The organism is Stenotrophomonas sp., assembly GCF_032066555.1.
Classification (GTDB): domain Bacteria; phylum Pseudomonadota; class Gammaproteobacteria; order Xanthomonadales; family Xanthomonadaceae; genus Stenotrophomonas.
In genome coordinates this window covers 1-44,365 of the sequence record NZ_DAMBKV010000018.1, presented here as the reverse complement: position 1 = coordinate 44,365, position 44,365 = coordinate 1, and the positions used below count along the sequence as shown (strand labels likewise).

At 64.9% G+C, this 44,365-nt stretch carries 35 protein-coding genes, 1 tRNA gene and 1 pseudogene; 24 read left to right on the top strand and 13 right to left on the bottom strand.

The genetic code is table 11. The annotated features are described in order from the left end of the window. From RT131_RS16435 to RT131_RS16390, 10 genes are all read left to right on the top strand, one after another. Nucleotides 1-3,381, top strand: a 3,381-nt coding sequence (locus tag RT131_RS16435; protein WP_313173840.1) for a YadA-like family protein, incomplete at its 5' end; no start/stop codon positions are given. Between the two features lie 48 nt (nt 3,382-3,429). Continuing rightward, nucleotides 3,430-4,203 carry an OmpA family protein gene (locus tag RT131_RS16430; protein ID WP_313173839.1) on the top strand — a complete coding sequence of 258 codons (774 nt, stop codon included), beginning with the start codon at nt 3,430-3,432 and terminating at the stop codon, nt 4,201-4,203. A 108-nt stretch (nt 4,204-4,311) separates the two neighbouring features. Next, nucleotides 4,312-4,917: a DUF998 domain-containing protein gene (locus RT131_RS16425; protein ID WP_313173872.1), complete on the top strand. Its 606-nt coding sequence runs from the start codon at nt 4,312-4,314 to the stop codon at nt 4,915-4,917. Nucleotides 4,918-5,120: 203 nt separating this feature from the next. Then, nucleotides 5,121-7,763, top strand: a complete 2,643-nt coding sequence (gene leuS, locus RT131_RS16420) for a leucine--tRNA ligase (protein ID WP_313173838.1) — start codon at nt 5,121-5,123, stop codon at nt 7,761-7,763. Between the two features lie 91 nt (nt 7,764-7,854). After that, nucleotides 7,855-8,460, top strand: coding sequence for an LPS assembly lipoprotein LptE (gene lptE / locus RT131_RS16415; protein WP_313173837.1), 606 nt, complete (start codon nt 7,855-7,857; stop codon nt 8,458-8,460). Nucleotides 8,461-8,503: 43 nt separating this feature from the next. Continuing rightward, on the top strand, nt 8,504-9,547 hold the full coding sequence (gene holA, locus RT131_RS16410) for a DNA polymerase III subunit delta (protein WP_313173836.1): 1,044 nt from the start codon (nt 8,504-8,506) through the stop codon (nt 9,545-9,547). Next, nucleotides 9,548-10,255: a nicotinate-nucleotide adenylyltransferase gene (gene nadD, locus RT131_RS16405; protein ID WP_313173835.1), complete on the top strand. Its 708-nt coding sequence runs from the start codon at nt 9,548-9,550 to the stop codon at nt 10,253-10,255. Nucleotides 10,256-10,315: 60 nt separating this feature from the next. Next, the gene (rsfS, locus tag RT131_RS16400; RefSeq protein WP_282269796.1) at nt 10,316-10,735 is read left to right on the top strand and encodes a ribosome silencing factor; all 420 of its coding nucleotides are present in this window, start codon (nt 10,316-10,318) and stop codon (nt 10,733-10,735) included. A gap of 81 nt (nt 10,736-10,816) precedes the next feature. Next, nucleotides 10,817-11,287, top strand: coding sequence for a 23S rRNA (pseudouridine(1915)-N(3))-methyltransferase RlmH (gene rlmH, locus RT131_RS16395; protein WP_282269795.1), 471 nt, complete (start codon nt 10,817-10,819; stop codon nt 11,285-11,287). Between the two features lie 24 nt (nt 11,288-11,311). Beyond that, nucleotides 11,312-11,388 (top strand) — tRNA-Asn (locus RT131_RS16390). A gap of 89 nt (nt 11,389-11,477) precedes the next feature. Here the strand turns inward: RT131_RS16390 and RT131_RS16385 are convergent. The 4 genes from RT131_RS16385 to RT131_RS16370 form a co-directional block, all read right to left on the bottom strand. Continuing rightward, nucleotides 11,478-12,461 (bottom strand): hypothetical protein, encoded by a 984-nt coding sequence (locus tag RT131_RS16385; RefSeq protein WP_313173834.1) that lies wholly within the window; start codon nt 12,459-12,461, stop codon nt 11,478-11,480. 181 nt (nt 12,462-12,642) lie between these two features. Continuing rightward, nucleotides 12,643-15,342, bottom strand: coding sequence for a TonB-dependent receptor (locus RT131_RS16380; protein ID WP_313173871.1), 2,700 nt, complete (start codon nt 15,340-15,342; stop codon nt 12,643-12,645). Nucleotides 15,343-15,636: 294 nt separating this feature from the next. Beyond that, nucleotides 15,637-16,302, bottom strand: a complete 666-nt coding sequence (locus RT131_RS16375; protein WP_313173833.1) for an energy transducer TonB — start codon at nt 16,300-16,302, stop codon at nt 15,637-15,639. A 355-nt stretch (nt 16,303-16,657) separates the two neighbouring features. Then, nucleotides 16,658-17,395: an SIMPL domain-containing protein gene (locus tag RT131_RS16370; RefSeq protein WP_313173832.1), complete on the bottom strand. Its 738-nt coding sequence runs from the start codon at nt 17,393-17,395 to the stop codon at nt 16,658-16,660. Nucleotides 17,396-17,526: 131 nt separating this feature from the next. On the opposite strand from RT131_RS16370, the gene RT131_RS16365 reads away from it, so the two are divergent. From RT131_RS16365 to tldD, 4 genes are read left to right on the top strand one after another with little or no spacing between them, the layout of a single operon-like run. Continuing rightward, a complete protein-coding gene (locus tag RT131_RS16365) occupies nt 17,527-18,123 on the top strand; it encodes a Maf family nucleotide pyrophosphatase (RefSeq protein ID WP_313173831.1) in 597 nt (198 codons plus the stop codon). Nucleotides 18,124-18,128: 5 nt separating this feature from the next. Next, the gene (rng, locus tag RT131_RS16360; protein ID WP_057627141.1) at nt 18,129-19,619 is read left to right on the top strand and encodes a ribonuclease G; all 1,491 of its coding nucleotides are present in this window, start codon (nt 18,129-18,131) and stop codon (nt 19,617-19,619) included. Between the two features lie 39 nt (nt 19,620-19,658). Next, nucleotides 19,659-23,480 carry a YhdP family protein gene (locus RT131_RS16355; RefSeq protein ID WP_313173830.1) on the top strand — a complete coding sequence of 1,274 codons (3,822 nt, stop codon included), beginning with the start codon at nt 19,659-19,661 and terminating at the stop codon, nt 23,478-23,480. Between the two features lie 48 nt (nt 23,481-23,528). Then, nucleotides 23,529-24,974: a metalloprotease TldD gene (tldD, locus tag RT131_RS16350; RefSeq protein ID WP_313173829.1), complete on the top strand. Its 1,446-nt coding sequence runs from the start codon at nt 23,529-23,531 to the stop codon at nt 24,972-24,974. A 216-nt stretch (nt 24,975-25,190) separates the two neighbouring features. Here tldD and yjgA read toward each other — a convergent pair whose 3' ends face one another. Continuing rightward, nucleotides 25,191-25,790, bottom strand: a complete 600-nt coding sequence (yjgA, locus tag RT131_RS16345) for a ribosome biogenesis factor YjgA (RefSeq protein ID WP_313173828.1) — start codon at nt 25,788-25,790, stop codon at nt 25,191-25,193. A gap of 132 nt (nt 25,791-25,922) precedes the next feature. Between yjgA and pmbA the strand changes: the two genes are divergently transcribed. Continuing rightward, a complete protein-coding gene (gene pmbA / locus RT131_RS16340; protein ID WP_313173827.1) occupies nt 25,923-27,290 on the top strand; it encodes a metalloprotease PmbA in 1,368 nt (455 codons plus the stop codon). 104 nt (nt 27,291-27,394) lie between these two features. Beyond that, the gene (locus RT131_RS16335; RefSeq protein ID WP_313173826.1) at nt 27,395-27,766 is read left to right on the top strand and encodes a DUF4870 domain-containing protein; all 372 of its coding nucleotides are present in this window, start codon (nt 27,395-27,397) and stop codon (nt 27,764-27,766) included. 224 nt (nt 27,767-27,990) lie between these two features. On the opposite strand, the gene RT131_RS16330 is transcribed toward RT131_RS16335, so the two are convergent. From RT131_RS16330 to RT131_RS16310, 5 genes are all read right to left on the bottom strand, one after another. Then, nucleotides 27,991-28,869 (bottom strand): farnesyl diphosphate synthase, encoded by an 879-nt coding sequence (locus RT131_RS16330; RefSeq protein ID WP_313173825.1) that lies wholly within the window; start codon nt 28,867-28,869, stop codon nt 27,991-27,993. Continuing rightward, nucleotides 28,859-29,119, bottom strand: a complete 261-nt coding sequence (locus RT131_RS16325) for an exodeoxyribonuclease VII small subunit (RefSeq protein WP_313173824.1) — start codon at nt 29,117-29,119, stop codon at nt 28,859-28,861. The genes RT131_RS16330 and RT131_RS16325 overlap by 11 nt, the downstream gene beginning before the upstream one ends. Before the next feature lie 31 nt (nt 29,120-29,150). Then, the gene (gene tilS, locus RT131_RS16320) at nt 29,151-30,449 is read right to left on the bottom strand and encodes a tRNA lysidine(34) synthetase TilS (protein WP_313173823.1); all 1,299 of its coding nucleotides are present in this window, start codon (nt 30,447-30,449) and stop codon (nt 29,151-29,153) included. A 437-nt stretch (nt 30,450-30,886) separates the two neighbouring features. Then, complete coding sequence (locus RT131_RS16315) at nt 30,887-31,414, bottom strand: WG repeat-containing protein (protein WP_313173822.1); 528 nt, start codon at nt 31,412-31,414, stop codon at nt 30,887-30,889. Then, nucleotides 31,411-33,111, bottom strand: coding sequence for an alkaline phosphatase (locus RT131_RS16310; protein WP_313173821.1), 1,701 nt, complete (start codon nt 33,109-33,111; stop codon nt 31,411-31,413). Before RT131_RS16310 ends, RT131_RS16315 begins: the two co-directional genes overlap by 4 nt. Nucleotides 33,112-33,262: 151 nt before the next feature. On the opposite strand from RT131_RS16310, the gene RT131_RS16305 reads away from it, so the two are divergent. The 7 genes from RT131_RS16305 to RT131_RS16275 all read left to right on the top strand — a co-directional run bounded on the left by RT131_RS16305 (nt 33,263) and on the right by RT131_RS16275 (nt 40,530). Beyond that, a complete protein-coding gene (locus RT131_RS16305) occupies nt 33,263-34,594 on the top strand; it encodes a dicarboxylate/amino acid:cation symporter (RefSeq protein ID WP_313173820.1) in 1,332 nt (443 codons plus the stop codon). 310 nt (nt 34,595-34,904) lie between these two features. Beyond that, the gene (locus tag RT131_RS16300; RefSeq protein ID WP_313173819.1) at nt 34,905-35,438 is read left to right on the top strand and encodes a hypothetical protein; all 534 of its coding nucleotides are present in this window, start codon (nt 34,905-34,907) and stop codon (nt 35,436-35,438) included. Nucleotides 35,439-35,470: 32 nt separating this feature from the next. Beyond that, entirely contained in the window at nt 35,471-36,076 is a 606-nt protein-coding gene (locus RT131_RS16295; protein ID WP_313173870.1) for a hypothetical protein, read from the top strand. Between the two features lie 47 nt (nt 36,077-36,123). Continuing rightward, on the top strand, nt 36,124-37,527 hold the full coding sequence (locus tag RT131_RS16290; protein WP_313173818.1) for an adhesin: 1,404 nt from the start codon (nt 36,124-36,126) through the stop codon (nt 37,525-37,527). Nucleotides 37,528-37,670: 143 nt separating this feature from the next. Then, complete coding sequence (locus RT131_RS16285; protein WP_313173869.1) at nt 37,671-38,372, top strand: C39 family peptidase; 702 nt, start codon at nt 37,671-37,673, stop codon at nt 38,370-38,372. 69 nt (nt 38,373-38,441) lie between these two features. Continuing rightward, the gene (locus RT131_RS16280; protein ID WP_313173868.1) at nt 38,442-39,152 is read left to right on the top strand and encodes a hypothetical protein; all 711 of its coding nucleotides are present in this window, start codon (nt 38,442-38,444) and stop codon (nt 39,150-39,152) included. 49 nt (nt 39,153-39,201) lie between these two features. Then, nucleotides 39,202-40,530, top strand: a complete 1,329-nt coding sequence (locus RT131_RS16275) for a transporter (protein WP_313173817.1) — start codon at nt 39,202-39,204, stop codon at nt 40,528-40,530. A 54-nt stretch (nt 40,531-40,584) separates the two neighbouring features. On the opposite strand, the gene RT131_RS16270 is transcribed toward RT131_RS16275, so the two are convergent. From RT131_RS16270 to RT131_RS16260, 3 genes and pseudogenes are all read right to left on the bottom strand, one after another. Continuing rightward, the gene (locus RT131_RS16270; RefSeq protein ID WP_313173816.1) at nt 40,585-41,916 is read right to left on the bottom strand and encodes a sigma-54 dependent transcriptional regulator; all 1,332 of its coding nucleotides are present in this window, start codon (nt 41,914-41,916) and stop codon (nt 40,585-40,587) included. 205 nt (nt 41,917-42,121) lie between these two features. Next, the gene (locus RT131_RS16265; RefSeq protein WP_313173867.1) at nt 42,122-42,799 is read right to left on the bottom strand and encodes a C40 family peptidase; all 678 of its coding nucleotides are present in this window, start codon (nt 42,797-42,799) and stop codon (nt 42,122-42,124) included. A 172-nt stretch (nt 42,800-42,971) separates the two neighbouring features. Further along, nucleotides 42,972-43,542 (bottom strand): annotated as a pseudogene (locus RT131_RS16260) (C40 family peptidase). A 73-nt stretch (nt 43,543-43,615) separates the two neighbouring features. Here RT131_RS16260 and RT131_RS16255 point away from each other — a divergent pair. Next, on the top strand, nt 43,616-44,095 hold the full coding sequence (locus RT131_RS16255; RefSeq protein WP_313173815.1) for a peptidylprolyl isomerase: 480 nt from the start codon (nt 43,616-43,618) through the stop codon (nt 44,093-44,095). The last annotated feature ends 270 nt before the right edge of the window (nt 44,096-44,365 follow it).

The window sequence follows — 44,365 nt, the reverse complement described above, 5'->3', positions numbered from 1 at the left end:
CTTGTCCAGCATCTGGGTGGCGGTGTCGGTGACGTGGTTGGCGGGCTGCTGCCGGATCATGCGCCGGGCGGGAATCCCCTGCACGGGACGCTGGTTTCGACGGCGGGCGCGGTCAAGGAGCTGACCGGCGAGGTGCTGGGCGGGCAGCCGGTGGCGGCGATCCAGACACTGGGTGCACATGCGGGCGCAACGGTGACGCCGCTTGTCCAGCATCTGGGTGGCGGTGTCGGTGACGTGGTTGGCGGGCTGCTGCCGGGCCATGCGCCGGGCGGGAATCCACTGCAGGGGACGCTGGTTTCGACGGCGGGCGCGGTCAAGGAGCTGACCGGTGAAGTGCTGGGCGGCCAGCCGGTGGCGGCGGTGGAGACGCTCGCATCACATGCAGGTACGACCGTGGGCGCGCTGACCCAGCATCTGGGAGGTAGCGTCGCAGGCGTGGGCGGCGTGTTGGTGCCGGGTGCGGAGCAGGGTGGAAATCCCGTGCGTGAAACTGTGACCGGCACGCTGGGTGCGGTCGACGAGTTGGCTGGCGGTGCTGTCAAGGGAACCGGCTTGGGCGCAGTGGCGAATGGCTTGGTCAATGGCATCGCGCCGGCAGTGAACGGTGTCGGTGGCCTGCTGGGGGCGGTGGTTGGCGGAGTGACCGGTTCCAGTACGCTCGCTGCAGGCATCGTCGGCACGGTTGGCAGCTTGACCGGCGGGCTCAAGGACACCACCGGCGCACTCGCAGAGGGCAACGTAGGCGGCTCCGTGCAGCATCTGCTGGGAACGGTCGACAACACGGCCTCCACCTTGCTGGGTGCCACCGGCAACACGCTGGGCGGCATCACCGGTTCCGGTTCCGGAGTGACAGGCGTGACCGGTGCGCTCAGCGGCGTGATAGGCGGCGTGACCGGGGGATTGTCGAATGTGGTGGGCGGGCTCACCGGCAGCCCGGCCATACCCAGTGCGGTACCTGCAGCGCCTGGCCCGTCGGGATTGATCGTCGGCAACGGAGGGTTGGTAGGCTCGGTCAACCAGCTGGTGGAATCGCCACTGACCTCCTTGCTCGGTGGCAACGGCTACATGCAGAGCGGCAGCCTGAAGGTCAACAACACCAATGTGATGCAGACCTATTCGGAGGTGCAACTGGCGGGCCTGCCGGTGGTCAACCTGACGCCGGTCGGTGATCTGCTGGATGGCCTGGGCGGCCTGACCACCGGCGGCAACTCGCACCTGACGCTGATCGGCGGTGTCACCTCCGACAGCTACATCACCAACATCAACAACGGCGATCCCGGTGGCCTGCTTGGTTTGGTGCTACCTGATGGCGCGCCCGCCTGGGCGTCGAACTGCGTGAACGTGCTGGGTGTCGTCACGGCCAAGTGCTGGGCAGTGCCGGCAGCGCAGGATTATCAGGTGCTGATTGGCGATGGTGCGTTCGCCAACGGCTCCAAGGAAGTAGTCATCGGCAGCAATGCCGAGCACCGGCTGGCAACGCAGACGGCGGACCAGGTGTTCATCGATGCCTCTGGTGGCAAGACTGGCGTACCCACCGCCGACTACGATGCGCGGCTGGGGCATTCGGTCGTGGTCGGTGACAGTGCCAAAGGCACTGCCCATGCGCAGACCCTGCTCGGTGCGGAGGCAACGTCGGACAAGGCCAACAGTGTGGCGCTGGGCTTCAAGTCCAATGCCGCGCGTGGTGGCCAGGACAACTACGCTGCTTTTGGCTTGACCGCCGCGCAGACCTCCATTGGTGAAGTCGCCGTGGGCTCGAGCGGGCGCGAACGGCAGATCACCCATGTTGCCGCCGGCAGCCAGGACACCGATGCGGTGAACGTCAAGCAGCTGCGTGGCGCACTGGACCAGATCGATGATCTGGGGTTGGCGGCGGTGGTCTATGACGAGGACATCAACGGTGTCGTCAATTACAGCAAGGTGACGCTTGGCAGTGGTCAGGCGGTCAGCGGCACGGTGTTGGCCAATCTGGCCGCCGGTGCGGTCGCCGCGGGCAGCATGGAGGCGGTCAACGGTGGGCAGTTGTTCGGCCTGGGCGCTTCGATGGCGACCTATCTGGGCGGCGGCGCGACCTTCAATGGTGGCGTGCTCGGTGCGCCGAGCTACCAGATCAACAGCATCAGCGTGCTGGGCGTGGCTGCGCTGCAGCCCTACGCAAACATCGGCAGTGCTTTCAGCTCCATCAGTGATTCGCTGCTCAACCTGAGCAACCTGTTGCCGCGGAGTGTCCCGGGTGGAAGTGACCCCTTGGCGGTGAAGTACATTGCGGACGGCGCTGGCAATCCGACCAACGCAGTGCGTTTGACCGGCGATGGCAGCGGCGCGGCGGTTGCCTTGGGCAACGTGGCTGCCGGCAGCGTCACCAGTGGCAGCCTGGACGCGATCAATGGCGGTCAGCTGGCCGCCACCAACGACGCAGTGGCTTCCACCATCGGTGGCACCATGCAGTACAACAGCAGCACCGGCCAGTGGAGTGCGGCCAGCTTCAACATCACCTCGATCAACAGCGGCGGCGCCGCTACCCAGCAGACGTTCGGCAATGTCACCGATGCCTTTGCGGCAATGGACAGCTCCATCGTCAACGTCAACAAGCGTATCGACAACATCCAGAACGGCGGTGCGGGCAACGCCTACTTCGCGGTCAACTCGACCAAGGCGGCTGCCTCGGCCACCGGTCAGGACAGCGTGGCCGCCGGCCCGCAGGCCACTGCCAGCGGCAACCAGGCGGTGGCCATAGGCGACGGCGCCAACGCGTCGGCAGCTGGCAGCGTGGCGCTGGGTGCAGGGTCGGTGGCCAATCGCAGCAACACCGTGTCGGTGGGTGCCGCAGGTGCGGAGCGGCAGATCACCAATGTGGGTGACGGCAGCGAAGCGACGGACGCGGTGAACCTGCGCCAGTTGCAGGCCTCGCAGCAGGGCACGGTGCGCTACGACCAGAACACCGATGGCAGTACCAACTACAGCAGCGTGACGATGGGTCGGCCAGGTACCAGCACCGTCATCCACAACGTGGGTACCGGTGTGGCGCCTACCGACGCGGTCAATGTCGCGCAGCTCAACAAGGGCATGGGGGAGGTCATGGACTGGTCGAAGAACTACACCGATCAACGTTTCAATGATGTCAGTCGCGACATGAAGCGCATCGATGACCGGGCGTCTGCCGGCGTCGCTTCGGCGATGGCGATGGCAGGCCTGCCGCAACCTACCGAAGCTGGCCGGCGCATGGCATCGATGGCGGCCAGCACCTTCCACGGTGAGTCGAGCATGGCCGTGGGCGTGTCGGGTGTCAGTGATGGTGGTCGCTGGATCTACAAGCTCAGTGGCTCGGCCAATACCCGCGGCGATGGCGGGGTGACCGTGGGCGCCGGCTTCCAGTGGTAGGCGGCGCCGGCCGCAGGTAGACACTCCTGGCTATGCATCGAGGACGCTATGAACACGAAATGGACCGTACTGGCTTTGCTGGCAACCCTGGCCGCCTGTGGCAAGGGGCAGGTGCGCGAGGAATTTCCGGATCCGGCGCGCGCCTATCCTGCCGGTGGCACCTATGTGAACCTGGACAATCTGCGGCAGTACGCGCCAGGCATGAACAAGCGCCAGATCCAGACGCTGCTGGGCACCCCGCAGTTCAACGAAGGCCTGTGGGGTGTGCGCGAGTGGAACTACGTATTCAATTTCCGGCGCTCGGTTGGGGCCGAGCCGATTCAATGCCAGTTCCAGGTCAGGTTTGATGGCAACGGGGTGGCCATGGGCCAAGCCTGGAAGCCGGACAGTTGTGCCGCGCTGCTGGAACCGGTGCCAGCTCCGGTTGCACCACCGCCACCGGCGCCACCTCCGGCTGTGGCACCCCTGAGGTTGTCGGCAGACGCCTTGTTTGCCTTCGACAGCGCCAATCTGTCTGCTGCCGGCCGGGCGAAACTGGATGAGCTTGTGCAAAGCCTCAGCGTCAGCGCCGCGCAGGCGACCCTGAACATCATCGGTTACACCGACCGCATTGGCAGTGATGCCTACAACATGGAGCTGTCGCAGCGCCGCGCGCAGAGCGTGCGCAATTATCTGGTGCAGCAGGGCATTCCCGCCGCCTCCATCCACGCCGAGGGCCGTGGCAACAGTGCGCCGCTGGTGCAGTGTGATGACGCCGGTGCCGCCTTGCTGGACTGCCTGGCCCCGAATCGCCGGGTCGAGATCGCCGTGAGCGGTGGCTGAGTCGGGACGCCCGGCGCGGGCGAACGATGCCTTTGGTGCCGGTAACCCTCACAATGGCGCTTGGTAGTCGCGGCACCGTTGCTGCGACCAGGGCGTGACAAGGTGGCGGTGTTGGAACGGAACAATGCAATGGCCTGGGCCGGGCCTTTGGCGGCAGTGGTCTTCATTGCGGCAGTGGTGGGCTTCGGCGCGCAGTTGCAGGGCTATGACCAGATGCGGCACCCGGTGTCCCTGCTGGGGGCACGTGGTGTCCCCGGTGGTACGGCTTTCAGCCTGCTGGGTTTCGTACTGCCAGGACTGTTGGCGGCAATTGCAATGCTGGACTTGATCCTGCGCATGCCGGTCAGCGCGCCCCGCCCGCTGCGCGTGGGCGGGCAGATGCTGCTGCTGGCGGCCATTGCCTTTGCCGCGATGGGTTTGTTTCCACTGGATGTGGACGATATCGAGAACCGTGCCAGCCAATTCCACGCCAGCGCCTGGTTGTTGTGGCTGTTGGCGTTCACTGCCGCCGCCATCGCCCTGCGCTTCGGCGCCGGCAAGGCTGCCGGCTGGCGCGCGCTGTCGACGCTGACGCTGGTCTGCGCGGCATGGGTCGTCTGCAGCGCGTTCCTGTTCGAGATCGCCATGCCGGTGGCAATGGCACAGCGGCTGGCCTTCCTGGGGTGGTTGGTATGGCTGCTGGGCGCGGCGCGGTTGGCGCCGTTGCGCCGTTGAGCGCCGCCGGCGCAATGGCCCCGATCCTTGGGGAAGGTACGCGCGGGCGCTGCACGCGGTGCCATTTCCAGAAACCTCTTGTTTTTTAAAAGCCCTATATTTCAATGACCTGCAGATTTTGTTGCCTGTGGGCCGGGGCCCGGATTGGAGTGCAATGATGCACTGCGGTACCCTTTGCCGCTTTGCCGTTGCCCAGCGTTGACATGTCCAGCGTCGAACCGAATATCTACGATCCCCAGCAGGTTGAAGCCGCCGCCCAGAAGTTCTGGGAGGCCGAGAAGGCATACGAGGTGAACGAAACCTCGGACAAGCCCAAGTACTACTGCCTGTCGATGCTTCCGTACCCGTCCGGTGCGCTGCACATGGGCCATGTGCGCAACTACACCATTGGCGATGTCATCAGCCGCTACAAGCGCATGACCGGCCACAACGTGCTGCAGCCGATGGGCTGGGACGCCTTCGGCCTGCCGGCCGAGAACGCCGCGATCAAGAACAAGACCGCGCCGGCCAAGTGGACCTACGCCAACATCGGCCACATGCGCAGCCAGCTCAAGTCGTTGGGCTATGCCATCGACTGGTCGCGCGAATTCGCTACCTGCACGCCGGACTACTACGTCCACGAGCAGCGCATGTTCACCCGCCTGATGCGCAAGGGCCTGGCTTACCGCCGCAACTCGGTGGTGAACTGGGACCCGGTCGACAACACCGTGCTGGCCAACGAGCAGGTCATCGACGGCCGTGGCTGGCGTTCCGGCGCACTGGTCGAAAAGCGCGAGATCCCGCAGTGGTTCCTGCGCATCACCGATTACGCCCAGGAATTGCTGGACGGCCTGGACGAACTGCCGGGCTGGCCGGACTCGGTCAAGACCATGCAGCGCAATTGGATCGGCCGTTCCGAAGGCCTGGAAATCCAGTTCGACGTGCGTGACGTGGACGGTGCCGCACTGGACCCGCTGCGCGTGTTCACCACTCGTCCGGACACGGTGATGGGCGTGAGCTTCGTCTCCATTGCCGGCGAACACCCGCTGGCCGTGCATGCCGCAAAGAACAACCCGCAGCTGGCCGCCATGCTGGCCGAGCTGAAGCAGGGTGGTGTTTCCGAGGCGGAACTGGAAACCCAGGAAAAGCGCGGCATGGATACCGGCCTGAAGGCCATCCATCCGGTCAGCGGCGAGCAGGTGCCGATCTGGGTCGCCAACTTCGTGCTGATGGGCTACGGCACCGGCGCGGTGATGGCCGTGCCCGGCCATGACCAGCGTGATTTCGAATTTGCCAGCAAGTACGACCTGCCGAAGAAGCAGGTCATCGCGCTGAAGTCGCCGAAGAACGACGACGAGCGCAGCTATGACGCCAGCCGCTGGCAGGACTGGTACGGCGACAAGACCCGCGAGACCGAGCTGGTCAATTCGGCCGAGTTCGATGGCCTGGATTTCCAGGGCGCGTTCGAGGCACTGGCCGAGCGTTTCGAGCGCAAGGCCCAGGGCCAGCGCCGCATCAACTACCGCCTGCGCGACTGGGGCGTCAGCCGCCAGCGCTACTGGGGTTGCCCGATCCCGGTGATCTACTGCGACAAGTGTGGCGCGGTGCCGGTGCCGGAAGACCAACTGCCGGTGATCCTGCCGGAAGACGTGACGCTCAACGGTACCGGCTCGCCGATCAAGGCCGACCCGGAATGGCGCAAGACCACCTGCCCGGACTGCGGCGGCGCGGCCGAGCGCGAAACCGATACCTTCGACACCTTCATGGAGTCGAGCTGGTACTACGCCCGCTACACCTCGCCGGGTGCCCGCGAGGCCGTGGACAAGCGCGGCAACTACTGGCTGCCGGTGGACCAGTACATCGGTGGCATCGAGCACGCCATCCTGCACCTGATGTATTTCCGTTTCTTCCACAAGCTGCTGCGTGATGCACGCATGGTGGACAGCAACGAGCCGGCGCAGAACCTGCTGTGCCAGGGCATGGTCATCGCCGAGACCTTCTACCGCCAGAACAGCGACGGTTCCAAGGATTGGTTCAACCCGGCCGACGTGGACACGGTGCGCGACGAGCGCGGCCGCATCACCGGCGCGACCCTGCGTGAGGACGGCCAGCCGGTGGTGATCGGCGGTGTCGAGAAGATGTCCAAGTCCAAGAACAACGGCGTTGACCCGCAGAGCATGGTGGCCAAGTACGGTGCCGACACCGTGCGCCTGTTCTCGATGTTCGCGGCGCCGCCGGAACAGTCGTTGGAGTGGAACGAGGCCGGCGTGGACGGCATGGCGCGCTTCCTGCGCCGCCTGTGGGCGATGGTGCAGAAGCACGTTGTCGACGGCGTGGCACCGGCGCTGGACGCCGCGGCACTGGATGCCGGGCAGAAGGCCATGCGCCGCAAGACCCACGAGACCATCGGCAAGGTCAGCGACGACTACGGCCGCCGCCACGCCTTCAATACCGCCATTGCCGCGGTGATGGAGCTGCTCAACGCCCTGGCCAAGTTCGACGACGCCAGCGCGCAGGGCCGCGCAGTGCGCCAGGAGGCCCTGCAGGCCGCGGTGCTGCTGCTCAACCCGATCACCCCGCACGCCTGCCACGCCATGTGGCAGCTGCTGGGCCATGCCGAAACGCTGCTGGAAGACCAGCCGTTCCCGCAGGTGGACAGTGCTGCCCTGGTCAAGGATTCGCTGACCCTGGCGGTACAGGTCAACGGCAAGCTGCGTGGCACCATCGAAGTCGCCGCCGATGCCGCGCGCGAGCAGATCGAGGTCCTTGCCAGGGAAGAGCCGAATGCGGCCAAGTTCCTGGAGGGTCTGAGCATCCGCAAGGTCATCATCGTGCCGGGCAAGATCGTCAATATCGTTGCGGCGTAAGCCGCAACGGGTATCTCAAGTGCTGTTCACGCGGCATCAGGCAGGCTTGCTGCCTGTTGCCGCCCCCGGCCGGCTCCTCCAGACTGTGTGCATGACTCGATACCTGACCGCCCTGATACTCGCCGCCAGCCTCACCGGTTGCGGCTTCCATCTGCGTAACAAGCTCGCGCTGCCTGCCGACATGCCGGCGGTGCAGGTGGACTCAGCGGTGCGTTACAGCGAGCTGGTCAAGTTCCTCAACCGCGGCCTGCGCTCCTCCGGTGCCACCGTGGTGGAAGATGGCGACACGCTCGCGGTCGCCGGCAAGACACCCGGGGTTGCCCGCCTGCAGATCCGCTCCGAACGCTGGGGTGACCTGCCCATCGCCATTGACGCCCAGGGTCGTGCCCAGGAATACAGCCTGCGCTACGCCGTGGTGTTCACCTTCATCCGCCCGGATGGCGGTGTGATCGTGCCGGAACAGGCAGTGGAGTTGTCGCGCGATTATGTGTCGCCGCCGCAGGACGCCACCGGTACCACGACCGAGCGCGAAATCCTGGCCGACGAACTGCGCCGCGAAATGTCGGCCTCGATCCTGCGCCGTATCGACAGCGTGGTTCGCGCCGATCTGGAAAAAGCCCTGCATGCCCCTGCGGCGGACGAAGGGGCGCTTGAAGCACCCAAGCCTGCACAGGACGCTGCGGATCCGGTGCGCTGAGTTGCGGCTCTTGCGCGCTGTCCAGACGCAACAGGCCTGAGCGATGGAACTGCGACCGGAACAACTGGCCAGCCAGATAGCTTCCCAGCCCCTGGCGCCGGTGTACCTGATTGCCGGCCCGGAGCTGCTGCGGGTAATTGAAGCTGCTGATGCGGTGCGCGCCAAGGCGCGTGCCGATGGCATCGGCGAACGCGAGGTATTCGACGCCGATGGCCGCGACTTTGACTGGGGGCAGCTGGCCTCCAGCTTCAACGCGCCCAGTCTGTTCAGTGCGCGCCGCCTGGTGGAAGTCCGCCTGCCGAACGGCAAGCCTGGCAAGGAGGGCGCCGAGGTCATCAGCGACTTCTGTGCACGGCCGGCACCGGATGTCGTGCTGCTGATCACCGCCGGCGAATGGAGCAAGGCGCACCAGGGCAAATGGGCCGAGGCCGTCAACAAGGTGGGCGTGCTGTCGGTGGCCTGGGCGATCAAACCGCATGAACTGGCGGATTGGATCGAGCGGCGCCTGCGCAGCAAGGGGCTGCGTGCCGATCCGGCAGCCGTGCAGCGGCTGAGCGAACGTGTCGAAGGCAATCTGCTGGCGGCAGCGCAGGAAATCGACAAGCTGGCCTTGCTGGCCGATGGCCAGCCTCTGGACGTTGCCAAGATGGAATCGTTGGTGGCCGATGCGGCGCGTTATGACGTTTTCCGGCTGAGCGAAGCGGCCTTCTCCGGGCAGGCGCAAGCGGTGCTGCGGATGGTCGCGGGGCTGCGCGCGGAAGGCGAGGCGGTGGCCGCGCTGATGCCCATCCTGATCCGCGAACTGCTGATTACCGCTGGACTGGCGCGGGTGCAGGCCAGCGGCGGCAATCTTGCGGCGGAAATGAAATCGAAAGGTATCTGGGAGTCGCGGCAGGCGCCGTTCAAACGGGCCCTGCAGCGTCATCCCGATCCGCGTCGCTGGGAGCGCTTTGTCGCCGAGGCCTCGCAGGTTGATCGCATGGCCAAGGGCCGCGCCGAAGGCGATCCATGGCTGGCACTGGAACGCTTGTTGGTGGCGCTGGCCGAGGCGCGGGCAGTGCGCCTGCTCGTCCGGGGCGTGCGCTGAATGGCGGCGGTGCCGCCGCCGGCCACCGGTGCCGAGGACGCTGGCCTGTGGTTGTTGTACGGCGGCACCTTCGACCCGGTTCATAACGGCCATCTGGCCATTGCCCGCTGCGCCGCCGTCGAATTGCAGGTGCCGGTACACCTGATGCCGGCCGCCGACCCGCCGCACCGTGCGCCGCCGGGGGCCAATGCCGCCCAGCGCACGCAGATGTTGATGCTGGCGATAGCCGGCACACCGGGCCTGCGGGTGGATACCCGCGAGTTGCAGCGTGCCGAACGACAGCCCGGCGTGCCGTCCTGGACCGTGGACACCCTGCGCGACATCCGCGCCCAGATCGGTCCGCAGCGGCCGCTGGCGATGCTGATGGGGGCCGACAGCCTGCTTGGTCTGCCCAGCTGGCATGAATGGGAACACCTGCTCGATCTGGCGCATATCGTGGTGGCTGAACGCCCCGGCAGTGGTCTGGACGGTGATTTGCCAGCGGAACTGGCGCAGCGGCTGCACGGCGCCTGGGCCAGCACGGCCGAAGCGCTGTCCGTTCAACCGGCGGGGCGGGTCTGGCGACTGCGCCAACCGCTGCATGCAGAGTCCGCCACCGTGGTGCGTGCGGCCATTGCAAACGGTGGGCAATGGCGTGATTTGTTGCCTTCGGCGGTGGCGGAGTACATCCTTGCGCAAGGCCTGTATGGCAGTGGCGGGCGGGTGTGAATGCCGGCTGCGGCCAGGTTCTCTATAATCGTTCCCCTTAATTCATCGAGTTCTGCTGCTTTGACCACCGAAGCCCAAGTCATCAAGACCCAAATGCCCAGCCCGGCACCTTCCGTACCGGCCCTGCTGGCGTCCGTTCACTCCGCCCTTGAGGAGATCAAGGCCCGGGATGCCGTCGAGCTCGATGTGCGTGGCAAGTCCAGCGTGGCCGATTACATGGTTGTGGTCTCCGGCACCTCCACCCGCCACGTCAAGTCGATTGGCGAGGAAGTCGTGCGTTTCGCCAAGAACCTGGGGGTGATGCCGCTGGGCGTCGAAGGCGAGCGCGAGGCAGAGTGGGTATTGGTCGACCTGGGCGACGTCATCGTCCATGTCATGCTGCCGCGCGTGCGCGAGCTGTATGCGCTGGAGCGTCTGTGGACCGTCGGCGACCAGCCGCGTTCGGCCTACGACGACGAAGACGAACAGGATGCTGGCTGAGCCCAAAGGCCGCAGCTTCTGTTTCTGTGACGGCGCCGCAGGGCGCCGTCTTCGTTTGTGCAGGCTGATAGGAGTCCACGCATGAAAGCCAGATTGATCGCCACCGGCGAACGCGCCCCGTCCTGGGTGGCGCAGGGGTTTGCCGAGTACCAGAAGCGGCTGTCGCATTGGCTGCCGTTGGAATTGGTGGAAATCGAGCCGGGCCTGCGCGGCAAGGGCCGCGATCCAAAGCGCGCAATCGAGGACGAGGGCAAGCGGGTATTGGCCGCGCTACCCAAGAATCCCTATGTGGTGGCGCTTGATGTGCCCGGCAGGCAGCTCAGTTCAGAGCAGCTCGCGCAGCGGCTGGAGCATTGGCGCACGCAGGGGCGTGACCTGGCATTCCTGATCGGCGGCCCGGAAGGGCATGCTGCGGAAGTGTCTGCGGTGGCGGACGAGAAGTGGTCGATAGGTCCGCTGACTTTGCCGCATATGCTGGTTCGGCTGGTGGTTGCCGAGCAGTTGTACCGCGCGGCAGCGATGTTGGCCAATCACCCCTACCATCGCGCGTAATTAACGTATAGAATGCGCCTCCCCGCCCGAATAGCTCAGCCGGTTAGAGCACTTGACTGTTAATCAGGGGGTCGTTGGTTCGAGTCCAACTTCGGGCGCCAAGATTCAAGGAAACCCGCATCGCGAGATGCGGGGTTTTTTTTTGGTGTTGTGCAGGCCGGGCGCCATCGTGCGCGTGCCTGCACCGCAGCTAGGCGGGGCAATTGGCTTTGGCCAGCTGTGCCAGTACAAAGCGTCCGCGCGCGGCGATCCGCGCTGATCGATCCGCTGCCAGGATCGTGGCCAGCGCGCTTGCCTGCGCGCCGAAGCTGGGCAGGTGCAGGATCAGGGTTTCCGCAGCGACGTGGCGGACCGCAGGAGCGGCATCGCGCAGCGCTGTTTCCAGCAATTGCTGCCGTGGATAGTTCACCTGCAGTGGACGTTCGTCGATCACCGGCTCGTATTTGCCTTCGCACCACTTCAGATCCGTCCAGGTCCATGCGCGGCCTGCGAACCAGAATGCGCGGCCTTCCAGCAGGAAACGCAGGGTCCTGGCGCGGACGGCAGGCTGCACCGCCTGCCGAGCGAGGGTGTGCAGCCAAGGATCGAAAACCGGTGTGCGGGTGATCTGCACCAGGATCGACGTGGCCGGGCCGGTGGCGGCGTTGCAGATGCGTGTGTACAGGGCGAGCCGCACCGGCTCGAAGGCAATCAGCGCATCGAGAGTGTGACGTTCCGGCGTACCCAACCTGCCCCATGAGGCGACGTTGCACAGCACCGCCCATAAAGCTTCCGCCACATGTTCCGGTGCTGAGCTGTGGGCAATACCGGGAAGATGCTCGCGCGCGGCGGCGCGCACTTCAGGTACCCAATCGTTCAACCTGCGCAGCGCCAACGCCAGGCACAGCGCATTGGGTGCCGCCGACAAGCTGCGCAGGGTCCGTTCACGCACATGGCCATCGGCATTGCCCAGATCCAGCCAGGACAGGTGTCGGGCCGGCTTTGCCCGCGACCAGAAACCTGCATGCGCCGGCTTTGCGGCGGAGAGTTCCCAGCGGATACGCCGTTCCAGCCTGTCCAGGTTGTCCAATGGCAGGCTGGCTGACGTGTCGGCCACAGCCGCCAAGGCCTGTTCGGCGCTGGGGGCGTTTGAAGCTGCGGCAAACCGTTCGATCGCCTGCAGGAAAGCCTCCATGGGCGGCAAGCTAGGTGACATGGCGTGGGCGCTCCGGCAGCGAGTGGATGCGACAGTCTGCCATTGCCTGCGGACGCGGGGGACGATGACAGGCCGGCTGGGTGAGGAACTCTTGCCGGCAGCGCGGGCGCGCCTTTGTCGCCCACGTGGCCCCGGCGCGCTCGCGCCGGGGCCGGGGACATCACTTGAACGTGTACTTGGCGCCGATCGTGTAGTAACGGCCAACCGCACCGCTGTAATGCAGCGGGTTGTAGTTGACCGCGCCATAGGTCAGCGGATCCAGCGGCGCGATCCGGTCGGTGACGTTCTGGACCGAGCCGAAGATCTCGAACGCATCGGTCGCACGCCAGCGACCGGACAGGTCGATGGTGTAGAACGAACGCAGTTCGCAACCACGTGGTGCATCGGAGCCATCGCCATAGTGGTTGGCGCAGCTGTCACCTTCAAAGGCGACGTTGTCCATGCTGCCGATGTAATTGGCGATGCCGCTGATACTGAAACGGTCCATGTCCCAGGTCAGGCCAAGGTTGAGCCGATCCTTGGGCGTGCCGATGCAGTTGGTGACATCGCAGTTGCCGTGCGTGCCGGCGTACTGGTACACGGTGCCAGTGCCATCGTCGCGTTCGAACGAGTTGATGCGCGTCCACTGCAGGTCCATCAGCAGCTTGCCATAGTTGCCCAGGGCCACCCGCTGGCGGATGTCGAAGTCGAAACCGCGGATGGTGGTGGAGGCGGAGTTGATGTAGTCAACGCTGACCGCCAGCAGGCTGCCACTGTTGGGAATGCCGGGCAGGTCGTTGTCCGAGCGGATGCCGCGGCCGGCTGCCAGGGCCAGATCGGTATCGCCCTGGTTGATCTCGTTGGTGCGCTTGATCTGCCAGGCGTCGAAGGTCATCGTCGTGCTGGAGGTCGGGTCCAGCACCAGGCCGACGGTATAGCTCTTGGACTTCTCCGGTTTCAGGTCGGGGTTGGCCGAAGTGATGATGGCCAGGCTGACCGCGCAGTCCACCGCGGTCGCGCCCGGTGCCGGCGTACCGTTCGGGCAACGCACCGGGTCGCGCGCGGCGCTGAAAGCCGCAAGGCCGCCGTCGCCGGCTTCAGCCGGACCGGGGGCGCGGAAGCCTTCGGCATAGGTGGCACGCAAGGCGATCCAATCGGCAGGCGTCCATTTCAGGCCGACTTTCGGCGTGGTGGCGGTATCGCCGTCCTTGTACTTGTCCACACGCAGGGCGCCGGACAACTCCAGCGAGTCCAGCACCGGCGCTACGATTTCCGAATAGAGCACGCCAACTTCCTGGGTGCCCTTATAGGCCGAGTAGCCCAGGCCGATGATGTCGCCCAGATCGGTGTAGCTCTGCGGGTCGAGATTGGCTTTCTGGCGGCGGTATTCGGCGCCGATGGCAAAACCCAGCGGGCCACCGGCCAGATCGGCCAGGCTGCGCGATGCCTTGAAGTCGATCATGTCCAGTGTGGTCGAGGCATTGGCGTGGATGGTGGGCGAGATGTAGTCGTACAACGCCTGCGAGTTCTGTCCTGCGTTGGCACCGATACGCCACCAGCCGACCGGACTGTTGGGGTCGGTCAGTGCGGTACGCACGTGGCTGTAACGCAGGAAACCGGTGCGTTCGTTGACCAGTTGCGTGGCCGAGTGCAGGTAGGCGGTGTCGATATCCCAGTCGCCGGCAGTGCCCTTCACGCCAACCAGGAAACGGGTGAATTCATTGGTGTTGGTGGTGACACGCGGGCCAACATCAAAGGCTGCATAACGCAGGCGTGCGTCCACGCCCAAGGGGTTGTCTGGATGGTCCGCACCCAGCACCGTGGCGCCGGGGCCGCTGCTGGCATTGACCGGGCCGCCCGGGTAACCCCAGGTGCCGGAGACGCCACTGGGCGTGTTGTAGAACACGTTCTTCTTCTTCGAGTAGCCGAATTCGCCGTACATCTCGAAGTTGTCCGAGAGCACGAAGGTGCCGCGCGCGAACAGGTTGCCGAATTCCTCGCTCGGGCTCAGGCTGCGGAAATCCTGGGTCTGCCACAGGCAGCCGCCGCCAGCATCGACCGGGCTGATATTGGAGAACTGCGAACAGCCGGGCAAGGACTGGTAGATACCGGTAGCGGGGTCACGGATGCTGCCCGCCGGTGAGCTGCTGGCGACGGTGCCGTTGGAGGTGATGGCGCCGTTGAGCGGGAAGAACTGGCCGCCGGCGACGCGATCGAAACCATACGGGCTCAGGTCGCCATTGCCGATCCACTTGCGGTTGCGACGGTCGGAAATGCGGATGTCATCGGTCTTGCTGAGGTCGATGCTGACGAAGGCATTGAAGCCATCGGTGTCCAGGTCGCCCACGCCGGCGGTCAGCGAGGCCTTGCGCGCATTGCCATCACTGTCACCGGAGGTGCCATAGGAAGCCTTGAGCATGGCGCCGGTGAAGTCGCGCCGCAGGATGATGTTGACCACGCCGGCGATGGCGTCGGAGCCATAGATCGCCGAGGCGCCGTCCTTCAGTACTTCGACGCGCTCGACCGCATCCATCGGGATGACGCTCAGGTCGGTGAAGACCTTCTGCCCATCATCGGCCAGGCCGTACGGCGCCATGCGCCGTCCGTTGAGCAGAACCAGGGTGGATGCTGCGCCCAGGCCGCGCAGGGAGATGCCCGAGCCGCCACCTGCAAAGCCGGTGCCGAAGCTCTTGGGAATGGAACCGGCACCGTCGCTGGTCAGGGTCTGCAGGTATTCGGCGATGGTGGCCTTGCCGGTGCGGTCGATTTCCTGTCGGGTGATGACCTGCACCGGGGAGGCGGTTTCAGTGGTGGCGCGCGGGATGTTGGAGCCGGTGACGGTTATCCGGTCCAGGTTGGTGGCCTGCTGCTCCTGTGCCATGGCCAACGATGCAGTCGTTGCCAGGGTCAGTGGAAGCAGAAGCAGGCGGCTGAGGTTGCCGGTGATGGCCGCACTGAGGCGGTTGCTGCGCAGGTAAGTCGGATGTTTCACGGTCTCTCTCCAGGGAACAGCGGCAAGAAGGCCGCCAGAACGCGGCCAAGAACATCGACGGCCGCGAATCTAGGTTTCCCATGGGTGACGACGCAGTGAAATAATCATTAATAGCCACAGACAGTTTGGCGGCGCTTATGGCAGCGTTTAGAAACCGCTGCCATAAGCGCTCATTTGCCCTGTTCAGCCCAGTTTGAAGTCGACCGGGATCAGTCCGTATGCCTGTACCGGACGGCCACCATCCGTGGCGGGCTGGAACTTCCAGCGGCGCAACACCTGGTTGCGTGCGGCGGTGTCCAGACTGCGATTGCCACTGCTGTGCTCGACACTGACTTCCAATGGCGAGCCGTCCACGTCCACCAAGACCCGCAGTGTCACCGTGCCCTGGGCGCCGGCCAGCAATGCCTCACGCGGGTAGCTTGGCGCCGGCGCCGAGAGGTAGCGCAGCTGCACGCCCTGCAGCGGCGCGGACGCGCCGATCGGGGCGATTGCCGGGCTGTCGTCGATGACAGGGGCGACATCCACCGGCGCGGCGACGACCGCTTCGGTGGCGAAGACCGGCATCGGCTTGCTGTCCACGGGCGCCGCCAGTGCCGGTTGCCGCGGAGGCGTGGCCGGGGCGCGGGTTACCGGAACATCGACCGGTGGCGTTGGCGGATTGGGAACGATGGGTTTGACGTCGGGAACCTGCCAGCGCTCCCGCTCGGCCTCCCGCTGCAGTGGTACCTGTGACAGCGGAATCAACAACAGGCCCAGGGCAAGCGCGTGCAGTGCCAGGGCAGTGCTGTAGGCAAGGATGCGCGAGGGTTCTACGTGCAGGGACGGACTGCGTTGTTGCGTGCGGACCATGTACCACCTCCATGCGTGGGCGTGTGACAGAGAACAACGCGCGATGACACGGGACGGGGTTGCAGATGTGCGTCCCGTGGCTGCAGTGCGCCTTTTATTCAGACGTTCGGCAAGCAGGGGGATTGTTCCTGGTCAGCTGGCGGACAGCTTGAGGAGGCACAAAGGCCGGCTGTTGTGGGAGCGGCGTAAGCCGCGAAGCAGGTGCAGGGTCAGATGGCACAGCTGCCGATAGGCTCAGCAGCTCCAGCTTCGCGGCTTGCGCCGCTCCCACGAAAAGAACCGGCCAGCCCATCAAGGTAAGTGGCAAGAAAAACGGCGCCCGTAGGCGCCGTTCCGATTGCAGCTGCCGCGTTGCTCAGCGGCCCAGCTCGAACACCACGTCCAGGTTGACCGAGACGGTGGTTTCGCCCGGCGACACCGCGGTATCCATCTCCATCTTGTTGGCGCGGCCGGCGGCCATGGCCATCATCGGCATCGGCCGGAAACCGCCCTGGCTGCCTTCGGAAATGCTGACGATACGGCGCACGCGCAGGCCCAGCGACTTGGCATAGGTCTCGGCACGGGCCTGGGCCTTCTTCAGCGCGGCCAGGCGGGCTTCGTCATAGACCGGCTCGGGCTGGTCGATCTCGAAGCTGGGGCCATTGATCTGGTTGGCCCCCTGCGCGGCCAGGCTGTCCAGCACCTTGCCCAGCTTGCTGATGTCGCGCACCTTCAGGCTGACCGTGTTGTTGGCCTGGTAGCCGGTGATCTTCGGCGCTTCGTTCTCGGCGTAGCGGTACTGCGGGCTGAGGTTGATGCCGCTGGTCTGGATGTCGCGCTCGGCAATGCCAGCGGCCTTGATCGCCGCCATCACTTTGTCCATCTGCACGGCATTGTCGCGCATGGCGGTGTTGCCATCGACCGCCTGGGTGACCACGCCGGCGGACAGGGTGGCCACATCCGGCACCCGGCGGGCTTCGGCCTGGGCGGAGACGTTCAACAAGGTCGCGTCGCTGGCAACCACGGCCGGGACGGTTTGGGCATGGGCGGTCATCGAGACTCCAAGAGCGAGTGACAGGGACAGCAGCAGTGGGGCGAGGGCGGTACGGCGCATGGTGATCCTCCTTGGCTGGATCGTGAAAATGAACACAGGGCGATGAACGGGTGGTGAGCCATGATGGGGTCGCCGTCACTTTGCCAGCAATGCTCATCATTCAGGTTGCTGGCGCGGGTTATGCTTTCACGATGCTTTATCTCGCCTCCCGCTCGCCCCGTCGCAACGAACTGCTGTCCCGCCTTGATGTGCCTTTCCGCGCCCTCGACCTGGAGGTGCCGGAGCAGCGTGCGCCGGGTGAGGCGGCCGAGGCCTATGTGCGCCGGGTTGCGCTGGACAAGGCCCGGGCCGGGCTGGCGCTGGTCGCCGATGATCCGCAAGCCGTGGTACTGGGCTCCGATACCGAGGTGGTGCTGGATGACCGGGTCTATGGCAAGCCGGCCGATGCCGACGACGCGGCGGCCATGTTGGCCTCGCTGGCCGGGCGCACGCACCGGGTGATCACCGTGGTGGCCTTGGCTGCGGCCGGGCGACATGCATTGGAAACGGTGGTCTCGGAAGTGACCTTCGCGCCGATGAGCGCGGCGCAGATCCAGGCCTATGTCGCCACTGGCGAGCCGATGGGCAAGGCCGGCGGCTACGCCATCCAGGGCGGGGCGGAGCGTTTCATCAGCCATCTGGCCGGCAGCTACTCCGGGGTGATGGGGTTGCCATTGCAACAGACCGCCGCGCTGCTGGCGGCATTTGCCGCGGGCGCGGACGAAGATTCCATGGACAAGGGGGAATGAAGGACGTGTCTGAAGAAATTCTGGTCAACGTCACCCCGCGCGAAACCCGCGTGGCGGTGATCGAGAACGGCATGTTGCAGGAACTGCATATCGAGCGCGGTTGGCGCCGGGGCGTGGTCGGCAACATCTACAAGGGCAAGGTGCAGCGGGTGATGCCGGGCATGCAGGCGGCCTTCGTCGAGGTGGGCCTGGACCGCGCTGCGTTCCTGCACGCCAATGATGTGGTGCGGCCGGCGCCGGTCGCGGCCGATACCGACGAAACCGCGCCCAGCCTGCCGTTGCCCTCCTCGGTGCCGATCGTGGAGCTGCTGCGCGATGGCCAGGACGTGGTGGTGCAGGTGGTCAAGGACCCGATCAGCACCAAGGGTGCTCGCCTGACCACGCAGATCAGCATTCCCTCGCGTTACCTGGTGCTGCTGCCGCAGTCCAAGATGGTCGGGGTTTCGGCCCGCATCGAGGACGAGGGCGAGCGCGCCCGCCTGAAGTCACTGGTCACCGAGATCTCGGCCCAGCACGGCGGCTACGGTTACATCGTGCGCACCAACGCCGAGGGCCAGCCGGCCGAGGCCCTGGCCGAAGACATCTCCTACCTGTCGCGGGTCTGGGCGGTGGTGGAGCGGCGCGGTCGCGAGGCACCACCGTGCAGCATCATTTACGAGGACCTGAGCCTGCCGTTGCGCTCGGTGCGCGACCTCATCCGCAAGGACGTGGACAAGGTCAAGGTCGACTCCAAGGAAACCTTCGGCCAGTTGCAGGCTTTCGTGGCCAAGTACATGCCGGTGCTGGGCGAGAAGCTGGAGCTGTATACCGGTGACCGCCCGATCTTCGACATGTTCGGGGTCGAGGACGAGATCGTCCGCGCCTTGAACAAGCAGGTGCCGCTCAAGTCCGGTGGCTATCTGGTCATCGACCAGACCGAGGCGATGACCACCATCGACGTCAATACCGGTTCTTTCGTTGGCCAGCGCAACCTGGAAGAGACCGTGTTCCGCACCAACCTGGAAGCGGCGCAGACGGTCGCCCGCCAGCTGCGGCTGCGCAACCTGGGCGGCATCATCATCATCGACTTCATCGACATGGATGACGCCGAGCACCGCCGCCAGGTGCTGCGCACGCTGGAAAAGGCGCTTGCGCGCGACCACGCCAAGACCACGGTGTATGACTTCTCGCCGCTGGGGCTGGTCGAAATGACCCGCAAGCGCACGGTCGAGAGCCTGGAGCGGCAGCTGTCGGAAACCTGCCCGCAGTGCAGTGGCCGTGGCAGCATCAAGACCGCCGAGACCGTGACCTACGAGATCTTCCGCGAGATCACCCGTGCCGTACGCCAGTTTGAGGCTGCGCGCCTGCTGGTGATCGCCTCCAGCAAGGTGGTCGCGCGTATCACCGATGAGGAGTCGGCGGCGGTGGCCGAGCTGGAGGAATTCCTCGGCAAGAGCATCCGCTTCCAGGCCGATGATCAATACCTGCAGGAGCAGTTCGATGTCGTGCTGCTCTGAGCGCGCTCACTTCGCCGCACGGAAGCACGAAGTGAGCTGATGACCACGCTGTTGCGCCACCGCCTACGCCGCTTCCGTCGCTACGCCTTGATGGCATTGGCGATCGCGCTGGTGTGCGTGGCTTTACTGGTAGGCACGGTCAGCCAGTTGCTGCCGATGGTGGAGGCACACCCGGACAAGGTGGCCGCCTGGTTGAGCGAACGCGCCGGGCAACCGGTAGCCTTCGATAAGCTGGACACCCGCTGGACCCGGCGTGGCCCGATCCTGCAGCTTGATGGTTTGCGGGTGGGGCAGGGCGAAGGCGTACGCATTGGCCAGGCTGAAGTACTGGTGGCGGTGTATTCGGGTCTGCTGCCCGGCGCGCCGCTGACAGAGTTGCGCCTGCGCGGGCTGGCGTTGACCCTGCAACGGGCCGATGACGGCCGTTGGTCGGTGCGTGGTCTGCCCGAGTCCAGGGCCGGCGGCGATCCATTGGACGCCCTGCGCAGGCTGGGTGAGCTGCAGGTGATTGGCGGTCAACTGCAGGTGCAGGCGCCGTCCATCGGCCTGCAAACGCGTATTCCTCGCATCGACCTGCGCCTGCGCGTGGACGGTGAGCGTCTGCGGGTAGGTGCCAAGGGCTGGATTGACACCCGCGCCGCGCCGGTTACCGCGGTATTGGATTTCCAGCGTCAACGTGGCGATGGTCAGGCCTGGTTCTCGGCCGATCCAGCCGAACTGGGTGCCTGGTCCTCGCTGCTGAAATTTGCGGGCGTGCAGTTGCGCCAGGGCAAGGGTGAACTGCAGAGCTGGGTACGCTTGCAGGACAAACGCGTGGTGGCGGTCACCGCCGCGGGTGAACTGGACGATGTGCAATTGGCAGGTGCACCGTTGCCGGGCGCTGGTGCCGCGCCGACCGTGGCTTTCAGCAAGCTGCGCTTGCGCGCGCGCTGGAAGCTGATCGAGGGTGGCTGGCGGCTGGATGCCCCCACGCTGCGGATCGCTGCCGACGGCAACACTCAGGCGCTGGATGGTCTGTTGCTCGCCGGCGGCCGGCATTTCGCGGTCCAGGGCAAGCAGCTTGATGCCGGTCCGTTGCTGCAGGTGCTGGCGCTCAGCGACCGTCTGGAGCCCAGCTTGCGGCGTTGGCTGCATCGTTCCAAACCGTCGCTGCGGTTTGCGGATATCAACCTGCTGGGCACGGCCGATGGTCCGCTGCGGGCCAGTGGCGAGTTGCTCGATGCCAGCTTCGCTGCGGTCGGTGGCAGCCCCGGCCTGAGCGGTTTGCGTGGGCATTTTGAAGGCGATGCGCAGGCATTTTCACTGGCACTGAAGCCGGATCACGTGGTGCGCTTTGACTGGCCGACCGGATTCGGCGTGCTGCATGAGCTGCAGCTTTCCGGCGACCTGGTGGGGTGGCGCGAAGGTGCCGGTTGGCAGGTCGGGACGCCGGCGTTGCGGGTGCAGGGCAGGAACTATGCTGCCGATGTGCGCGGTGGGCTGTGGTTCCAGGGCGATGGCACGCGGCCGTGGATAGGCCTGGCGGCCAAGATCGATGATGTGCCGATGACTGCCGCCAAGCAGTTCTGGGTGCGCTCGAACATGAGCGAGGCGGCGGTGAACTGGCTGGATGCGGCCTTGGTCGATGGCACCCTGCGTGGTGGAACCGGCTTGGCGGTAGGCGATCTGGACGACTGGCCGTTCACCGGCAACAACGGCCGGTTCGAGGCCGGCGGGCATATCGATGACGGGTCGATCCGCTTCCAGCAGGATTGGCCGCTGATGCAGCACGTCAACGCCGATATCAACTTCATTGGCGGCGGATTTGAACTGAGCGGGCGTGGTGCGCTGGCCGGGGTCAAGGTGGATCAGCTACGCGCGGGTATCGCCAGTTTTGCCGATTCCCGGCTGCTGGTGCAGGCCAGTACTGTCGATGAAAGTGGGCGCTTGCTGGCGATGTTGCGGCAGAGTCCGTTGCAGGCCAGTTATGGCGACACCTTGGACAACCTGAGCGTCGCCGGCCCCGCTGCCGTCAATTTCGACCTGTTGCTGCCCTTGCGCCACGATGGTGGTGGGCATCTGCGCGGCGATATCGATCTGCGTGGCGTGCGCATGGCGGACAAACGCTGGGACCTGCAGTTCGAGGGTGTGCGCGGCAAGGCCCAGTACAGCAGCGATGGTTTCGATGCGCCGGCCCTGCAGGTACGCCATCAGGAGCGTGACGGCGTGCTGGCGCTGCGCGCCGGCAAGCCGGTCAAGGACCCCTCGCATGCCTTCGAGGCCGAGCTCAGTGCGGACCTGGACGCCGGGAAGCTGTTGGATCGCGCGCCGGAGCTGGCCTGGCTCAAGCCCTATGTGCATGGCACCTCGGCATGGACGGTGGGGGTCAGCCTGCCCAAGGAGCAGGTTGGCGCGCGTACGGGCCCGCCAACCCTGCTGACCCTGCGCTCGGATCTGCAGGGCACCCGCCTGCAGTTGCCGGCACCGTTGAACAAGCCGGCTGCCGATGCCTTGGCGACGACCGTGCAGGCCGCCTTGCCGATGGGCGCGGGGCGCATTGATGTCTCCTTCGGCAAGCTGATGGCCTTGGCCGCGCGCAGTCAGAACGGCAAGACCGGCGTGCAGGTCACCATGGGAAGCGATGCTGTCGATCACGAGCCGCCGGCCGAGGGGCTGGTGGTCAATGGCCGCACTCCTTCATTGGATGCGCTGGAGTGGATCACCCTGGCACGCGGTGGCGATAGCGATGGCAGCGACGGCGGTGTGGCGCTCAAGCAGGTCGACGTATTGGCTGACCAGCTGTTGCTGGTGGGCGGGCGCTTCGCGCAGACCCGGCTGCAGTTGCGGCCCGGTGCTGACGCCGTTGCCGTGCAGCTTGATGGCCCCGCGCTGGCGGGCAACCTGCGCGTCCCCACCGCCGATGGCGGCACGGTCAGCGGACAACTGGCGCGTGTGTACTGGCAGGCCGCCAAGGCGGCCACGGCAGAATCCAGCGACACCCCGGCAGCGGCCATCAATCCGGCCAACATCCCGCCATTGGCGCTGGATATCGACGATCTGCAGTTCGCCACGGTCAAGCTTGGCCAGACCCGACTGCGCACGCGCCCGACCAGTGATGGCCTGCAGGTGCAGGAGCTGGCGATCCGCGCGCCCAAGCAGGTGATCGATGCGCACGGGGAATGGCGTGGCATGGGGGCACAGGCGCGTACCCAGGCCACTGCCGCCGTGCAGAGCGAGGACTTGGGCGACCTGCTGCAGCGGCTTGGCTATGCCGGGCAGCTGCGTGGAGGGCAGGGCAAGGTCAATCTGCAGGCCGGCTGGCAAGGGGGGCCGGCGGCCTTCAACCTCGCCAGCCTGCAGGGCGGCATGGACATGAACCTGCGCAACGGCCAGTTGCTGGAAGTGGAACCGGGTGCGGGGCGGGTGCTGGGTCTGCTCAGCGTGGCGCAGCTGCCACGGCGCCTGCTGTTCGATTTCCGCGATCTGTTTTCCAAGGGCCTGGCCTTCAACCACGTGGAAGGTGCGATGCGCTTCGGCAACGGCCAGGCCAGTACCGACAAGATCGCCATCGAGGCACCGGCGGCGGAGATCACCATCCGCGGCCAGGCTGACCTGGTCGCCCAGCAGTTCAACCAGACCATCGACGTGAATCCACGCTCGGGCAACCTGCTCACCGTGGTCGGCGCGGTAGCCGGTGGCCCGGTGGGTGCTGCCGTAGGCGCGGCCGCCAATGCCGTGCTGGGCAAGCCGCTGGGCGAGATCGGCTCCAAGACCTACAAGGTGACCGGGCCGTGGAAAGATCCCAAGGTCGAAGTGCTGGACCGTGATGCCGCCCGTCTGCCGCCGCCCGCGGTGACCCCCGCGGCGGCGGGCACCCCCTGAATCTGCGCAGGCTTGCATGATGGCGCGCCTGCCCCCATCTGGAATGTCATGACCGAAAACGCTCTCTCGCTCGCCGAAACCCGCCTGCTGCTGCCCGCCGGGCTGGACGCCAATCGCCTGGAACGCACCTTTGGCACCTTGCTTGGGCCGGGTATCGATTTCGGCGATCTGTACTTCCAGCATTCGCGCCGCGAGAGCTGGAGCGTGGAGGACGGCATCGTCAAGGATGGCGCGCATTCGATCGAGCAGGGCGTGGGCGTGCGTGCCATTGCCGGCGAAAAGACCGGCTTTGCCTACTCGGACGATATCCAGCCGAGCGCCTTGCTGGCGGCGGCGCAGTCGGCGCGCGCCATCTCCCGCGAGGGCGGCGCGCAGAACGTGCGCTCGCTGGTGCGGGGCAGCGCACCAGCGCTGTACCCGGCGCTGGACCCGGTGGACAGCATCGGCAACGAGGCCAAGGTGGAGGTGCTCAAGCGCCTGGATCGCTTCCTGCGTGCTGCCGATACGCGCGTGCAGCAGGTGATGGTGAGCCTGTCCGGCGGCGTCGATACGGTGCTGATCGCGCGCAGCGACGGCGTGCTGGCCGCTGACGTGCGCCCGCTGGTGCGTTTGAACGTACAGGTCATCGTCGAACAGAACGGTCGCCGCGAGTCCGGCTATGCCGGTGGCGGTGGTCGCTACAGCTATGAAGAACTGTTTGCCGGTGAGCGCCCGGAAGCCTTCGCGCGCGAAGCGCTGCGCCAGGCACTGGTGAATCTGGAAGCCATTCCGGCGCCTGCCGGAGTGATGCCGGTGGTGCTGGGCCCGGGCTGGCCCGGCGTGCTGCTGCACGAAGCGGTCGGCCACGGCCTGGAAGGTGATTTCAACCGCAAGGGCACCAGCGTCTATGCCGGCCGCATCGGCGAGCGCGTGGCTTCGCCGGGCGTCACGATTGTCGATGACGGCACCCTTGATGGCCGCCGTGGTTCCTTGAACATTGATGACGAAGGCACGCCGACCCAGTGCACCACGCTGATCGAGGACGGCATCCTGGTTGGCTACATGCAGGACACGCTCAACGCGCGTTTGATGGGTGTTGCGCCAACCGGCAACGGCCGCCGCGAATCGTTCGCGCACATGACCATGCCGCGCATGACCAACACCTACATGCGCGCAGGCAACCATGACCCGGAGGAGATGATCCGTTCGGTGAAGAAGGGTTTGTACGCGGTCAACTTCGGCGGTGGCCAGGTCGACATCACCAGCGGCAAGTACGTGTTCTCGGCGACCGAGGCCTACCTGATCGAAGACGGCAGGATTACCGCGCCGGTGAAGGGCGCAACGCTGATCGGCAACGGCCCGGAAACCATGCAGAAGGTGCGCATGATCGGCAACGATCTGGCGCTGGACGAAGGTGTGGGTATCTGCGGCAAGGACGGGCAGAGTGTGCCGGTCGGTGTCGGCCAGCCGTCCTTGCTGATTGATGGGCTGACGGTGGGTGGTACGCAGGCTTGAGGTTGAGGCTGAAGAGCCCCCCTCATCCGCCCTTCGGGCACCTTCTCCCGTAAACGGGAGAAGGGATTGCAGAGCTGCAGTTCGAGCTGACTCCGCCAAATTTCACATGCCAGCCGTCCCTTCTCCCGCGAGCGGGAGAAGGTGCCCCGCAAGGGGCGGATGAGGGGAAGCTTTTCGCTGCAGAACCAAACCAGCAGCAACGCCCCTCAATCCAACTCAATCCTGCTCGTCGTCGCCATCCACATCATCAGCAGCATCGTCATCATCGCCAGCAACTTCCGCTGCCGCGCTCAACACCGGCACCAGCATCAGCTCGCGCAATACCTGGTAGATCTCGCGGTAGGCGCGCGGCGGCTTGTTCTTGGCCTTTTCGGCCAAGGCGTTGCGTACCAGGGTACGCAAGGCCTGACGGTCGGCCTCCGGATGCTCGTCCAGCAGCTCGCCCAGGGCGACATCACCCTCGGCCAGCAGCCGCTCACGCCAGCGCTCCATGCGGTGCATGATCGCCACTTCGCGGCGCGAGGTTTCGCTGTTGGCGTCCAGTGCGTTGCGGATCGCGTCCAGCGTCTCGTCTTCCTCGCGGCGCATCTGCTTGGCCAGGAAGGCCAGCTGGCGCTTGCGCGCGCCGTGCGAGGTAATGCGCTTGGAGTACTCGATGTGTTCCAGCAGGCCTTCCGGGATCGGCAGGCGCGCCAGCTGGGCCGGGGTCAGCGCCACCAGGGTTTCGCCCAGGGCCAGTACTTCCAGCGCTTCGCGCCGGTTCTGGCTACGGCTTTCGCCCAAATATTCACCGGTTTCTTGATCGCGTCCACGCATCGCACTGCTACCTACTAAACTTCATGACAGGAAAGCCAGGCGCTCGCCGGGCTTCACGAAGAATCCACGCCACGCCGCCGGTCCTGCAAAACCGGGCAGATGTGAAGGGATTCGGCCACCAAGGATAAAGCATTGAACGTCATTAGCACCGATAACCCTGCCGCCGACGACAGCCTGCAGCGCCTGGAGCGCCTGGCCGGCATCTCCCAGCAGCTGTTGGAGCGGGCCCGTGCCATGGGCGCCAGCCAGGCGGAAGTCAGCTGCAGCGAAGACCGTGGACTGGATGTGAACGTGCGCCTGGGTGAGGTGGAAACGGTGGAGGCGACGCACGACCGCGGCATCGCGGTGACCGTGTACTTCGGCCAGCGCAAGGGCAGTGCCAGCACCGCCGACCTGCAGGAAGCCAGCCTGGAGGCCACCGTGGCCCAGGCCTGTGCGATTGCTCGCCATACCGAGGACGACCCGGCCTCCGGGTTGGCGGATCCGGCGCTGATGGCCACCGAGTTCCCCGATCTGGACGGTTGGCATCCGTGGGCGCTCACCGCCGAGCAGGCAGTGGACCTGGCGCTGGCCTGTGAATCGGCTGGCCGTGACAGCGACAGCCGCATCAGCAATTCCGACGGCGCGTCGGCCTCCACGGCGCAGAGCGTGTCGGTATATGCCAACTCGCATGGCTTCATCGGCCGTGATCGCAGCAGCCACCATTCCATCGGTTGCGCGCTGATCGCCGGGCAAGGCGATGGCATGCAGCGTGATGGCTGGTACACCAGTGCCATCGCCCGCGAAGACCTGGACGACCCGGCAGCGGTGGGCCTGCGCGCGGCCGAGCGCACGGTCGCCCGCCTGCAACCGCGCTCGTTGCCGACCGGCGAGGTGCAGGTGCTGTTCGCCGCGGAAATGGCGCGCTCCTTGATCGGCCACCTGCTCAGCGCGGTGTCCGGTGGCGCCCTGTATCGCCGTGCCAGCTTCCTGCTCGACAGTGTGGACACCCAGCTGTTCCCGGACTGGTTTGCCATCGACGAGCTGCCGCTGCTGCGTCGCGGCCTGCGCTCCAGCTCCTACGACGGCGAAGGGGTTGCAACCCGCAACTCGGCTTTGATCACCGACGGCGTACTGCAGCGTTACATCCTGGGCAGTTACTCGGCGCGCAAGCTCGGTTTGCAGACCACGGCCAATGCCGGTGGCGTCCACAACCTGAAAGTGAAGGCCAATGCGGGTGATCGGGCCTCCATGCTGTCGGGTATGGGCACGGGTTTGCTGGTCACCGAACTGATGGGGCAGGGCGTGAACGGGATCACCGGAGATTACTCACGGGGTGCTGGCGGTTTCTGGGTGGAGAACGGGCAGATCGCCTACCCGGTAGACGGCATCACCATCGCTGGCAACCTCAAGCAGATGTTTGCCGGTATCGAAGCAGTAGGTAACGACGTGGACAAGCGTTCGCATGTCGCCACCGGTTCGATCCTTGTCGGGAAGATGACTGTGGCAGGTAATGATTGACGCAGTCTTACTAAACAGCGGACTATTCTTATGTGGAAGTTAATAGACTTCCTATAGCTGTCTACCTTTATGGATAAGCCCTTTACAAGGATCTTGGGGAAACAATGAGCGACTACCAGAACACTCCGCCGCCGGCGCCGACCAGCGCAGGCGCTTCCGATGACAACAGCATTGCAATGCTGGTGCACCTGTCGGGCATCTTTTTCAGCTTCATCGTGCCGTTGATCGTGTGGCTGGTGAACAAGGACAAGCCGGAAAAGGCCTTCTTGAACGCCAACTCCAAGGAGGCTCTGAACTTCCAGCTCACGCTGCTGGGTGCCTACTTCATCAGCGGCATCCTGATGGTCGTGGTGATCGGCTTCCTGACCTATCTGGCTGCATGGATCGGTGGTCTGGTGTTCGCGATCCTTGCTGGCCTGGCGGCCAACAAGGGCGAGACCTACCGCTATCCGATGACGATCCGCCTGATCAAGTAATCAGTGTGATGTTTGTCTGACAAAAAGCCCGGGAAATCCCGGGCTTTTTGTTTATGCCAAGCGCGACGGTTTTGTCGCCCCCTTTTGCCGAGGTCAAGGGAGCAAGGTCGGCTTGCGCACCTCTGGCGTGCGGTCTGGTGCACGGCAGAAGGCAGGCCGGACGGGGAAAGCCGGGATGTCAGCCCCGTGGCTTACAGCGCTCCCCGGGGCCTGTAGAAGCGCGGTCAGTGCGTGCGGCGCACCGTCAGTTCGGCCAATGCAGCCAATGCTGCCGCGCGCTGGCCGAATGGAACCAGTGCCGCCTGCATCGCGGCAGCCAGTTCCGACAACGTGGCCTTTGCGCCGTCCATGCCCAGCAAGGAGGGGAAGGTCGACTTGTCCTGCGCCTGGTCCTTGCCGGCAGTCTTGCCCAGTTGCTCCGAGCTGGCTTCGACATCGAGGATGTCGTCACGGACCTGGAAAGCCAGGCCCAGGGTGTCGGCGAAACTGTCCAGCTGCGCAAGCTGGGCGTCGCTGGCTTCACCACACAGCGCACCCATGCGTACCGCGGCGCGGATCAGGGCGCCGGTCTTCATGGCATGCATCTGCTTGAGGTCGGCCAGTGCCTGCTGCTGGCCGGTGGCATCGATGTCCAGTGCCTGGCCGCCGCACATGCCGGCGGCGCCGGAGGCGCTGGCCAGGGTCTGTATGCAGTTCAACGCCAATGCCGGCGGCATCCACGCACCTGCCAGGATCTCAAAGGCACGGGTCTGCAGGGCGTCACCAGCGAGAATCGCAGTGGCCTCGTCAAAGGCGATATGGGTGGTGGGTCGGCCGCGGCGCAGGTCGTCGTCATCCATCGCGGGCAGGTCGTCATGCACCAGCGAATACGCGTGGATGAACTCGACCGCTACGGCGGCTGCATCCAGACGTGCCTCATCGGCACCGAACAGATGGCCGGTGGCGTAGACCAGCATGGGGCGCATGCGCTTGCCGCCGCCCAGCGCGGCATAGCGCATGGCCTGATGCAGGCCCTGCGGGGCAAGTTCCGGGTCGGGAAGGGCGTCTTGCAGCTGTTCTTCGGTACGTTGCAGCCAGCGCGTGAGCAGGGCGTCAGTCTTCATTGCCGCTGCTTTCAAAGGGTTCGGATTTTTCCGGCTGGGCCGGATCGGAAACCAGGCGCACGCGCAGTTCCGCCTGTTCCAGCGCCTGCTGGCACTGGCGGTAGAGGCCTACGCCACGCTCGTATGCGGTCAGCGACTGTTCCAGACTCAGGTCGCCGGCTTCCATCTTCTCTACCAATTGCTCCAGCTCTTCGAGCGATTGCTCGAAGTGGGCCACCGGTGAGGCTTCATTGGGGGACTTCTTTGCCATGGTGCAAGTGTGAGCGGCCAGCGGGAAAGGGTCAATTCACCGGGCCTGGCGGCTGCCATTGCAGTGACGCGTCGTGAGCCTGCAGCCATGCCTGCAGGGGCGCCGAAATCACCCGGTCCGCAGCCGCCAGCACGCTGTCGCCAGCGCAGATCAGGGGAAGTTGCGCGCGTAACCATGGCGGCACGTCAGCCTGCTGCAGGCAATGCTTGAGTTGGTGGCTGTGGTCGCGCCCTGGCAGTTGGATGCGCTCGCCACCGCGACGCTGGCGCAGTTGCAGCGGTTCATCGAAGGCGCCCGCGCCGTGCAGCAGCAATTTGCCGCCGTCGGGTAGATCCACTGGTTCAGCGCCGTCCCATTCGCGCGTCCAGCCCTCGGGCCAGGGCTTGATCAAGGGCACTGCATGCAGCTGGTCCCGCCAGCGCACGATGCGGACCTGCTGCCAGCGGAACTCGGCCTGCTGGTCATGGCCAGCGGACAGCAGCTGTTGCTGGATTGCCTGCACGCCCTTGGCCGGAAGTGCTGGCAGCCCTTGTTGCTTCGCCCACAGGCGCAGTACGCGGGATTGTTGCGGCGCTGCGAGCTGCTTGAGCTCGCTCAGCAGCAGCGCGTTCTCAGCACCCAGGCAATGCAGTAGCAAGCTCGCATCGTCCTCATGCAACAGCGCCGCTGCCTGTGCCGCGAGTGCGGCGCTGCGTGCCATCGCTGCGTCTGCATGGGGCCAACGCTGGCGCAGCAATGGCAGCACCTGCAGGCGCAGGAAATTGCGGTCGAAATCCGCACTGCTGTTGCTGGGATCCTCGATCCACTGCAGCGCGTGCTGGCGGGCGTAGGCCTCCAGCGTGCTGCGCGCTACCTGCAGTAGTGGGCGCCACAAGGTGCTGGCCCCGAAGCTGCGTTGTGCCTGCATCGCGGCAAGACCGTCGACACCGGCGCCGCGCAGTGCGCGCAACAGGAAAGTTTCTGCCTGATCGTCCTGATGGTGGGCCAGGGCCAGCCATTCGTTTTCAAGCAGATGTGTCTTGAAGGCGGCATGGCGGGCATCACGGGCGGCCGCTTCCAGGCCTTGGCCAGCGTCGCGCGGAACCTCGACCTGCACCACCTGCAGCGGGATGTTCCACTGCGCGCAGAGCTTGCTGCAATGCTGTTGCCAGTCATCGGCAAGCGTCTGCAGGCCGTGGTGCACATGCAGTGCGCGCAGGCTGCCGGGCTGGCGTCCAGGGGCGTTGGCGAGCAGGTGCAGCAGCACGGTGGAATCCAGGCCGCCGCTGAAACCGACCATCACCGGGATGTTGGTTGCGGCCTGCAGCAGGGAAGGGGAAAGCGGGTTCATGGCCGCGCCGAGTATCGGCGGCGGCGGCGATGGCTGCAATTGTTGAAGCACCGGGGTTTTGCAGGAGTGGCGTCAGCCGCGAAGCAGACGCTCTGTCAGGTTGTGGAGTGGCTGGCAGTTTCAATGGTGCCGGCTTGGCGGCTGACGCCGCTCCCACAACGCCCACAAATCACACGAGCCCGAGCTGGGGCCGTGGTGTGTCAAGACGGGTGGTGGATGGTGCTGGCGGCCATGGTAGAGCGGAGCCATGCTTCGCTGCGGCGCTACCGGTGGAGCCCCTGCCGAGCATGGCTCGGCACTACGTTGCAGCGCCACCGGGTTTTGCAGGAGCGGCGTCAGCGGCGAAGCAGATGGTCTGTCAGTTTGCGGGGGGCTGGTAGTTCAATGGCGTTGGCTTCGCGGCTGACGCCGCTACCACAAGGTCCTGCAAACCCAGCTCAGGGCAGGATATTGCCCTGGCGGTCGATGCGGTAATGCTTGCCGCCTTCAATGGCGGTGTGGCCGCCTGGGTCGGGTTTGCCTGGCGCGCAGCCCTGGCAGACTTCGGCAATGCCGTCCTTGAATGGCCAGCCCCAATCGAAACGGGCGGCGAAAGCAGGCTGCAGTTGGCGGTCGTAGTAGCCGATCCGGCCATCGACCAAGGCCCGGGTCAGGCCTTCCTCGAAGTAATCCGGGCCGTTGTCGTAGGTGATCACCGGCAGATTGCGGCCGTCGCGACGCAGGTAGTAATGCTGCTTGCCGGCGATGATCGCGGTCAGCCCATCGGCATCGTATTCAAGCTGCGCCAGTGCCGTTTCGGCGACGATCAGCCTGCCATCGCCGGTCCGCTTGCAGCCTTCCAGGATCTTGAACGCATCGGTGTCCATCCGGTAGCAGGCCTCATCGGCCAACGCGATTGCTGGCGCCGTGGCCAGTGACAGCAATGCTGCCACTGGCCAGCCGGCAGCGTGCCGGGGACGGGTCACTGCGGCTTGCGCTCGAACTTGGCCGGCTGCGGCAGCTCGACCGGTACGCCATGCGCGTCGCAGGTACCCAGGGCACACAGGCGCTCACGCAGGCGCGGGGTGGACTGCACGATCAGGTGGTAGATGGTGTTCTGTTCCATCGTGCCGCGGACTGCCTTGCTGCCCGGGCCACGTGCCCAGATGCCGACGTCTTCGCCGCCGTGCGATTCGCTCTTGGACGGCACCAGCGCTTCCTGCATGTAGTCCGGGTGCTCGGTGTCGACATGGGTCAGGTCGGGACGGCCGTTGGCGGTCTCGAAGCTGCTCGGCGAATGCGGGAAGCGCTTGGGGCCGGCCGGCTGCTGGTTGCTGGCGCCGGTGTAGCCCGGGCCATTGGCGTAGCTCAGGGTGGTGTAGGGCATGCCCATGCCGTCGCGGGCCAGATCCAGTGCGCCCATGCCGTCTTCGCCGCCCTTGTCCTTGACCTTGCCGAGGATGGCGTTGCCGCGTGCCGGATAACCGACGAAGTTCAGCGTATGCGAGTGGTCGGCGGTGACGATGATCAAGGTGTCCTCGGCCGAAGTGGCATCAACCGCAGCCTTGACCGCATCCGACATGGCGATGGTGTCGCCCAGTGCTCGCGCTGCGTTGCCGCTGTGGTTGGCGTGGTCGATGCGGGCGCCTTCGACCATCAGCACGAAACCTTCCTGGTGCTTGGACAGGTTGGCGATGGCGGCGCGGGTCAGTTCGGCCAGCGAGGGTTCACCGGCGCGGTCCTTGGGGCGGTCCTGCTCGTACTGCATGTGGTCCGGCTCGAACAGGCCGAGCAGGGCCGGCGCGTTGGTGGCAGCCTTGAGCTGGTCGGCGTTCCACACATAGGCGCCCTGCGGATGCTTGGCCTGCCATTCGGCGACCAGGTTGCGGCCGTCCAGGCGCAGGCCAACCTTGTCGGCGTACTCGGGGTCCTGCTCGTTGATGGTGGTGAACTGGCCGCGGCCGCCGCCCAGTGCAACCAGCGGGCCCTGGCCGTAGCGCGCGGTGGAGATCAGCTGCTGGGCGATGTCCACGCAGCCAGCGGCCTTGGCGGCTTCCGGCAGGTCGGTGTCGTTCTCCCAGTTGCGCTCGGGCGAATGCGCATAGGTCGCCGCCGGGGTGGCGTGGGTCAGGCGCGCGGTGGAGACGATGCCGGTGGCCATGCCGGCGCTGTCGGCCAGCTGCAGCCAGGTCAGCAGGCCCTTGGGCAGGCTGTCGGCACAGTTGTTGCGGCTGCCGGCGCTGACGCCGATCGCGCCCATGTGGCTCTTCACGCCGGTGGTGATCGCAGTCATGGTGCCGGCCGAATCGGGGGTCTGCGAGTCGGTGTTGTAGGTCTTGCTGAATGCGGTGGCCGGGAAGCGCTCCCAGGACAGCAGGTTCTCTTCACCCGGCTGGCCCTTGCGCTGGCCTTCCAGGATGCGCGCGGCGGCCACCGTGGTCAGGCTCATGCCATCGCCCAGGAACAGGATGACGTTCTTGGCCTTGCCGGCCATGGCGCCATTGCCGGCGGCACGGGCGGCACCATCGCGGTACCACCACTGCGGGGTTTCACCGTCCGGACGGGTGATCTGGGGGACGTCAACGCTGACCGCGTTGGCCGGGCCGGACTGGGTGCCGGTGCTGGCACAGGCGCCCAGCAACAGGGTGGACAGGGCGGCGGACAGGAAACTGGCTTTGTGCATCGTGGTTGTTACCGCTGGATGAAGGCAGGCCGCCATTATGGTCAAGCGTGGAAGGCATGCATATGACACGCAGCTTTTCTGTGTGGGCATCGTGCTGGCTGGGGCCTTGCGCTATCGTGGGAACCTTCGATTTGTTCTCCGGATTGACGATATGAATGTGGTTTCTGCCTGGCTGCGGATCCCCTTCTGGCAGCGGGTGGTCGGCGGCTTCGTGCTCGGCGCGCTGGCCGGCTGGGCGCTGGGACCGGCGGCTGAGACCTTCTTTGGCCCGCTGGGCGAGCTCTACGTCACCCTGATCAAGATGATCGCGGTGCCGCTGGTGTTCTTCGCGGTGATCAACGCCATCGGCTCGCTGCATGGGCAGAAGTCGGTGGCTGCGCTCAGTGGCCGCACTTTCCTGTGGTTCGTCATCACCGCCGCGTTTGCGGTGGGTATCGGCCTGCTGGTGGGTACGGTGATGCAACCCGGTACCGGTGGCCTGAAGTTGGCGGTGGACTCGACCTACACGCCGCGTGATGTGCCGTCCGTCGCCAAGGTGCTGATGGATGTGGTGCCGTCCAATGTGTTCTATGCGCTGGCCGGTATCGGCACCAAGGCCAATGCGGCCGGTGAGCAGGTGCTGGCGGCCGGACGCGGCTCGATCCTGCCGGTGATCTTCTTTGCTGGCCTGCTCGGCTTTGCGATGGTCAAGCTGGGCGAGAAGGTCAACGAAGCGCGCAAGCTGGTTGGGCAGATGAGCGAGATCATGATCCAGGTGACCCGCTTCGTGCTGGAGATGACCCCGCTGGGTACCTTCGGCCTGATCGCCGGCCTGGTCGGCAGCTATGGCTTCGAGAAGCTGCTGCCGCTGGGCAACTTCGTGCTGGCGCTGTATGTGGCCTGTGCGCTGCACATCGTCATCGTCTACAGCGGCCTGTTGCTGGCCCATGGCCTGAACCCGTGGAAATTCTTCCGTGGTGCGGCGCCGGGCATGCAGGTGGCGTTCGTGGCCTCGTCGAGTTTTGCGGCGATGCCGGTGGCGATGCGTTCGATCAGTGACAACCTCGGCGTCAACAAGGATTACGCCTCCTTCGCGGTGCCGTTGGGCGCCAGCATCAAGATGGACGGCTGCGGCGCGATCTATCCGGCGCTGTGTGCGGTGTTCATCGCCCAATACACCGGCGTGCCATTGACGCCGGAACAGTACGTGATCGTGCTGATCGCCTCGGTGCTGGGCAGCTTCGGCACCGCCGGTGTGCCGGGCACGGCGGTGGTGATGGCCACGGTGGTGCTGAGCGCAGCCAACCTGCCGCTGGAGGCAATCGGTTACCTGTACGCCATTGACCGCATCCTCGACATGATGCGCACCATGACCAATGTCACCGGGCAGATGGTGGTGCCGGTGATCGTGGCCAAGGAGACCGGCCTGCTTGACCAGCAGGTCTACGATGCGGCTGGCACGCCGGCGATGGGAGCAGGTGCAGGCGGACGTCCCCCGGAATAGCGCGGCGATTGCCGCTTGTGATCATGCAGAAGGCCGGCATTGCCGGCCTTCTTGCTGTGCGCGTCGCGTGGCTTGTAGCAGGTGTAACAACTGTCTGTAACAGGGCTGATACAGGGGCGTGAAAGCCGCATCAGACGTGGCTTTTGCGGTTTTCCGCGGGGCACCATACGCCAGCCGGGATATCCGCAATGCTGTGACAGGGATACACCTGTAACGCCTCTTGCAGAATTCAACCTTCTGTTTTTAAAGGAAAATTAAGCTTGGCACGGTTGCTGCTTTCTCACTCGCGTTGGTACGAGTGGACGACGCAATGGACAGCTGGACCCTACATCGTTATGCCGCACTGGTTGGCCTGTTGCTGATCAGTACCGCCGCCAGCGAGGCGGCCTTGGCTTCGGGAGCGCGGCAGGGCGTGAAAGCCCAGCCGGGCGAGATCGTGCTGCTGCGTGACGTGTCGACACGACCGGCTTATCGCATGGCCCCCCCGGGGATGGCGTTGATAGCCGATCCCTCGCCGCGCAAGGAGTTGGGTTCAGCGCTGGGCGCCGGTGGCATGAGCGAACTCAGTGACGATGATTATGCGGCGATGGGCTCCGGCATGGCCGACAGCCAGATGGCCGGGCATGGCCAGACCACGGTCGAGCGGGTGACCACCGGCGTGGTGGGCGGCACCCTGGGACGGGTGGCGGGCGATGATGGAATGTTGTCCGGTGGCCAGCTGTCACGCGCGATTGGCGGTCCGATGGGGGCCGTGGGCGGTGCCACACGCGGTATAGGCGATCAGGTACGCGGGGCCCTGGCCCAATTTCCGTTGGGCCAGCCGTCCGGGCAGGGGGGCAAATGAACACCGCAATCCTTCGCCTGTCGGCCGTGGCAATGGCGCTGGCAGTGGCAGTCGTCGGCACCGCTACGGCGCAATCGCAGGGCGACAGCTATACCGGCATGTTGTCCTATCTGTCCGCCGATACCCGCATCGACGGCAATGCCTTGGCCGGGGCAGACGGTTCGATCAAGGTCAACCAGGCGGCGGGGGAGCTCAACCTGCAGGCCAACCTGCACAGCATGGCCAATGGCGCGCATGCATCGGCGACTGCGCGCAGCCTGCAACTGCGACAAGCCAACAGCTTCAATTCACCGATGCAGGCCTCGGCCACCATCGGCGGCAATGCGCTGGCAGGTGCCAGCGGCATTGCATCCATCAATCAGGCCAGTGGTGGTGGCAACGCGTCGTTGAACGCCGTCACCGCGACACTGGCCGCACAGGGCATACGCGAGGCAAGTGATGAGGCCATGACTTCATCCGAGGTACTCGCGTCGGCGGGGGGGCAGTCCATCGCCACCGACCCACGCGCTACCCGCAGGGTAGGTGTGGAGGCATCCGCATTGCGCGGATTTGACGGTGTGCTGCAACTCAATCAGATCGCGGGGTCCGGCAATGCAACGGAGAACAGATTCAGCATCTCCGTGCAGGGCACCCCGTGAACACAGCTCCATCCACCCGATGCATCAGAAAACCTGAAGAGGGCACCATGAAAGCGAATAAATGGACCGTACTCGCCATGGCGGTAACCGCATTCACCATGAGTGCGGCTGCCAATGCGGCGGACAACCAGAACGCGAGCGCCAACATCGATCACCAGCACAACGTGAACGAGACGCGTACGCACACCAATACCAACACCAACACCAACGTCAATACCAACGTCGATACCGACATCGACCTGAAGTTGGATGCCGCAGCCCGCCTGCGCTACAGCGACACGCGTTCCAACTACGAGTCCAACAAGACCGTAACCGAGAACGTGCAGAAGACGTCCAACATCTCTGCCGACGAGCGCAAGGAAAAGAACAACCACGGCGTGGACGTGAACCTTGAGAAGGACATGCGTCTGAGCTCGGACGTGAACTTCTCCGGCGACCCGACCATCACCGGCAACATCGACCTGGATTCGGCCGCGATTGCCATCATCGACAACCGCCAGTCGATCTCCAACAACCACGCCGAAAACGGCCTGTTGAGCAACGATGCGTCGATTGCCGATGACGTCGGTTCCGATGCCTCGGGCAACCTGGGCTTCAACGTCGCCGCCGGTGACAACAACGCCCAGGACAATGCAGCCGCGCTGTCGGCAGCCGATGCCTCCTTCAGCTTCGGCATGGCGGACGCGGAAGTGTTCGTCAACCAGAGTGGCATGAACAACACCACCATGAACTACGGCGTGACCAACGCTGCAGGCGTGGGCGGCAATGCCTTCTCCGGGGCCAGTGGCAACATCGGTGTGAACGTCACCTCGGGCAACAACAACGAGCAGAAGAACGCTCTGGCTGCCTCGGTCGCCACCAGCGCCTATGCCACCTCGAGCATCAGCTCCAACCAGGTGTCTTCGGGTAACCAGGTCGACAACGATGGCTACTACGACTACCTGGTGAACAGCTACTCGATCAGCATGAGTGGCAAGGTTACCGGCACCACCAAGGGCACCGGCACGGGTACCTATACCGGCACCGGCAACTCCTACCAGAAGACCAACTTCTACCCGGATAACTGGTCCGGTGATTCGCATCCGGCCGGTGACCAGACCGGTCACTCGGATTGGGACAACCAGACCCAGGGTGCTGTCGCCAACCCGAACCGTCCGGGCGTGGGTGGCATGGCATGGGACACCGACGAGAAGGGCACCACGAGCTTCTCCGAGATGGGCACCGCCGACCTGACCGCGAGCTTGAGCGGCAAGGTGATCGACATCGATTGGATCGCGGTTGATGCGACCAATACCGCCAGCCTGTCGGGCAGTGCGTTCTCCGGCGCGTCGGGCAACATCGGCGTGAACGTGTCCTCCGGCACCGGCAACCTGCAGGCCAACAGCCTCGCGCTGGCGGTGGCTCAGCCGTCTACCGGTACCCCGGGTGGTGGCGGTGGCAACGAGCCGTAACCGGAGGCGTCATCCCAGTGGGTGACGCACCTGCTCCGCGCAACAAGCCCGGCCATCCGCCAATGACCGGGTTCCGGGAGCCCCCATTCCTCTCCCCCAGGAGGGGGGCTCCCACCTTCTGGCGCTCTGGAGGCATGACGCTCATGTTCTGTCGCTCGTTGCTGTTGGCTTGTGCGTTGAGCTTGGCCCCGGGCCTGGTGCATGCGGGCGAGGTGGCGTTCAGCAGTGTGCTGCCCAACGGGGCGTTGTACAGCGGCAAGATCGAGAGTATGAAGGAGCGGCGGTTCCGCCACCTGGTGCGGCAGCAGACCGATTACAGCTGTGGGGCGGCGGCATTGGCGACGATTCTCAAGCATGCCTATCACCTCAATACCGACGAGGCGACGGTGATCGAGGGCATGATGGGGGTCGCTGATCCGGAATTGGTTCGGCAACGCGGTTTTTCGTTGCTGGATATCAAGCGTTACGTGGAATCGTTGGGCATGCGCGGTCGCGGTTACCGGATCGATGAAGACCGGCTGATGACCCTGCGTGTTCCCAGCCTGGTGTTGATGGATGTACGCGGCTTCCGCCACTTCGTCGTACTCAAGCAGATACGCGATGGCATGGCCGAGGTGGCTGATCCGATTCTGGGCAATCGCGTGGTGCCCATGGCCGAGTTCCTCCAGTCCTGGCCCTCGCGCGCGGTGTTCGTGGTGATTGGCAGTGACTTCGACCGCAATACGGTGCTGTTGCAACCCAGTGAGAGGCCCAGTGCACGCGCGCTGTATGCACGCCAAGGGGCCAACCCCATTACTGATGCAGAACTGGTCGATTTCGGTTTCAGCCATGCTGACCTGTTCTGAAGGAGTGCTGTGATGAACGTAACCAGGTTCGCCCTGCTGGCCTTGGCGCTGGGTATCGCGCTGCCGGCAATGGGTGCGGAAAATCAACAGAAGCCGGGAAAAGGCCTGCACGAGATACCGGACCCGGAACTCAACCTGATGCGCGGCCGCTACACCGTCGGTGGCAATGCGGTGGCCTGGTTCGGAGTAACCATGATTTCGACATGGCAGACCGCGACTGGCCAGAACCTGCAGGGCACCATGAAGCTTGGCATGGACTTCAGCAAAGGTGGCAATGTGCCGAAGGTGAGCTTCACGCCCAGCGTCAGCATCACCGATGCCAATGCGCCATTGCCCGATGCAAGCGGGCGCAGCATTGATGGCAGTGGTTTGAACAATGTGGCCGGTGTCAGCCAGAGCGTGCAGATAGCAGGCGACGGCAACCGCGCCAGCAATGTCATGCACCTGAACGTTCGCAATGACGGCATCGTGCCAGCCAACACCGGGTCGGTGGCTGGCAATGCCACGGCGCAGTCGGGCGATGCCAGCGCGGTTGCCAGCTTCGACGGCAATGCGGCGCGCCTGCAATTGACGATCCAGGGCCAGGGTGCCGTGCAGCAATGGTTGCGCAGCGGCAGCGTCGGTCAAGGCATCCAGCTGACAAGTGACGGGCAGTTGGTCAGCAACCGGCTGCAGATTGATCTGGTGAGGGAGTCGATGGCAGGGAACCTGCCGTTGGCCCAGAACGTGGCACAGGCCATCACGCTCAATCGGGGGATTGGCGGGATAGGCGGGCAGTGAGCACGTGCCTGGCACGTGCTTTGGCGAGTCCAACGTAGAGGAACGACCAATGAAACGACTGGCGATGGCGGCGCTGGTGAGTCTGACTGTTGCTTCACCACGGGTGATGGCGCAGGAGGCGGAAACCGGCAATAACGATGCGGAAGATGTCAGGGCCCTGGTGGCACAGCTGGAGGCATTGAAGGCCAGTTATGCGCAGGAAGTGCGGCGCCTGCGCGAGCTGGACATGCAGGTACAGGCAATCCAGGCACGGGTCAGCGGCAAGACGGCACAGGCCTTGCCCACCCCGCAGGTAGCGGCGGGTACAACGCCTGCAGTGCCTGCGCCGCCGCAAGCGGCTACGGCAGCGGCACCGCCAGCGGGCGCTGAAGGTTATGCCAGCAGTGCAGCGGAAGCGCAGGAAGCCAAGGAAGCGGCGCGGCGCAGCGTCGATGACGTCAAACAGCAGCAGTCGGCGCTGTTCAACCAGAAGCTCACCCTGGAAAACAGCCTCACTTACGCCCGCTATGATCGCAAGCAACTCACCCTCAACGGCTTCCTGGCACTGGATGCGATCTTCCTGGGCAACATCGCCATCGAAAACGTCGAATCCGATTCGCTGACCTACAATTTCGCCGCGCGCTGGGGCGTCAACCCGCGTCTTACCCTGAATCTGGACGTGCCGTACATCGCCCGCAAGACCATCTACCAGAAGGGCGGGGCGGGCGGTTCGGCGGCGGCCATCGCGCAGGAGGAAACCCATGGCACGGGTATTGGTGATGTCACCGTCAGTGCCAATTACAAGCTGTTTGGTGAACGCGGCTGGCGTCCCGAGACGGTGCTCACCGGCGGTGTCACCGCGCCGACCGGGCGCGAACCCTATGGGCTGGACTGGAAGGTGATCGAACGCGACGACGACGACTTCATCCGTTTCGCGGTGCCGTCCAAGCAGCCGACGGGCAACGGCCTGTGGCAGGCGAACATCGGCTTGTCGGCGGTGAAGAGTGCCGATCCCGCGATCCTGTTCGGCAATATCGGTTATGTGCGCTCGTTCAAGCGCAGCTTCGACGATATCGATGCCAATCCGGACACGATCAATCCGGGTGAGGTGAACCTGGGGGATTCGTATTATTTCGGTGCCGGTGTGGCGTTTGCTTTCAACGAGCGCACCAGCCTGAGCATTTCCTTCAGTGATCGCATGAGTGCGCGTGCCAGCACACGCTACAAGAACGGCAAGTGGATGAAGGTGATCGGCAGCGATGGTAACGCGGGCACACTCAATCTCGGGGTGACCTATGCGCTGACATCCAAGGCCACCTTCGTCAGCATGTTGGGCATTGGCCTGACCCCTGACGCCCCTGACTTCACCTTGGCCTTCAAGTTGCCTTACATGTTGTGAGAGCGCAGGGTTGAAGATTCACCGATCAGGGGAGGCGGCGCTGCGTGCGGAAGGTCAACGCAGCGCCTCCAGTTCCAGCTGGTGCTTGCGACACATGCGGTAGATGGTGACCCGCGACACCTTCATCAGGCGCGCGCAGGCACTGATGTTGTATTGGCTTTGCTGCAGGCAGGAGAGCAGGGTTTCACGTTCGGCGTGATTGCGCGCCTTGTTGAGCTGGGCGCCGTCCGTGGACAGATTGAGTTCCAGGTCCGCGCTGCTGATCAATTCGCCTTCGGCAGTGATGGCCGCACGTTGTACCCGGTTGAGCAGTTCACGCACGTTCCCCGGCCAGGGAAAGCGATCCATGGCCTGGCGTGCCTCGGTGGTGTAGCCGCGTGCGCGGGTGGGGTGGCGCATGCGGAAGTTGCGCAGGAACTGGCGGGACAATAGTTCGATATCGCCATCGCGTTTGCGCAGCGGTGGCATGGCCAGGCGCAATACGTTCAGGCGGTAATAAAGATCGCGGCGGAAGCGGCCTTCTTCCACCGCGCGCTCCAGGTCAACGTGGGTGGCAGCGAGGATGCGCACATCCACTGGAATGGGCTGGTTGCTGCCGACCCGCTCGATGGTGCCTTCCTGCAGTACCCGCAACAGGCTGGTCTGTGCATCCAGCGGCAGGTCACCGATTTCGTCGAGGAAGACGCTGCCGTTGTGGGCGGTTTCAAACAGGCCCTGGCGACGACTGGTGGCGCCGGTGAAGGCGCCGCGCTCATGGCCAAACAGCTCTGACTGGATCAGTGTGGAGGGAATGGCGCCGCAGTTGATGGCCTGGAAGGGCTTGCCATTGCGTGCGGAGAGGCGGTGCAGCGCATGTGCTGCGACCTCCTTGCCGGTGCCGGTTTCGCCGGTGATCAGGACGGGCAGATCCACCGGAGCGTACTTGCGCAGGGTGGCACGCATGACCAGCATTACCTCGCTCTCGCCAAGCAAGGTGTCCAGCGCGTCTTCGCTGGCGGCCCGCGGCACGTCGTTGCTCAGGTCGTGCAGGCCGCGCAGCAGTTCCTTGAAGTCGGGCGGATGCGGGAACTGCTGCTGGCACGCCGCCAGCAAGGGATGGTGAGAGGTGTGCCCGTTCCCATCGGTGGCGGGGGTGATGGCGAACAATGGCATGTGCTGATGAGCGGCGGTCAGCTTGCCGATGCGTTCCAGTTCGCTGTCCGAACTGGTACGGAAATCGATCAGGCCAACCACCGTGTCACCGCCGCGCATGCCGATGTCGGCGGGCTGTTGGGGAAGTACCGTTCGCACTTGCCAGCCATCCGCAGCCAGCATCACTTTCTCTCTTGCCCCCGGATTTCCAAACCAGATCACACAACGTGTACTTGACATTTGTGCTGCCGCCATGTCTGGTCACCTCTCCATTCGCGGCAACGATATACCCCTGATTCGCGCATGCGCAATCGTATTCGCGCACTTTCTTGAGGGCCGCGTTGGATACCTGCGCATTAACTTTTGTGCACTGTGGGTGACGGTTCTAGCGCGCCCACGCGGCAATAAAAAAGCCGCAACCCGAAGGTTGCGGCTTGGCAGGTAGGTGCCGGCAGGGCGCTTATAGCGCCATGCGACGTGCCTGCATGAACTTGTCACCCCAGTAGCCGCTGAGCAGGGTATCGGTGCGGACATCCTTGCCGGTGCTCGGGGCATGCAGGAAGCGGCCTTCGCCGACATAGATGCCGACATGGTCGACGCGGCCCTTGCGGCCGAAGAACACCAGGTCGCCGGCGGCCAGCGCCGAACGGTCGTTGATCAGTTCGGCATTGGCCTGGCTGGCCATCTCGCGCGATACGCGCGGCAGCTCGACGCCCAGCGCGGTGCGGAATACGTAGCCGACCAATCCGCTGCAATCAAAACCGGCGTCCGGCGACGTGCCGCCCCAGCGATACGGGGTGCCCAGCAGGGTCATGGCGCGGCGCAGGATCGATTGCACCTTGCCGTCGGAGTCATTGGCCAGCGCGGCCTCGGTGGCGGCGGAAACGCCCTTGGAGGCGTCGTAGGCGGAAATCAGGCGGCTGAGATCGCCGGCGAACATCGCCGAGCGGTCCATCAACGGAATGGTGTCGCTGGCTGCCAGATGCGGCAGGAGGGCGGCGAGGGTTGCGGTAGCAGCGCTGTCGGCCTTGCTGCGTGGCGCCTCGGTCTTGGCTGCAGCCGGCTTGGCGGCTGCGGCGGTATCGGCGCTCTGGGCGAGGGCCGGCAGGCTGACCAGGGCCAGGGCTGCGGCGCACATCAGGCGACGGAGGGTGAGCGTAACAATTGTTGGCTGGCTCGGATGGGACGTGTTGTCAGTCGTCACGCGGCAGTCACTGAAAAAATTCGATGGGCGATCATGCCCTGTGAAACGTGTGGATAGGTACAAATTTCGTTAAATAATCGTTATTTTTCGCGCGGAATGTCTCGTTTTACCGTAATACCCGCTTCGCACCGGTGTAATGATCGCGCCAATAGGCCCCATCCAAATGATCCAGCCGCACGGTTCCGCCGGTGCTGGGGGCGTGGACGAAGCGACCTTCACCTACATAAATACCTACGTGCCAGACATTGCCCTTGTTGCCGAAAAAGACCAGATCACCGGCGGTGAGGCGATCAGTGGGGATCTTCGGGCCCTGGATGGCGGCCAGTTCGCGCGAGGTGCGCGGCAGGTTCAGTGCCAGCATGTCCCGATAGACATAGGTCACCAAGCCGCTGCAGTCGAAGCCGGACTCCGGGGTGTTACCGCCGTAGCGGTAAGGGGTGCCGACCAACCCCAAGGCACGCATCAGTATCGAGGCGGCTGCGGCGGGGTCCGCAGGGGCAATCGGCGAGTAATTTCGGGCCGGATCGGGTACGGCGGCCCGTTTGGGCGGGTTATGCCCGCAGGCGGTCAGCAGTACGGCGGTCAGGAGCGTGACTGGCAGCGGCCACGTGCGGATGCGGAGAACTGGCGTGATGTGCATGGAGCCCGGATAATGCGCCACCTTAGAAGGCCGTCATCATGGCGGCGTCCCCGGCGGCCGACAAGCCGTCCCAACGTCTGCCAGCGGGCAGCCATTTATCAGAGTTGCGCATGAAGATCGAAAAAGACCGCGTCGTCCGTTTCCACTACACCGTCTCCGAAGTCGGCCAGGAGCCGATCGAAAGCTCCAAGGACCGTGATCCGTTGGCCATCCTGATCGGCCACGGCAACATCATCCCGGGCCTTGAAACGGCGATGATGGACAAGGAAGCCGGCGAGAGCTTCGGCGTTGACGTGAAGTCGGCCGATGCCTATGGCGAGCGCCGCGAGGGTATGACCCAGCGCGTGCCGAAGAAGCACTTCGGCAAGACCCCGCTGGTCCCGGGCACCCAGGTGATTCTGCAGACCAACTTCGGCCCGCGTGCGGTCACCGTCGAGAAGGTCGGCATGACCGTGGTCGACGTCGACCTGAACCACCCGATGGCTGGCAAGGACCTGCATTTCGACGTGGAAATCGTCGAAGTGCGCGAAGCCAGCGAGGAAGAAGTGCAGCACGGCCACGTGCATGGCGACGGTGGTCACCAGCACTAAGCGATTGCCGCAAGGCAATGCAGCATCAGAACGGCCCGCTGACGCGGGCCGTTCTGCGTTGTGGGGCTGGTCCAATGTGGTGCCGAGCCATGCTCGGCAGAAGCTTTACCGGTAGAGCCCAGCCGAGCATGGCTCGGCACTACAGATCCCGCTTCTGCTCAAAGCCCCTCTCCCGTTTGCGGGAGAGGGGTTGGGGTGAGGGCGGCTGTTGCGGCGTTATCGGTAAAGCCGCTGCCGAGCATGGCTCGGCACTACAGATCCCGCTTTTGC

Coding starts and splice junctions, on each gene's coding strand:
- RT131_RS16430 (WP_313173839.1), top strand. CDS start 3,430: ATGAACACGAAATGGACCGTACTGGCTTTGCTGGCAACCCTGGCCGCC.
- leuS (WP_313173838.1), top strand. CDS start 5,121: ATGTCCAGCGTCGAACCGAATATCTACGATCCCCAGCAGGTTGAAGCC.
- lptE (WP_313173837.1), top strand. CDS start 7,855: ATGACTCGATACCTGACCGCCCTGATACTCGCCGCCAGCCTCACCGGT.
- holA (WP_313173836.1), top strand. CDS start 8,504: ATGGAACTGCGACCGGAACAACTGGCCAGCCAGATAGCTTCCCAGCCC.
- nadD (WP_313173835.1), top strand. CDS start 9,548: ATGGCGGCGGTGCCGCCGCCGGCCACCGGTGCCGAGGACGCTGGCCTG.
- rlmH (WP_282269795.1), top strand. CDS start 10,817: ATGAAAGCCAGATTGATCGCCACCGGCGAACGCGCCCCGTCCTGGGTG.
- RT131_RS16385 (WP_313173834.1), bottom strand. CDS start 12,461: ATGGAGGCTTTCCTGCAGGCGATCGAACGGTTTGCCGCAGCTTCAAAC.
- RT131_RS16380 (WP_313173871.1), bottom strand. CDS start 15,342: ATGGCACAGGAGCAGCAGGCCACCAACCTGGACCGGATAACCGTCACC.
- RT131_RS16375 (WP_313173833.1), bottom strand. CDS start 16,302: ATGGTCCGCACGCAACAACGCAGTCCGTCCCTGCACGTAGAACCCTCG.
- RT131_RS16370 (WP_313173832.1), bottom strand. CDS start 17,395: ATGCGCCGTACCGCCCTCGCCCCACTGCTGCTGTCCCTGTCACTCGCT.
- RT131_RS16365 (WP_313173831.1), top strand. CDS start 17,527: ATGCTTTATCTCGCCTCCCGCTCGCCCCGTCGCAACGAACTGCTGTCC.
- RT131_RS16355 (WP_313173830.1), top strand. CDS start 19,659: ATGACCACGCTGTTGCGCCACCGCCTACGCCGCTTCCGTCGCTACGCC.
- tldD (WP_313173829.1), top strand. CDS start 23,529: ATGACCGAAAACGCTCTCTCGCTCGCCGAAACCCGCCTGCTGCTGCCC.
- yjgA (WP_313173828.1), bottom strand. CDS start 25,790: ATGCGTGGACGCGATCAAGAAACCGGTGAATATTTGGGCGAAAGCCGT.
- RT131_RS16335 (WP_313173826.1), top strand. CDS start 27,395: ATGAGCGACTACCAGAACACTCCGCCGCCGGCGCCGACCAGCGCAGGC.
- RT131_RS16330 (WP_313173825.1), bottom strand. CDS start 28,869: ATGAAGACTGACGCCCTGCTCACGCGCTGGCTGCAACGTACCGAAGAA.
- RT131_RS16325 (WP_313173824.1), bottom strand. CDS start 29,119: ATGGCAAAGAAGTCCCCCAATGAAGCCTCACCGGTGGCCCACTTCGAG.
- tilS (WP_313173823.1), bottom strand. CDS start 30,449: ATGAACCCGCTTTCCCCTTCCCTGCTGCAGGCCGCAACCAACATCCCG.
- RT131_RS16310 (WP_313173821.1), bottom strand. CDS start 33,111: ATGCACAAAGCCAGTTTCCTGTCCGCCGCCCTGTCCACCCTGTTGCTG.
- RT131_RS16305 (WP_313173820.1), top strand. CDS start 33,263: ATGAATGTGGTTTCTGCCTGGCTGCGGATCCCCTTCTGGCAGCGGGTG.
- RT131_RS16300 (WP_313173819.1), top strand. CDS start 34,905: ATGGACAGCTGGACCCTACATCGTTATGCCGCACTGGTTGGCCTGTTG.
- RT131_RS16295 (WP_313173870.1), top strand. CDS start 35,471: ATGGCGCTGGCAGTGGCAGTCGTCGGCACCGCTACGGCGCAATCGCAG.
- RT131_RS16290 (WP_313173818.1), top strand. CDS start 36,124: ATGAAAGCGAATAAATGGACCGTACTCGCCATGGCGGTAACCGCATTC.
- RT131_RS16285 (WP_313173869.1), top strand. CDS start 37,671: ATGTTCTGTCGCTCGTTGCTGTTGGCTTGTGCGTTGAGCTTGGCCCCG.
- RT131_RS16280 (WP_313173868.1), top strand. CDS start 38,442: ATGGGTGCGGAAAATCAACAGAAGCCGGGAAAAGGCCTGCACGAGATA.
- RT131_RS16275 (WP_313173817.1), top strand. CDS start 39,202: ATGAAACGACTGGCGATGGCGGCGCTGGTGAGTCTGACTGTTGCTTCA.
- RT131_RS16270 (WP_313173816.1), bottom strand. CDS start 41,916: ATGGCGGCAGCACAAATGTCAAGTACACGTTGTGTGATCTGGTTTGGA.
- RT131_RS16265 (WP_313173867.1), bottom strand. CDS start 42,799: ATGTGCGCCGCAGCCCTGGCCCTGGTCAGCCTGCCGGCCCTCGCCCAG.
- RT131_RS16255 (WP_313173815.1), top strand. CDS start 43,616: ATGAAGATCGAAAAAGACCGCGTCGTCCGTTTCCACTACACCGTCTCC.